Origin of the sequence: Burkholderia sp. Bp9099 (assembly GCF_003857805.1) — a bacterium.
GTDB lineage: Bacteria > Pseudomonadota > Gammaproteobacteria > Burkholderiales > Burkholderiaceae > Burkholderia.
Map to the genome: position 1 here is coordinate 278646 of NZ_QTPU01000003.1, position 45113 is coordinate 323758.

Annotated in this window: 41 protein-coding genes (1 of these 41 only partly in view); 17 read left to right on the forward strand and 24 right to left on the reverse strand. The window is 68.0% G+C overall.

Translation table 11 applies throughout. The features are described 5' to 3' along the window. Positions 1 to 400 carry the 5' portion of a LysR family transcriptional regulator gene (locus tag DIE17_RS04895; protein WP_124485439.1) on the reverse strand. Its footprint begins 494 nt before the window's first position, so only the first 400 of its 894 coding nucleotides appear in the window; it begins with the start codon at positions 398 to 400; its stop codon lies beyond the left edge, outside the window. Positions 401 to 511: 111 nt separating this feature from the next. Here DIE17_RS04895 and DIE17_RS04900 point away from each other — a divergent pair, with 111 nt between their 5' ends. Both DIE17_RS04900 and DIE17_RS04910 read left to right on the forward strand, forming a co-directional pair. Further along, positions 512 to 1588 carry a YeiH family protein gene (locus tag DIE17_RS04900; RefSeq protein WP_124521711.1) on the forward strand — a complete coding sequence of 359 codons (1077 nt, stop codon included), beginning with the start codon at positions 512 to 514 and terminating at the stop codon, positions 1586 to 1588. Positions 1589 to 1703: 115 nt separating this feature from the next. Beyond that, positions 1704 to 3437 carry a ClcB-like voltage-gated chloride channel protein gene (locus DIE17_RS04910; RefSeq protein WP_221621948.1) on the forward strand — a complete coding sequence of 578 codons (1734 nt, stop codon included), beginning with the start codon at positions 1704 to 1706 and terminating at the stop codon, positions 3435 to 3437. A gap of 106 nt (positions 3438 to 3543) precedes the next feature. On the opposite strand, the gene DIE17_RS04915 is transcribed toward DIE17_RS04910, so the two are convergent. Beyond that, positions 3544 to 4164 carry a TetR/AcrR family transcriptional regulator gene (locus DIE17_RS04915; RefSeq protein WP_124485436.1) on the reverse strand — a complete coding sequence of 207 codons (621 nt, stop codon included), beginning with the start codon at positions 4162 to 4164 and terminating at the stop codon, positions 3544 to 3546. A gap of 191 nt (positions 4165 to 4355) precedes the next feature. Here DIE17_RS04915 and DIE17_RS04920 point away from each other — a divergent pair, with 191 nt between their 5' ends. The 4 genes from DIE17_RS04920 (at position 4356) to DIE17_RS04935 (ending at position 11377) form a co-directional block, all read left to right on the forward strand. Next, positions 4356 to 5465 (forward strand): efflux RND transporter periplasmic adaptor subunit, encoded by a 1110-nt coding sequence (locus DIE17_RS04920; protein ID WP_124521709.1) that lies wholly within the window; start codon positions 4356 to 4358, stop codon positions 5463 to 5465. Beyond that, entirely contained in the window at positions 5462 to 8611 is a 3150-nt protein-coding gene (locus tag DIE17_RS04925; RefSeq protein ID WP_124521707.1) for an efflux RND transporter permease subunit, read from the forward strand. The genes DIE17_RS04920 and DIE17_RS04925 overlap by 4 nt, the downstream gene beginning before the upstream one ends. Positions 8612 to 8613: 2 nt before the next feature. After that, positions 8614 to 10221: an efflux transporter outer membrane subunit gene (locus DIE17_RS04930; RefSeq protein WP_124521705.1), complete on the forward strand. Its 1608-nt coding sequence runs from the start codon at positions 8614 to 8616 to the stop codon at positions 10219 to 10221. Between the two features lie 127 nt (positions 10222 to 10348). Next, positions 10349 to 11377, forward strand: coding sequence for a MerR family transcriptional regulator (locus tag DIE17_RS04935; RefSeq protein WP_124485432.1), 1029 nt, complete (start codon positions 10349 to 10351; stop codon positions 11375 to 11377). A 145-nt stretch (positions 11378 to 11522) separates the two neighbouring features. On the opposite strand, the gene DIE17_RS04940 is transcribed toward DIE17_RS04935, so the two are convergent. The 4 genes from DIE17_RS04940 to DIE17_RS04955 form a co-directional block, all read right to left on the reverse strand. Continuing rightward, positions 11523 to 12215, reverse strand: coding sequence for a hypothetical protein (locus DIE17_RS04940; protein WP_124521703.1), 693 nt, complete (start codon positions 12213 to 12215; stop codon positions 11523 to 11525). Further along, the gene (locus tag DIE17_RS04945; protein ID WP_124485430.1) at positions 12190 to 12414 is read right to left on the reverse strand and encodes a helix-turn-helix transcriptional regulator; all 225 of its coding nucleotides are present in this window, start codon (positions 12412 to 12414) and stop codon (positions 12190 to 12192) included. Before DIE17_RS04945 ends, DIE17_RS04940 begins: the two co-directional genes overlap by 26 nt. A gap of 8 nt (positions 12415 to 12422) precedes the next feature. Next, positions 12423 to 12983, reverse strand: coding sequence for a DUF2975 domain-containing protein (locus DIE17_RS04950; RefSeq protein WP_124485429.1), 561 nt, complete (start codon positions 12981 to 12983; stop codon positions 12423 to 12425). A 306-nt stretch (positions 12984 to 13289) separates the two neighbouring features. Then, a complete protein-coding gene (locus DIE17_RS04955; RefSeq protein ID WP_124521701.1) occupies positions 13290 to 14687 on the reverse strand; it encodes a sigma-54-dependent Fis family transcriptional regulator in 1398 nt (465 codons plus the stop codon). A 204-nt stretch (positions 14688 to 14891) separates the two neighbouring features. Between DIE17_RS04955 and DIE17_RS04960 the strand changes: the two genes are divergently transcribed. Genes DIE17_RS04960 through DIE17_RS04970 form a run of 3 tightly spaced genes read left to right on the forward strand, consistent with a single transcriptional unit; the run spans position 14892 to position 18355 of the window. Beyond that, entirely contained in the window at positions 14892 to 15821 is a 930-nt protein-coding gene (locus DIE17_RS04960; protein ID WP_409333454.1) for an MBL fold metallo-hydrolase, read from the forward strand. 29 nt (positions 15822 to 15850) lie between these two features. Beyond that, positions 15851 to 17530, forward strand: coding sequence for a bifunctional protein tyrosine phosphatase family protein/NAD(P)/FAD-dependent oxidoreductase (locus DIE17_RS04965; RefSeq protein WP_124485426.1), 1680 nt, complete (start codon positions 15851 to 15853; stop codon positions 17528 to 17530). Positions 17531 to 17548: 18 nt separating this feature from the next. After that, positions 17549 to 18355, forward strand: coding sequence for a sulfite exporter TauE/SafE family protein (locus DIE17_RS04970; RefSeq protein ID WP_044848262.1), 807 nt, complete (start codon positions 17549 to 17551; stop codon positions 18353 to 18355). A 96-nt stretch (positions 18356 to 18451) separates the two neighbouring features. Here the strand turns inward: DIE17_RS04970 and DIE17_RS04975 are convergent, their stop codons facing one another. The 4 genes from DIE17_RS04975 to DIE17_RS04990 all read right to left on the reverse strand — a co-directional run bounded on the left by DIE17_RS04975 (position 18452) and on the right by DIE17_RS04990 (position 22537). Continuing rightward, complete coding sequence (locus DIE17_RS04975) at positions 18452 to 19273, reverse strand: ABC transporter permease subunit (protein ID WP_124485424.1); 822 nt, start codon at positions 19271 to 19273, stop codon at positions 18452 to 18454. After that, positions 19270 to 20199 carry an ABC transporter permease subunit gene (locus tag DIE17_RS04980; RefSeq protein WP_044848264.1) on the reverse strand — a complete coding sequence of 310 codons (930 nt, stop codon included), beginning with the start codon at positions 20197 to 20199 and terminating at the stop codon, positions 19270 to 19272. Before DIE17_RS04980 ends, DIE17_RS04975 begins: the two co-directional genes overlap by 4 nt. Further along, entirely contained in the window at positions 20196 to 21356 is a 1161-nt protein-coding gene (locus DIE17_RS04985; protein ID WP_124521697.1) for an ABC transporter ATP-binding protein, read from the reverse strand. Before DIE17_RS04985 ends, DIE17_RS04980 begins: the two co-directional genes overlap by 4 nt. 86 nt (positions 21357 to 21442) lie before the next feature. Continuing rightward, positions 21443 to 22537 (reverse strand): polyamine ABC transporter substrate-binding protein, encoded by a 1095-nt coding sequence (locus DIE17_RS04990; RefSeq protein WP_124485422.1) that lies wholly within the window; start codon positions 22535 to 22537, stop codon positions 21443 to 21445. Between the two features lie 547 nt (positions 22538 to 23084). On the opposite strand from DIE17_RS04990, the gene DIE17_RS04995 reads away from it, so the two are divergent. Further along, positions 23085 to 23288 carry a DUF1289 domain-containing protein gene (locus DIE17_RS04995; RefSeq protein ID WP_027784516.1) on the forward strand — a complete coding sequence of 68 codons (204 nt, stop codon included), beginning with the start codon at positions 23085 to 23087 and terminating at the stop codon, positions 23286 to 23288. A 75-nt stretch (positions 23289 to 23363) separates the two neighbouring features. On the opposite strand, the gene DIE17_RS05000 is transcribed toward DIE17_RS04995, so the two are convergent. The 3 genes from DIE17_RS05000 to DIE17_RS05010 form a co-directional block, all read right to left on the reverse strand. After that, on the reverse strand, positions 23364 to 24005 hold the full coding sequence (locus DIE17_RS05000) for an OmpW family protein (RefSeq protein WP_044848916.1): 642 nt from the start codon (positions 24003 to 24005) through the stop codon (positions 23364 to 23366). A 65-nt stretch (positions 24006 to 24070) separates the two neighbouring features. After that, entirely contained in the window at positions 24071 to 25261 is a 1191-nt protein-coding gene (locus DIE17_RS05005) for a nitronate monooxygenase family protein (protein WP_124521694.1), read from the reverse strand. A gap of 128 nt (positions 25262 to 25389) precedes the next feature. Further along, positions 25390 to 26826, reverse strand: coding sequence for an aldehyde dehydrogenase family protein (locus DIE17_RS05010; protein WP_124485420.1), 1437 nt, complete (start codon positions 26824 to 26826; stop codon positions 25390 to 25392). A 268-nt stretch (positions 26827 to 27094) separates the two neighbouring features. Here DIE17_RS05010 and DIE17_RS05015 point away from each other — a divergent pair, with 268 nt between their 5' ends. Next, positions 27095 to 27460 carry a hypothetical protein gene (locus DIE17_RS05015; protein WP_044848913.1) on the forward strand — a complete coding sequence of 122 codons (366 nt, stop codon included), beginning with the start codon at positions 27095 to 27097 and terminating at the stop codon, positions 27458 to 27460. Positions 27461 to 27716: 256 nt separating this feature from the next. Here DIE17_RS05015 and DIE17_RS05020 read toward each other — a convergent pair whose 3' ends face one another. Next, positions 27717 to 29309, reverse strand: a complete 1593-nt coding sequence (locus DIE17_RS05020; RefSeq protein WP_044848912.1) for an ABC-F family ATPase — start codon at positions 29307 to 29309, stop codon at positions 27717 to 27719. 133 nt (positions 29310 to 29442) lie between these two features. Next, positions 29443 to 31749 carry an AsmA family protein gene (locus tag DIE17_RS05025; protein WP_124485419.1) on the reverse strand — a complete coding sequence of 769 codons (2307 nt, stop codon included), beginning with the start codon at positions 31747 to 31749 and terminating at the stop codon, positions 29443 to 29445. Between the two features lie 152 nt (positions 31750 to 31901). On the opposite strand from DIE17_RS05025, the gene DIE17_RS05030 reads away from it, so the two are divergent. After that, on the forward strand, positions 31902 to 32606 hold the full coding sequence (locus DIE17_RS05030; protein ID WP_124573122.1) for an ATP-binding cassette domain-containing protein: 705 nt from the start codon (positions 31902 to 31904) through the stop codon (positions 32604 to 32606). Beyond that, complete coding sequence (locus DIE17_RS05035; protein WP_124485417.1) at positions 32603 to 33406, forward strand: ABC transporter permease; 804 nt, start codon at positions 32603 to 32605, stop codon at positions 33404 to 33406. The genes DIE17_RS05030 and DIE17_RS05035 overlap by 4 nt, the downstream gene beginning before the upstream one ends. A 31-nt stretch (positions 33407 to 33437) precedes the next feature. On the opposite strand, the gene DIE17_RS05040 is transcribed toward DIE17_RS05035, so the two are convergent. The 3 genes from DIE17_RS05040 to DIE17_RS05050 form a co-directional block, all read right to left on the reverse strand. Further along, positions 33438 to 33911: a PliI family lysozyme inhibitor of I-type lysozyme gene (locus tag DIE17_RS05040; RefSeq protein WP_124485416.1), complete on the reverse strand. Its 474-nt coding sequence runs from the start codon at positions 33909 to 33911 to the stop codon at positions 33438 to 33440. A gap of 252 nt (positions 33912 to 34163) precedes the next feature. After that, positions 34164 to 34715: a DUF6013 family protein gene (locus DIE17_RS05045; RefSeq protein ID WP_124485415.1), complete on the reverse strand. Its 552-nt coding sequence runs from the start codon at positions 34713 to 34715 to the stop codon at positions 34164 to 34166. 261 nt (positions 34716 to 34976) lie between these two features. Next, complete coding sequence (locus DIE17_RS05050) at positions 34977 to 35993, reverse strand: zinc-binding alcohol dehydrogenase family protein (RefSeq protein WP_124485414.1); 1017 nt, start codon at positions 35991 to 35993, stop codon at positions 34977 to 34979. 123 nt (positions 35994 to 36116) lie between these two features. On the opposite strand from DIE17_RS05050, the gene DIE17_RS05055 reads away from it, so the two are divergent. Both DIE17_RS05055 and serB read left to right on the forward strand, forming a co-directional pair. Beyond that, positions 36117 to 37064, forward strand: a complete 948-nt coding sequence (locus DIE17_RS05055; RefSeq protein ID WP_124521690.1) for a LysR family transcriptional regulator — start codon at positions 36117 to 36119, stop codon at positions 37062 to 37064. Between the two features lie 269 nt (positions 37065 to 37333). Then, complete coding sequence (gene serB, locus DIE17_RS05060; protein WP_124485412.1) at positions 37334 to 38179, forward strand: phosphoserine phosphatase SerB; 846 nt, start codon at positions 37334 to 37336, stop codon at positions 38177 to 38179. A gap of 88 nt (positions 38180 to 38267) precedes the next feature. Here the strand turns inward: serB and DIE17_RS05065 are convergent, their stop codons facing one another. The 4 genes from DIE17_RS05065 to rimO all read right to left on the reverse strand — a co-directional run bounded on the left by DIE17_RS05065 (position 38268) and on the right by rimO (position 42603). Next, positions 38268 to 39449 (reverse strand): cystathionine beta-lyase, encoded by a 1182-nt coding sequence (locus DIE17_RS05065; protein ID WP_124521688.1) that lies wholly within the window; start codon positions 39447 to 39449, stop codon positions 38268 to 38270. Positions 39450 to 39562: 113 nt separating this feature from the next. Further along, positions 39563 to 40105, reverse strand: a complete 543-nt coding sequence (locus DIE17_RS05070; protein WP_124521686.1) for a hypothetical protein — start codon at positions 40103 to 40105, stop codon at positions 39563 to 39565. 206 nt (positions 40106 to 40311) lie between these two features. Further along, a complete protein-coding gene (locus DIE17_RS05075) occupies positions 40312 to 41238 on the reverse strand; it encodes a sugar kinase (RefSeq protein ID WP_124521684.1) in 927 nt (308 codons plus the stop codon). Between the two features lie 3 nt (positions 41239 to 41241). Next, positions 41242 to 42603 carry a 30S ribosomal protein S12 methylthiotransferase RimO gene (rimO, locus tag DIE17_RS05080; protein ID WP_044848901.1) on the reverse strand — a complete coding sequence of 454 codons (1362 nt, stop codon included), beginning with the start codon at positions 42601 to 42603 and terminating at the stop codon, positions 41242 to 41244. 276 nt (positions 42604 to 42879) lie between these two features. On the opposite strand from rimO, the gene DIE17_RS05085 reads away from it, so the two are divergent. Both DIE17_RS05085 and DIE17_RS05090 read left to right on the forward strand, forming a co-directional pair. Next, complete coding sequence (locus DIE17_RS05085) at positions 42880 to 43134, forward strand: hypothetical protein (RefSeq protein WP_124485713.1); 255 nt, start codon at positions 42880 to 42882, stop codon at positions 43132 to 43134. Beyond that, the gene (locus DIE17_RS05090; RefSeq protein ID WP_124520769.1) at positions 43131 to 43553 is read left to right on the forward strand and encodes a hypothetical protein; all 423 of its coding nucleotides are present in this window, start codon (positions 43131 to 43133) and stop codon (positions 43551 to 43553) included. Before DIE17_RS05085 ends, DIE17_RS05090 begins: the two co-directional genes overlap by 4 nt. Here DIE17_RS05090 and phaR read toward each other — a convergent pair. Both phaR and DIE17_RS05100 read right to left on the reverse strand, forming a co-directional pair. Further along, entirely contained in the window at positions 43484 to 44050 is a 567-nt protein-coding gene (gene phaR / locus DIE17_RS05095; protein WP_006478701.1) for a polyhydroxyalkanoate synthesis repressor PhaR, read from the reverse strand. The two genes, DIE17_RS05090 and phaR, sit on opposite strands and share 70 nt — an antisense overlap. Before the next feature lie 119 nt (positions 44051 to 44169). Beyond that, positions 44170 to 44910 carry a 3-ketoacyl-ACP reductase gene (locus tag DIE17_RS05100; protein WP_059537451.1) on the reverse strand — a complete coding sequence of 247 codons (741 nt, stop codon included), beginning with the start codon at positions 44908 to 44910 and terminating at the stop codon, positions 44170 to 44172. Between the last annotated feature and the right edge of the window lie 203 nt (positions 44911 to 45113).

Here is a 45113-nt window from a genome sequence, read left to right on the forward strand (position 1 = left end):
CGACCACGTCGGCCGTGTTGCCGCTCATCGTGTGGATCGCCACCCGCGGCACGCGCGGCTGGAACGCCGCGATCAGGTAAGGCAGCAGGTAGCTGGCCGGCGTCGTGCTCGCGCCGATCCGCAGCGTGCCGGCGTCGAGCCCGCGCACCGCGTCGCGAAACGCGCGCGCCTGCGCGAACGTGTCGCGCTGGGCCTTCGCGTACTGCGCGAGCTGCTCGCCGACCGGCGTCAGGCGGATGCCGCGGCCGTCACGCTGGTACAGCGGCTCGCCGAACTCGTCCTGCAGCAGGCGCAGCTGGCCCGATACCGCCGGCTGCGACAGATGCAGCGCCACGGCAGCGCGGCTGATGTTCAGATGTTCGGCGACGGCCGCGAACGTTATCAGTTGATCCGGGGTCATGGGGATGAATTATCGGCTTCCCGGATAGTTTACGTCACAAATCACAATTTTTCATATCGATATAACCAAACTAGGATTAGGCCATCGCAACCTGCTTGATCACGGTGCCCCATGTCCACTGCTCCGACTCCCCATCTTGCCCACGCCGCGCCGTCGCTGCGCGGCCAGTTGAACGGCGTGCTGTTCGTCGCGCTGTTCGCCGCCGCCGTCACGAGTCTGTCGCAACTGCCGGCAGTCGCCGGGCTCGGCCTGTCGCCGCTGATCGTCGGCATCGTCGCCGGTGCGCTGTACGGCAACGCGCTGCGCGACGGCATGCCCGCGAGCTGGGCGGCCGGCATCAACTTTTCCGCGCGCAAGCTGCTGCGCATCGCGGTCGCGTTCTTTGGCCTGCGCGTGAGCCTGCAGGAAATCGCGCAGGTCGGCCTGCCGGGCCTGACGGTGTCGGTGCTGATCGTCGTCAGCACGCTCGCGATCGGCACCTGGGTCGGCATGAAGGTAATGAAGCTCGATCGCGACGCGGCGCTCCTGACCGCCGCCGGCAGTGCGATCTGCGGCGCGGCCGCCGTGCTCGCGTTCGAGTCGACGCTGCAGTCGAAGCCGCACCAGAGCGCGATGGCCGTGGGCAGCGTGGTGCTGTTCGGCACGCTGTCGATGTTCCTGTACCCGTTCGCGTATCACGCCGGCCTGCTCAACCTCGACCCGACCGGCCTCGGCCTGTTCTTCGGCGGCACGATCCACGAGGTCGCGCAGGTGGTCGGCGCGGCGAGCGACATCAGTCCGGAGGTCACGCACGTCGCGACCATCGTGAAGATGACCCGCGTGATGCTTCTGGTGCCGGTGCTGCTCACGCTCGGCTGGTGGCTCGCCCGCTCCGCGCGCTCGGCCGATGCGACCGCTGAAGGCGCGCAAGGCAAGCGCAAGGTGGCGGTGCCGTGGTTCGCGCTCGGCTTCCTCGGCTTCGTGATCGTCAATTCGCTGAACGTGCTGCCCGCCGACGTCACGCACACGCTGAACCTGCTCGACACCTTCGCGCTGACGATGGCGATGACCGCGCTCGGCATCGAGACCCGCGTGTCGCAGATCCGCGAGGCCGGCCCGCGCGCCTTGACCACCGGCCTGATCCTGTACGTGTGGCTGATCGCCGGCGGCTACGGGATCACCTGGGCGGTACAGCACTGGCTTGGCTGAGCCGCGCAGCCACGCCGCGACACGCGCCGCGCCCGACGGGAAGGTCCCGCGGGCGCGGCGCAGTGCTATGCTTCGCGTCGTTTTCCTTCGTCCTCTTCATCACCCTCTTTCAGCCGTGCTCTCGTTCCTGCTGAAGCTGCGCACTCGCGCCCAGACGCTGTTCCGCCTGTCGGACGCCCATACGATGCTGATCTGGTCGGCCGTCGTCGGCGTCGGCGGCGCCTTCGCCACCATGGCGTTCCGCGAAGGCATCGACCTGATGCAGCGCCTGATCTCGGGGCACAGCGGCAGCTTCGTGGAGATGGCGAAAAGCCTGCCTTGGTACGTGCGCTTCTGGATGCCGGCCGCGGGCGGCTTCCTCGCCGGCTGCGTGCTGTTGCTCGCGACGCGCGGCGACCGAAAATCCGGCAACATCGACTACATGGAAGCCGTCGCGCTCGGCGACGGCGTCGTGCCGGTGCGGCAGAGCCTGTGGCGCAGCGTGTCGTCGCTGCTGACGATCGGCAGCGGCGGCTCGATCGGCCGCGAAGGCCCGATGGTGCAGCTCGCGGCGCTCGCGGCGTCGCTGGTCGGCCGCTTCGTGCACTTCGACCCGCCGCGCCTGCGCCTGCTCGTCGCGTGCGGCGCCGCGGCCGGTATCACGTCCGCGTACAACGCGCCGATCGCCGGCGCGTTCTTCGTCTCCGAGATCGTGCTCGGCACGATCGCGATGGAGAGCTTCGGGCCGATGGTCGTCGCGTCCGTCGTCGCGAACATCGTGATGCGGGAATTCGCCGGCTACCGGCCACCGTACGAGATGCCGGTGTTCCCGGCCGTGACGGGCGCCGAAGTGCTGCTGTTCGTCGTGCTCGGCGCGCTGTGCGGCGTGCTCGCGCCGCAGTTCCTGCACCTGCTCGATGCGTCCAAGAACCAGTTCAAGCGGCTGCCCGTGCCGCTGCCGGTGCGGCTCGCGCTCGGCGGCCTCGTGGTCGGCGTGATCTCGGTGTGGATTCCGGACGTGTGGGGCAACGGCTACAGCGTCGTGAACCACATCCTGCATGCGCCGTGGACCTGGCAGGCGCTCGTCGCGGTGCTGGTGTTCAAGGTGATCGCGACCGCCGCGACCGCAGGCTCCGGCGCGGTCGGCGGCGTGTTTACGCCGACGCTGTTCGTCGGCGCCGTGTTCGGTTCGCTGTTCGGGCTCGCGATGCACGCGCTGTGGCCCGGCCACACGTCCGCGTACTTCGCGTATGCGATGGTCGGGATGGGCGCGTTTCTGGCCGGCGCCACGCAGGCGCCGCTGATGGCGATCCTGATGATCTTCGAGATGACGCTGAGCTACCAGGTCGTGCTGCCGCTGCTGGTGTCGTGCGTGTTCGCGTATTTCGTCGCGCGCGCGACCGGCACGACGTCGATGTACGAGATCACGCTGCACCATCACCAGGACGCACAGGAACGGCTGCGGCTGCGCACCACCCAGATGCGCGAGCTGATCCAGCCCGCGCAGACGATCGTGCCGCTCACCGCGAGCGTCGCCGACATGACGCGCGTGTTTCTCGAATATCCGGTGAAGTATCTGTACGTGACCGACGACGCCGGGCGCTTCCGCGGCGCGGTCGCGCTGAAGGACATCACGTCCGACCTGCTCGACAAGCGCGACACGACCGACAAGACGGCCGCGCACTACACGCATACGCCGTTTCCGCTGCTCACGCCCGACATGCCGCTCGCGACCGCGCTCGAACGCTTCATGGCGTTCCAGGGCGAACGGCTGCCGGTGATCGAAAGCGAAGCCGAGCCGACGCTCGCGGGCGTCGTCTACAAGACGTCGCTGCTCGACGCGTACCGGCGGATGACCGGCGAGCGGTGACGGCGCCGGTGCGCGGCGCCCGATGTGGCGTCGTGGCCTTGTCGGTCGCCGCACCGGCGCACCACCCGTAGGCCGCGCCCGCTTCTCCGTCCGCCCGCCCGGCCGTTCAGTCCGGCGCGCGCCCCAGCACGACCCGTGCGAAGAACCCTGCGAGCACCGATTCGGCCACGTCGGCCGACACGTGCTGCGGGTCGGCCGTGTAGTACGACTGCACGCCGTCGCACAGGCACATCAGGCCGAACGCGAGCGTCTCGGCCGGCAGCAGCAGCGGCGTGCCCGCGCGCTCCGCGAAGCGCTGGATGAATTCGGCCATCTGCAGCCGCTTGCCGTGCAGGAACTGGTTGAAGCGCACGCGGAACTTCGCGTCACGCGCCGCCTGCAGCTTCGCCTCGCCCCACAGCAGCGAATATTCGTCGTCGCGAAACAGCGTCCGGTAGTACGCGAGCGCCATCGACTCCATCTGCTCGCGCGACCCGCCTATCTCGAAGATCGCCTCGAAATCGGCCCGCACCGAATCGTGGTCGCGCTCGAGCAATTCGAGCAGCAGTTCCGACTTGCTGCGGAAGTTCGAGTAGAACGCGCCGCGCGTGTAGCCGGCCGCCGCGGCGATGTCCTCGACGCTCGCCGCGACAAAGCCTTTCTTCATAAAAATGCGGTGCGCGGCAGTCAGCAGACGTTCGCGCGTCTGGTCCCTGCTCTGCTCGCGAGTTAAGCGCTGAGGTTTCATGGCGCGCAGTCTAGCACCAACTTCCTTTCAGATTCATCTTTGCATTCAGATACAGCAGTGTATTAGAATCCACCGCAGTTTCCGAACGACCCCGTTCGGCTGTGTTCGTGTGCGCCGGACTGGCGCCACTCGGGGCAAGCGCCCGCCGCGCTTGCCGGCTTCGTTCCGCTCTCACCTCATCTGGGGGTTTCGTGAATCGCTCCGGTTCCCGCGCCGTGCTGCTGGTCGGCACCGCGCTCGTCCTCGCCGCCTGTCATCCGAAGGAAGCCGCGCCGCCCGCGCCGCGCCCGGTCGTCGCGCTGCCCGCGCGCGCCGACGGCGCCGCGGCCGCCGCCACGCTGCCCGGCGAGATCCAGCCACGTTATGCGACGCCGCTGTCGTTCCGCATCGCGGGCAAGATCGTCGAGCGCAAGGTGCGGCTCGGCGATACCGTCAAGGCCGGCCAGGTCGTCGCGCTGCTTGATCCGTCCGACGTCGAGAAGAACGTCGCGAGCGCGCAGGCGCAACTCGATGCCGCGTCGCACAGCCTCGCGTTCGCGAAGCAGCAGCGCGATCGCGATCGCGCGCAGGCGCGCGAGAACCTGATCGCAACGGCGCAGCTGGAGCAGACCGAGAACAGCTACACGTCGGCGCTCGCGCAGCGCGACCAGGCGCAGCAGCAGCTCGCGCTTGCGAAGAACCAGCTCCGCTATGCGACGCTCGTCGCCGATCACGCCGGCACCATCACCGCCGAGCAGGCCGACACCGGCCAGAACGTATCGGCCGGCCAGGCCGTCTACCAGCTCGCGTGGTCGGGCGACGTCGACGTCGTCAGCGACGTGCCCGAGGCCGCGCTCGCATCGCTCGCGCCCGGTCACGCGGCGAGCGTCACGCTGCCGTCGCTGCCGGGCCGCCAGTTCGCCGCGAAGGTGCGCGAAATCGCGCCGGCCGCCGATCCGCAAAGCCGCACCTGGCGTGTGAAGCTCACGCTCGCCGCGCCCGATCCGACCGTGCGCCTCGGGATGACCGCGAACGTCGCGTTCGACGGCGCGCCGGTTGCCGGCAACGCGCCGAGCATCACGCTGCCCGCGACCGCACTGTTCCACGACGGCCCGCATCCGGCCCTGTGGGTCGTGCGCACGAAGGACGACACGCTCGAGCTGCGCCGCGTCGACGTCGCGCGCTTCAACGAACGCACGGTCACCGTGTCGAGCGGGCTGCAGCCGGGCGAGCGCGTCGTGCTGCAAGGCGTGCACACGGTCAGCGCGGGCGAGAAGGTGCGGCCGGTCGCCCCGCTGCACGCGGAGGACTTCGCGTCATGAGCAGCCCCCGCGAAGAAGGCCGCTTCAACCTGTCGGCATGGGCGCTGCGCCACCAGGCGCTGGTCGTCTACCTGATCGCGCTCGCGACGCTCGCGGGCATCCTCGCGTACACGCGGCTCGCGCAATCCGAAGACCCGCCGTTCACGTTCCGCGTGATGGTGATCCGCACGTTCTGGCCCGGCGCGAGCGCGCGGCAGGTGCAGGAACAGGTGACCGACCGGATCGGCCGCAAGCTGCAGGAAACGCCGGCCATCGACTTCCTGCGCAGCTATTCGCGGCCCGGCGAATCGCTGATCTTCTTCACGATGAAGGACTCGGCGCCCGTGCAGGACGTGCCCGAGACCTGGTACCAGATCCGCAAGAAGGTCGGCGACATCGGCCATACGCTGCCGCCCGGCGTGCAGGGCCCGTTCTTCAACGACGAGTTCGGCGACGTCTACACCAACATCTGGACGCTCGAAGGCGACGGCTTCACGCCCGCGCAGCTCCACGACTATGCGGACCAGCTGCGCACCGTGCTGCTGCGCGTGCCCGGCGTCGGCAAGGTCGACTATTTCGGCGATCCCGACCAGCGGATTTTCATCGAGGTGAACAATGCGCAGCTCACGCGCCTCGGCATCTCGCCGCAGCAACTCGGGCAGGCGATCAACGCGCAGAACGACATCTCGTCGGCCGGCGTGCTGACGACCGCCGACGACCGCGTATTCGTGCGGCCGAGCGGCCAGTTCGACAACGTCGCCACGATCGCCGACACGCTGATCCGCATCAACGGCCGAACGTTCCGGCTCGGCGATCTCGCCACCGTGAAGCGCGGCTACGACGATCCGGCCATCACGCAGATGCGTGCGAACGGTCACGCCGTGCTCGGCATCGGCGTGACGATGCAGCCGGGCGGCGACGTGATCCGGCTCGGCAAGGCGCTCGACGCCGAATCGAAGGATCTGCAGGCGCGGTTGCCGGCCGGCCTCAAGCTGACGCTGGTGTCGAGCATGCCGCATGCGGTCGCGCATTCCGTCGACGACTTCCTCGAAGCCGTCGCCGAAGCGGTCGCGATCGTGCTGGTCGTGAGCCTCGTGTCGCTCGGCCTGCGCACCGGAATGGTCGTCGTGATCTCGATTCCGGTCGTGCTCGCCGTCACCGCCCTGTTCATGTACCTGTTCGACATCGGGCTGCACAAGGTGTCGCTCGGCACGCTCGTGCTCGCGCTCGGGCTGCTCGTCGACGACGCGATCATCGCGGTCGAGATGATGGCCGTGAAGCTCGAGCAGGGCTACAGCCGCGCGCGCGCCGCCGCATTCGCGTACACGAGCACCGCGTTCCCGATGCTGACGGGCACGCTCGTCACCGTGTCGGGCTTCCTGCCGATCGCGCTCGCGAAATCGAGTACCGGCGAGTACACGCGCTCGATCTTCGAGGTGTCGGCGATCGCGCTGATCGCATCGTGGTTCGCGGCCGTCGTGCTGATCCCGCTGCTGGGCTTCCACCTGCTGCCCGAACGCAAGAAGCACGCGCACGAAGCGCACCTGCCGGACGATCACGAGCACGACATCTACGACACGCGCTTCTACACGCGCTTGCGCGGCTGGATCGACTGGTGCATCGAGCGGCGCTTCGTCGTGCTGCTGATCACCGGCGCCCTGTTCGTGGTCGCGCTGGCGGGCTTCTCGCTCGTGCCGCAGCAATTCTTCCCGAGCTCCGATCGCCCCGAGCTGCTGATCGACCTGCGGCTGCCCGAAGGCGCGTCGTTCGCGGCGACGCTGCGCGAGACCGAACGCCTCGAGAAGGTGCTCGACAAGCGGCCCGAAATCGACCATTCGGTGAATTTCGTCGGCAGCGGCGCGCCGCGCTTCTACCTGCCGCTCGACCAACAGCTGCAGTTGCCGAACTTCGCGCAGTTCGTCGTCACCGCGAAATCGGTCGAGGATCGCGAGAAGCTCGCGGCCTGGCTCGAGACCACGCTGCGCGACCGCTTCCCGGCCGTGCGCTGGCGCCTGTCGCGGCTCGAGAACGGGCCGCCCGTCGGCTATCCCGTGCAGTTCCGCGTGAGCGGCGACGACATCGCGACGGTGCGCGCGATCGCCGAGAAGGTCGCGGCGACGATGCGCGGCGACGCGCGCACGGTGAACGTGCAGTTCGACTGGGACGAGCCGGCCGAACGTTCGGTGCGCTTCGAGCTCGACCAGAAGAAGGCGCGCGAGCTGAACGTCACGTCGCAGGACGTGTCGAGCTTCCTCGCGATGACGCTGTCCGGCACGACCGTCACGCAATACCGCGAACGCGACAAGCTGATCGCGGTCGACCTGCGTGCGCCGCGCGCCGATCGCGTCGATCCCGCGCAGCTCGCGGGCCTCGCGATGCCGACGCCGAACGGCCCCGTGCCGCTCGGTTCGCTCGGCCGCTTCACGCCGACGCTCGAATACGGCGTCGTGTGGGAACGCGACCGCCAGCCGACCATCACCGTGCAGTCCGACGTCCGCGCCGGCGCACAGGGCATCGACGTCACGCATGCGATCGACGGCAAGTTGAATGCGTTGCGCGCGCAACTGCCGGTCGGCTACCAGATCAACATCGGCGGGTCGGTCGAGGAAAGTGCGAAGGCGCAGACGTCGATCAACGCGCAGATGCCGCTGATGGCGATCGCCGTGTTCACGCTGCTGATGATCCAGCTGCAGAGTTTCTCGCGCGTGCTGATGGTCGTGCTGACCGCCCCGCTCGGCCTGATCGGCGTGGTCGGCACGCTGCTGCTGTTCGGCCAGCCGTTCGGCTTCGTCGCGATGCTCGGCGTGATCGCGATGTTCGGGATCATCATGCGCAACTCGGTGATTCTCGTCGACCAGATCGAGCAGGACATCGCGGCCGGCCACGGACGCTTCGACGCGATCGTCGGCGCGACCGTGCGGCGCTTCCGCCCGATCACGCTGACGGCCGCGGCCGCCGTGCTCGCGCTGATCCCGCTGTTGCGCTCGAACTTCTTCGGGCCGATGGCGACCGCGCTGATGGGCGGCATCACGAGCGCGACCGTGCTGACGCTGTTCTACCTGCCCGCGCTGTACGCCGCGTGGTTCCGCGTGAAGCGCGACGAACGCGACCCGCGCGACGCCCCGCCGCACGACGGCGGCACGCCTGCCGCGCCGTCGGGAGCCTGACCATGGAACTGTCGATGAACCTGAAAACGAAGGCCGCGCGGGTGGTCGCGGCCGCGAGCCTCGCCGGCCCGCTCGCCGGCTGCGCGTGGTTCGCGCCGAGCGGCGAGCCGCCCGCGATGCCGTCGCCCGCGCATTACGGCGCCGCGCCGCAAGTGCCGCAGACCGTCGCCGCGCAAGGCGTCGCGCAGCAGTTCGACGTCGGCGCGCAGCCCGTGCCCGACTGGTGGACGCAGTACCGTTCGGATGCGCTGAACGCACTCGTCGACGAAGGGCTGCGCAACAGCCCGACGCTCAGCGCCGCCGCGCACTCGCTGGATGCCGCGCGCGAGCAGTTGCGCGGGCAGATCGGCAGCTCGATGCTGCCGTCGATCGACGCCGGCGGCCAGGCCACGCGCCAGCGTGCGCTCGGCGTGCCGATCCCTGCGCTCGGCGCGCCGACGTTGCTGTACGACACGTTCGTCGGGCAACTGCAGGCGAGCTATACGGTCGACCTGTTCGGCGTATCGCGCTTCGCGAACCGGGCGCTTGCGAAACGCGTCGACGTCAGCGCGTTCCAGCTCGAATCGGCACGCCGGGCACTCGCCGCGAACATCGTCACCGCATCGATCACGGTGTCGGTGCTCAACGCGCAGATCGCCACCACCGAACGGCTCGTCGCGCTCGCGAACGACCAGGCGCACGACGCGCAACGCCGCTACGCGCTCGGCTCGGCATCGCGCAGCGACGCACTGAACGCGCAGCAAAGCGCGGACACCTTCGCCGCGAGCCTGCCCGCGCTGCGCCAGCAGCGCGACTCGGCGCGCCATGCGCTGGCCGTGCTGGTCGGCCGTACGCCCGACCGGCCGCCCGCTGATCTCACGCTCGCCGACCTTCACCTGCCCGCGCAAGTACCGGTGGTCGTGCCGTCAGACCTGCTGCAAAGCCGCCCCGACATCCAGGCCGCCGACGCGGGGCTGAAGGCAGCCGCCGCCGAAGTCGGCCTCGCGACCGCGCAACTGTTCCCGCAGCTGTCGCTGTCGGCCGCGATGGGCAAAGGCGGTTTCAGCTGGCCGGCGATGCTGTCGGGCGCCGGTTCGATCTGGAACGTCGGTGCGTCGCTGAGCCAGCCGCTGTTCCACGGCGGCGCGCTACTCGCGCAGCGCCGTGCGGCGAAGGCGACCTACGAGGCGGCGGTCGACCAGTACAAACAGACCGTGCTCGCCGCCTTCCAGAACGTCGCGGATTCGCTCGCCGCGCTCGAGCACGATGCTGAGGCGCTCGATGCGTCGTCGCGGGCCGCGCTGTCCGCGCGCGGCGCGTACGACGACGCGGCCGCCCGCGTGCGGCTCGGCGCGCTGCCGCCGTCGGCCGCGCGAGCAAGCGAGCTGCAGTACCGCAACGCGCGGCTCGACGAGATCCGCGCGACCGGCGCACGCTTCGCGGATACCGCGCGGCTCTATCAGGCGATGGGCACGCCGCCGGTCGACCCGGCCGGCAAAGCCGGCAAGGCTGAAAAAGCCGAAAAGGCTGGAAAGGCCGACCCGGCCGGCGACATCGGCAACGCGGCTCGAATCTCCCCCGGCGCCCAGGCGCGCGCGGTCACGCCCGACGCGCCGCCGCCACCGCAATGACCGCAATAGCGCGCCGTTTGCGTCGGGCGCGCGGGACCAACCCCGCGCGCCGATCCGCGATCTTCCGCTTGACCCTCACGTAGCGTAACGTTCGAGACTCCAGTGTGCGCACCGAACGGAGGACACCATGCGGCTGAAAGTGGGAGAACTGGCGAAACGCAGCGGCCTGACCGTCCGCACGCTTCATCACTATCACGCGATCGGCCTCCTGACGCCTTCGGCGCGTGCCGACAACGGCTACCGGCTGTACGACCGCGACGACATCGCCCGGCTCCACCAGATCCAGGCCCTGCGTCGCTTCGGACTGTCGCTCGCCGAAATCGGCGACTACCTGAACCGGCCCGGCACCCCGCTCGTCGCGCTCGTCGCGAGGCAGATCGCGTCGCTCGACCACCAGCTCGCGCAGACCGCGCAGCTGCGCGAGCGTCTCGTGCACCTGCACGCGCAGCTCGCCGCGGGCACGGAGCCGGAGCTGGCCGACTGGCTCACCACACTGGAGTTGATGACCGTGTACGACAAATACTTTTCCGAGGAAGAACTCGCGCGCCTGCCGATGTATCGCAAGAGCCAGGCCGGCGACGCGGAATGGACAGCGCTCGTCGCCGACGTGCGTGCGCTGCACGACGCGGGCGTGCCGCCGGAGGACGAGCGCGCTCGCGCGCTTGCCGGCCGCTGGATGGCGCTGCTCGTGCGCGACACGAACAACGATCCGCGGCTGCTGGCGAAGCTCAACCTGATGCACGAGCGCGAACCGTCGATGCAGTCGAAACTCGGCATCTCGACCGTGCTGCGCGACTATGTGCTGCGCGCGTCCGCGGAAACGAAGATGCGGATCTTCGAGAAGTATCTCGCGCCGGACGAGATCCGCTTCATGCGGGCGCACTTCGGTGAACGCTCGATGGAATGGCCGCAACTGATGGGCGACGTGCGCGACGCGATCGATGCGGGCGCGCAGCCCGATTCACCGGAAGGCCGCGCGCTCGCGCAACGCTGGCTCGACCTGTTCCGCAGCTACGCGGGCAACGACCCGGCCACGCACGCGAAATTCCGCAACGCGATGATGACCGAGCCGGCGCTGACGAAGGACTCATGGGTCGACGACACGCTGCTCGGCTTCATGCGCGAGGCGATGGCGCAGCTTGCGCCGGCGCGTTGAGGGTCCAACGCCCCGGCAGCCCGGGCGGTGCGTGGCCGTTGCGCGCCGCCCGGACACGTCGTCAGGCGAACCGGCTCGTATCCGGCCGCGCGTCGAAAACGCCGCGCGATCGCGTCTCACCGGCAGCGCCGAGCCGCGTGCTTCCTCACCACTTGCAGCCCGTATCGCGAACCGCATCCAGCGCGAGCATCGGGAGTGCGAGCAAGCCGGCACCCGAGTAGGCGCGTCGGCAGTCGGCGCGCCGTGCGTCCGCCACCCCGCTTGCCAGCGTCTCGTCGACCGAATGGCGACGCGCGGCCGGGAGGCCGGACGCTGCGCCCAGCGCACCGACCGTGGCCGCCGCAGGGCTGCGCCCCGTCGCACGACGCGTGCCGATCGTCGCCAGATCACGCCCCCAGTCGACCTCGGGGGTCGGCGCACGCACCGGGCTGCTTTCAGCCGAATCCGGCGCGCCGCCGGTCGTTGCCTGCGCGGGCGCGGCCGCAAGCGAACGTGTCGCCCGGCGCGGCGTCGCCGCTGCGCCGGAACGGCTTTTCGGTTCGCGCGTCTCTCGCATGGCTGCTGTCGGACCGGTGCGCCGGTCGACCTCGGTTGCGGGCGCAGGTTCGGGCGTCACGGGAATCAACCGGACGCTCAATGCAATCCGGCCCGACGACGCATCGACCCGGGCCGCAACCGGCCGGCGCGCCGCCGGCATCCGCTGCAGCGCATACCAACCGATCGCATGCAGCAACACGGCGATCACGCCTGCAACTGCCACGATGCCCGGCCGACGCCGCCGCGCCGCGTCGACGCTCGGCGCGTGCGGCACGTCAATCCGGCTCGCCGCCGCCGTCATCGCTGAACGCGAGCAGGTCGCCCGGCTGACAGTCGAGATACCGGCAGATCGCCTCCAGCGTCGCGAAGCGGATGCCCTTGACCTTGCCTTGCTTGAGCAGCGACAGGTTCGGTTCGGTGATCCCGACGGCCGCCGCGAGATCCTTCGAGCGGACCTTGCGGGTCGCGAGCATCACATCGAGTTTGACCACGATCGACATCGCGCGCCTCAGACGAACTGCCGGTGTTCGGCATCGAGCTCGCTCGCCTGCCGCAGGATGTGCGCGATCACCGCGATACAGGCCGCCGTGAACAGCGCGACGACGTACGGCAGGCTGAAGCCGATGCTGACGACGCGATGGCCGACCGGTTCGCGAAACGTCGCCCACACGCTCAGCAGCGGTTCGCACAGCAGGCTCAACAGCACCCACAGACCGATCGCGCGCCCCGTCTTGCCGAGATGGCCGGCCGCCTGCGCCGAGAAATAGTCGCGCCGAGCGTAGGTCCGGAACAGCTCGCGCAAGTGGCGCAGGCCGCCCGCGAGCGCAACGAGCGGGACGCTCGACAGCAGGATGCCGACAGCCTTCTGCCACCACGGGAACGCGCCGACATCGACGCCCAGGTTCGTGACCACCGAATCGGTGAGGCCGAATACGAGGCCGGGCCCGGTGGCCGCGCTCAACGACGGGAACGCCCAGCACGCGGCGTTGAGCACCAGCATGCCGACGATGAACCACAGCGTGACGGTAGCCATGCGCTGACTGATACGGGCAATGCGATCGGAATGCATGCGACCTCCTCGATACGGTGTGAACACGCATCGATTGTAAGCCAGATAATTATCGTAAAACGATAATTATTTTGTGCAGAACAGTCATTTTTTATCGTCAATCATGACAGCCGACTGCCAGCTCGCCCGACCGGCCGGGCAATCGGCGATCGTCGTGCAGGCCGATCGCGCGCCCGCGCTTCGTCATGTCGCGAAGGAACACGGGCCGGGCGTTCGGGTCCGCATTCGGCACAGGCGGCGCGCCGCCGTCCATCAGCTTGCCGCTTGATGCGACCGGTCGGCGGCAGCCAGGCACGACGCGCCCGCTCACCGGTCGCGCACCCCGAGCCCGAGCGTCTTCATCCGCCGGTACAGCGTGCGCTCGCTCATCCCGACGTGCTCGGCCAGTTGCTTGCGCGTGCCGTCGAACGTGCTCGCAAGCCGCACGAGCTCCGCGTCCGACACGCCGCGCGCGTCCGCCGCACGCGCCGGTGGTGTCACCGACGCCGCGACCAGCTCGGCCGGCAGATGCTCGACGCGAATCGTGCCGTCGTCCGCGAACAGGCACGCGCGCTCGAGCACGTTGCGCAGTTCGCGGATGTTGCCCGGCCATGCATACGCGTCGAGGCACGCGCGCGCGCGCTCGGTCAGCACGAACGGCCGGGCCGCGAACGGCCGCGCGCTCGCGTCGCCCGCGCCGGCGCGCGCGTTCGCGATGCGCCGCAGGATCGACTCGGCCAGCAGCGCGACGTCGCCACGCCGCTCGCGCAGCGCGGGCAGCGGAATCGGGAACGCGTTGATCCGGTAGTACAGGTCCTGACGGAACCGGCCGTCGTCGATCATCTCGCGCAGCGGCTTGTGGGTCGCCGCGACGAGCCGGAAATCCGCGCGCAGCGCCTCGACGCCGCCGACGCGCCGGAACGTCCCCGACTCGATCAGCCGCAGCAGCTTCACCTGCATCGGCAGCGGCACGTCGCCGATCTCGTCGAGAAACAGCGTGCCGCCCTGCGCGGTCTCGACGAGGCCCGGCTTGCGCTGGTTCGCACCGGTAAACGCGCCCTTCTCGTAGCCGAACAGTTCGCTCTCGAACAGGGTCTCGGCGATGCCCGAACAGTCGACCACCACGAACGGCCCCATCGCACGCTCGCTCGCCTCGTGCAGCGCCCGCGCGAACAGTTCCTTGCCGGTACCCGATTCGCCGAGCAGCAGCACGGGCAGCATCGACGGCGCGACGCGCTGCAGCGCGCCGAGCGCCGCATTGAACGCGTCTGCGCCGCCGACGAGCCCTTCCGCACTCGGCTGCGCCGACGCGCTGCGCACCGTCGTCAGCCGCTCGACGTAGGCGATCACGTCGCCGCGCGCATCGAAGATCGGCCGCAACTCCACGTCGACGTGCTCGGGGCCGCGCGGCGTATGGTGTATGTGCAGCACGCGGTTCAGGCTGCGCGACTCGCGCGCCTGCTTCATCGGGCAATGCTCGCCCGCCTGGTCGCACGGCACGTCGTAATGATGCGAAACCCGGAAGCAGTGCCGGCCGACGTGCTCGACGCCCGCCACGCCGAACTGGCGCCGGTACGCATCGTTCGCGGCGAGGATGCGGTAGTCGGGATCGACGACGATCATCGGCTGCGGATCCTGTTCCAGATACGCGACGAGCGCGCGCACGTCGGGCATGACGTCGCGCGACGGCGCGGGAACGATCGGAATGGTGTCGTGCGGATTCATCGGGAGGCTCGGAAACGGATGGGCGGACGGACTGCCAGGCAGACTGCCAATTCTGCCACGACGCTGCCAGATATGGCAGTCGACGTCGACAGCACCCCGTCGCCGGTGCCTGCGACCCACCGCGGCCACGCCAAAAATCCGAGCCGAATCAATTACCTGCCACATCATCCGGCAGCGCGGCGCGAATTGGCATGCTTCTTGAACATGGGATGTCCGATTGCAGACGCAGAACCCGATCGAGGACATCCCGTGAGCCATGCCCCCCTGCTGTCGGTCGAAGGCTTTTTCGACCCGGCGACCCACACCGTCAGCTATCTGCTGCTCGACACCGAAAGCCGCGCATGCGCGCTGATCGACAGCGTGCTCGACTACGACCCGAAATCCGGCCGCACGCACACCGCCAGCGCCGACCGGCTGATCGCGCGCGTCGCCGAACTCGGCGCGACCGTCCACTGGCTGCTGGAAACGCACGTGCATGCCGACCATCTGTCGGCCGCGCCGTACCTGAAGGCGCATGTCGGCGGACAGATCGCGATCGGTGCCCACGTGCGCCGCGTGCAACACGTATTCGGCACGCTGTTCAACGCCGGCCCCGGCTTCGCGCAGGACGGCCGCCAGTTCGACCGCCTGCTCGACGACGGCGACACGCTCGCGCTCGGCGCGCTGACGATCCGCGCGCTGCACACGCCGGGCCATACGCCGGCGTGCCTGACCTACTGCGTCGACGACGCGACGCAGCGCGCGGCGTTCGTCGGCGACACGCTGTTCATGCCCGACTACGGCACCGCCCGCTGCGACTTCCCGGGCGGCGACGCGCGCACGCTGTACCGTTCGATCGCGCGCGTGCTCGCCCTGCCGCCCGACACGCGCCTGTATCTGTGCCACGACTACCAGCCGGGCGGCCGCGACGTGCAGTTCGTGACGACGGTGGCCGAGCAGCGTCGCGCGAACGTGCACGTGAAGGACGGCGTGACCGAGGACGATTTCGTCGCCATGCGCACCGCGCGCGACGCGACGCTCGACATGCCCGTGCTGATGCTGCCGTCGGTGCAGGTCAACATGCGCGCCGGCCACCTGCCCGAGCCCGAAAACAATGGCGTGCGCTACCTGAAGATCCCGCTCGACGCGATCTGAGCCGCCGCCCCGACCGGAGAACCCCCGACATGACCATCCGCCCGCTGACCGACCTGCTGTCGGTCTCGCCCCAGATCGCCGCGACCGACCTGCCCGCGCTGCACGCGGCCGGCATCCGCACGATCGTCTGCAACCGCCCCGACGGCGAAGGCGCCGACCAGCCGACCGTCGCCGAGATCCGCGCCGCCGCCGCGCCGCTCGGCATCGCCGTGCACTACCTGCCCGTCGACACCGGCAAGGTCACCGACGACCAGGCCGCGCAGTTCGGCACGCTCGTCGCGTCGCTCGCCGGCCCGGTACTCGCGTACTGCCGCAGCGGCACGCGTTCGGCGACGCTGTGGGCGCTCTCGCAGGCAGGCCGTCGCCCGGCCGGCGACATCGTCGCGATCGCCGCCACGGCCGGCTACGACCTCGGCGCGCTCGCACCGCGTCTCACGCGAGATCTCGCGCAAGACGGCCGCCAGGCCGCGCCGGCCGTCGACGCGCGGCACGACATCGTGATCGTCGGCGCGGGTGCGGCCGGCGTCGCGGTCGCGTCGAGCCTGCTGGCACGCGACGCATCGCTCGATATCGCGGTGATCGACCCGGCCGATACGCACTACTACCAGCCGGGCTGGACGATGGTCGGCGCGGGCGTGTTCCGGCCCGACACGACCGCGCGCCCGATCGTCGACCTGCTGCCGCGCGGCGTGAAATGGATCCGGGCCGCCGTCGCCGGCTTCGAGCCCGACACGCACACGGTGGTGCTCGACGGCTGCCGGCGCATCGGCTACCTCAAGCTGGTCGTGTGCCCGGGCCTCAAGCTCGACTGGCACGCGATCGACGGCCTCGCTCAAACGCTCGGCCGCAACGGCGTCACGTCGAACTATCGCTACGATCTCGCGCCGTACACGTGGGAACTGGTGCAGGCGTTCCGCGGCGGCAATGCGCTGTTCACGCAGCCGCCGATGCCGATCAAGTGCGCGGGCGCCCCGCAAAAGGCGATGTACCTGTCGTGCGATCACTGGCGGCGCGCGGGCCGCCTCGGTGCCGCGAACGTCGAGTTCCTGAACGCGGGCGGCGCGCTGTTCGGGGTCGCCGATTACGTGCCCGCGCTGATGGAGTACGTGAAACGCTACGACATCGCGCTGTCGTTCGGCCACAACCTCGTCGCGATCGACGGGCCGGCGCGGCGCGCGACGTTCAAGCGCGCGCTGCCCGACGGCGGCACGGAAACCGTCGAGCGCCCGTTCGACATGATCCACGTCGTGCCGCCGCAGAAGGCGCCCGATTTCGTGCGCGCGAGCCCGCTCGCCGACGCGGCCGGCTGGATCGACGTCGATCCGGCGACGCTGCGGCACAAGCAGTTCGCGGACATCTTCGCGCTCGGCGACGTCACCAACACGACCAATGCGAAAACCGCCGCCGCGGCCCGCAAGCAGGCGCCCGTCGTCGCGCACAACGTGCTCGCGTCGCTGGGCCGCGCGCGCGGCGACGCCGCGTACGACGGCTACGGCTCGTGCCCGCTCACCGTCGAGCGCGGCAAGATCGTGCTCGCGGAATTCCTGTACGGCGGCAAGGTCGCGCCGACCTTCCCCGCGTGGCTGATCGACGGCCGGCGCCCGTCGCGGCTCGCGTGGCTGCTCAAGGAGCGCGTGCTGCCGCCGCTCTACTGGAAGGCGATGCTCAAGGGCCGCGAATGGCTCGCGAAGCCCGCGATCGCACGTTGACCGGAATCCGATGACACCATGCTGATTTCCCTCGTACTCGGCAGTCTCGTCGGCGCCGTGCTCGGCCTCACCGGTGCGGGCGGCGGCATTCTCGCGGTGCCCGCGCTCGTCGTCGGGATGGGCTGGCCGATGCAGCAGGCCACGCCCGTCGCGCTCGTCGCGGTCGCGGGCAGCGCCGCGCTCGGCGCGCTCGAAGGGTTTCGCCGCGGGCTCGTGCGCTATCGCGCGGCGTTGCTGATGGCCGTCGCCGGCGTGCCGCTCACGACGCTCGGCGTGAAGCTCGCGCACGTGCTGCCGCAACGCGTGCTGCTGGCGCTGTTCGCGCTGACGATGCTGGTCGTCGCGGGCCGCCTGCTGCGGCAGGCGCTGCGTCATGCGCCCGGCGACGCGGACGCGTCGCCGCTGTGCGTCGGCCGCGTGAATCCCGACACGGGCCGGCTCGTCTGGTCGTGGCCGGTCGGGCTCGCGCTCGCGTCGACCGGCGCGGTGACGGGGCTGATGACAGGCTTGCTCGGTGTCGGCGGCGGTTTCGTGATCGTGCCGATGCTGCGCAAGTTCACGAACGTGTCGATGCACGGCGTGGTCGCGACGTCGCTGATGGTGATCGCGCTGGTCGGCACCGGCGGCGTGTTCGCGACGCTCGTGTCGGGCACGCGCGCGCCGCTCGACATGACGCTGTGGTTCACGGTCGCGACGGCAATCGGGATGGCGATCGGCCGCAGCGCGTCCCGGCACCTGTCCGCGCGGCACGTGCAGGCCGGCTTCGCTGCGGTGCTCGTCTGCGTGGCGCTCGGGTTGCTCGCGAAGGCGGCGTTCGGCGCGTAAGCCGCACGCGGCTCGCATGCCAAACAAAACGCCCGGGCCGACTCGTCGTCGGCACCGGGCGTTATTCGTTGCGTCGGCAACCTGTGCGCGAGCGCGTCAGGCGGCGAACGCGGCCATCCGCTTGCGTTCCTGGCGCAGCATCACGAAGTTCGCGATCACGACGCCCGCCGTCACCGCGACGATGAACAGCGTCGCGAGCGCATTCATCTCCGGGTTCAGGCCGAGGCGCACGCGCGAGAACACGACGAGCGGCAGCGTCGTCGAGCCGGGGCCCGACAGGAACGCCGACAGCACGAGGTCGTCGATCGACAGCGTGAACGACAGCAGCCAGCCCGCGATCAGCGCCTGCGAGATCAGCGGCAGCGTGATCGTGAAGAACACCTTCAGCGGCGTCGCGCCGAGATCGAGCGCCGCTTCCTCGAGCGACGGGTTCAGTTCGCGCACGCGCGACTGCACGATGATCGCGACGTACGAGATGCACAGCATCACGTGGCCCAGCCAGATCGTGAACACGCCGCGCTCGGCCGGCCAGCCGATCCACTTCGCGAGCTCGATGAACAGCAGCAGCAGCGAGATCCCCTGGATCACCTCGGGGATCACCAGCGGCGCGTTGATCATCCCGCTGAACAGCGCAAAGCCGCGAAAGCGCCCCATCCGCGCGAGCACGAAGCCGGCCCACGTGCCGATGAACACCGACGCGAACGCGGTCAGCACGCCGATCTTCAGCGACAGCCACGCGGCCGTCAGCAGCTCGTCGTCCTCCGCGAGCGCCGAGTACCAGCGGAACGAGAAGCCCGACCACACGGTGACGAGCTTCGACTCGTTGAACGAATAGACGATCAGGCTGATGATCGGGATGTACAGGAACGCGAAGCCGGCGAACAGCGCCGCGAACTGCAGGTAGCGATTCGGCTTCATCGACGGCGGCCCTCCTGCTCCTTCGCCTGGAAGTGCTGGAACATCGCCATCGGCACGAGCAGCAGCAGCACCATCGCGCAGGTCACGGCCGACGCCATCGGCCAGTCTGCGTTGTTGAAGAACTCGTTCCACATCACGCGGCCGATCATCAGCGTGTTCGCGCCGCCGAGCAGTTCCGGAATCACGTACTCACCGACCGCCGGAATGAACACCAGCAGGCAGCCCGCGATGATCCCGTTCTTCGACAGCGGCAGCGTGATCTGCACGAACGCCTTCCACGGCTTCGCGCCGAGATCGTACGCGGCTTCGAGCAGGCGGAGGTCCATCTTCACGAGATGCGCGTACAGCGGCATCACGAGGAACGGCAGGTACGAATACACCATCCCGATGTACACCGCGTAGTTCGTGCGGTACAGCTCGATCGGCGTATGGGTCAGGCCGATCCACATCAGGAAGTTGTTCAGGAGCCCGTTGTTCTTCAGGATCCCGATCCACGCGTACACGCGGATCAGGAACGACGTCCAGAACGGCAGCATCACACCCATCATCAGCAGGTTGCGGGTCGCCGGGTTCGAACGCGCGATGTAGTACGCCATCGGATAACCGATCAGCAGGCACAGCAGCGTCGTGATCGCCGCGACCACCACCGAATTCACGTAGGTCGCGAAATACAGGCTGTCGGTGAGCAGGAACGCGTAGTGCGACAGGTTCAGCGCGATGTGCACCACGCCGTCCGCGTACGACGCGAGTTCCGTATACGGCGGGATGCCGAGCTGCAGCTCCGCGAAGCTGATCTTCACGACCAGCACGAACGGCACCAGGAAGAACAGCACGAGCCACGTGTACGGCCCCGCGACGACCGCCGAGCCGCCGGTCAGGTTGAAGCGCCGCACGGGCCATGCGAGCAGGGACTTGAGCGTGCTCATGACGTCAGCACCACGCCGGCCGTCGCGCTCCAGCGCACGTAGATCTCGTCGCCGAGCGCCGGCGTGTCGAGCTCGGAGATCGCGAGGCTCGACACGTTCGCGATCACCGTCTTGCCCGCGTCGAGCTTCACGTGATACAGCGAGTAGCCGCCCATGTACGCGACGTTGGTGATCTTCCCGTGCGCCCAGTTGAACGCGCCTTCGGGCGGCTTGCGGGTGAGCGCGATCCGCTCGGGGCGCACCGACACCGTGACCGGCATCCCGAGCGGGCCCGTGATCCCGTGGCTCACGTACAGCCGGCTCGGCAGCTCCGGCGATTCGATGTACACGTAATCGGGTTCGTCCTCGACGGTGACGCCTTCGAACAGGTTGGTCGAGCCGATGAACTCGGCCGAGAAGCGGCTGTTCGGATATTCGTAGACTTCGTTCGGCGAGCCGATCTGCACGATCTGCCCTTCGCTCATCACGGCGAGCCGGTTCGCCATCGTCATCGCCTCTTCCTGGTCGTGCGTGACCATGATGCAGGTGACGCCGACCTTGTTCAGGATGTTGACGAGCTCGATCTGCGTGCGCTGGCGGATCTGCTTGTCGAGCGCCGACATCGGCTCGTCGAGCAGCAGCACCTTCGGGCGCTTGACGAGCGAACGCGCGAGCGCGACGCGCTGCTGCTGGCCGCCCGACAGCTGGTGCGGCTTGCGCTTCGCGTACTTGCTCATCTGCACGAGCTCGAGCGCCGCGGCGACGCGCTCCTTCAGCTCCACCTTCGGCGTGCCTTCCTGCTTCAGGCCGTAGGCGACGTTCGATTCGACCGACATGTGCGGGAACAGCGCATACGACTGGAACATCATGTTCACGGGCCGCTTGTACGGCGGCATCTGTGCGAGGTCCTCGCCGTCGATCAGGATCTTGCCCGACGTGACCGTCTCGAGGCCCGCCAGCATGCGCAGCAGCGTCGACTTGCCGGAACCCGAGCTGCCGAGCAGCGCGAACAGCTCACCCTGGCGCACCGTCAGGTTCACGTTGCGCACCACTTCGGTGTCGCCGAATTTCTTGACGACGTCGACGATCTGGACAAAATTCTCGGCGCGCGTATCGGCGCCGGACGGAGGAACGAAGGACGGTGCGCCCGCGACCGGCGCACCCGACTGGCTATTCATGATGTGCTGCTTCTCTCCTGCGTTTGACGAACAAAGCCCCCGGGGACACCAGGGGCTTCATGACTGCTGGCTGACTCCGGCTCGCTTCAGCGGCCCGATTTCAGCTCGGTCCACAGACGCGTCTGCAGACGCTGGATTTCAGGCGGCAGCGGCTTGAGCAGGAACAGCGTCTTCACGACGTCGGCCGGCGGATAGACGGCCGGATCGTTCGCGACGTCGGGCCGCACGTACTTGCGCGACTCGGCGTTCGCGCTCGGGTAGTACACGGCGTTCGTGATCGCCGCGTGCACCTTCGGATCCTCGATGTAGTTGATCCACTGCAGCGCGGCGTCCTTGTTCTTCGCGTCCTTCGGGATCGCCATCACGTCGAACCAGACCGGCGCGCCGCCCTTCGGAATGTAGTACTCGACCTTGTACGGCTTCTTCGCCTCGATCGCGCGATGCTTCGCGATCACGACGTCGCCCGACCAGCCGAACGCGAAGCAGATGTCGCCGCCGACCAGATCGTTGATGTAGCCCGACGAGTTGAACTGCGTGATGTACGGGCGGATCTTCTTCAGCACCTCCATCGCGGCCTTGTAGTCGGCCGGGTTCGTGCTCATCGGATCCTTGCCGATGTAGTGCAGCGCCGCCGCGAACATCTGGTCCGGCGCGTCGAGCACCGACACGCCGCAGGTCTTCAGCTTCGAGATGTTTTCCGGCTTGAACAGGATGTCCCAGTTGTCGAGCGGGACCTTGCCGAGCGCCTGCTGCGCCTTCGTCAGGTTGTATGCGAGACCGGTCGTGCCGTACGCCCAGGGCACCGAATACTTGTTGCCCGGGTCCGCGCCGGCGACGAGCGCCATCAGTTGCGGATCGAGGTACTTGAGGTTCGGCAGCTTCGACTTGTCGAGCGGCGTGAAGATGCCGGCGGCGATCTGCTTGCCCGCGTAGTTGCTGGTCGGCACGACGATGTCGTAGCCCGAGCTGCCCGTCAGCAGCTTCGCCTGCAGCGTGTCGTCGCTGTCGTAATTGTCGTAGCGGACCTTGATGCCCGCCTGCTTCTCGAAGTTCGGGATCGTGTCCTTCGCAATGTAGTCCGACCAGTTATAGACATTGAGCTGCGTATCCTTCGCCGCCGCCGCCGATGCACCCACGCACAGCGCGAGCGCTGCGAACCGGCCCACTACGTTTGCTTTCATCCCGTTCTCCCTCCGGCCGGACCGCTTGTCCGGCTGCCGTCTGCCTCGTCATGGCGGCGCGTTCCGGCACGCCGCCCCTCGAAAACCCCGAACGCTACCACCATTCGCGCTCCGTCACAAAAAAATCATGCCCGTGTCGCGCAAACGGAACAGATTCCCGCCGCCGGCCGCTCGGGCGGCCCGCGCAGCGGGGCGTTCCGGGGGAATTCTATCGGGTAATCGGCGTCTGTCCATCGGGAAAAGAAAGCGGTGGCGAAACCGCGTGCCGCATGCAGCACAAGCGGCCCGCGCGACGCGCGGTGCATGCGGCCGTTTCACCGGTGAAATCGCGACGCGCTGCGACACGCGCCGCGCGCCGTGCCCGGCCCTGTCCGGCACGGCGGGCCAGCCGTCGCCGACGGCGATCCGGCCATCGTCCAACCGTTCGGCCGACCGGCCGCACCGTCACGGCAACGCGACCGTACGGCACGCTAGCGGCGTCCGCCGGCTGCCCCGTCCCGATGCATTAAAATGACGCCCTGACGATCTCACTGCGCGAACCCTCCCGATGGCCTCCAATCTCCACGACCTGCCCGACAGCCCCTGCATCGGCGTGTGCTCGACCCTCTTCGACGAAGTCTGCAAGGGCTGCGGCCGCACGGCCGGCGAAGTGTCGAACTGGGTGTTCCTGAGCGACGACGAGAAGCGGGCCGTGTGGGAGCGCATTACGCGCGAAGGCACCGCGATGCGCTTCCAGTACGACAAGCTGTAAACCGGCCGCACAAAAAAAGAGCGGCATGCCGACTGCCATGCCGCCAACCCCAACTCTGTTCTTGTCCGCGAACCGTTAGAACTTCATCCCGACGCCCACGCCGACGATCAGCGGATCGATGTGCAGCGTGCCGATGCCCTTGTCGCCGAGCGTCGCATCGGTGCTCATCCAGATCTTCTTCACGTCGACGTTCATGAACACCTTCTTCGTCAACTGCACGTCGACGCCGAATTGCAGCGCCGGACCGAAGCTGCTCTTGTTGATCGACACGCCTTCCCCGCCGACGTTGAGCCCGTTGTTGTAGAAGTACGTGTAGTTCAGGCCCGCGCCGACGTACGGACGCACCTTGCCGGCATGGTTGAAGTGGTACTGCAGCAGCAGCGTCGGCGGCAGCACGCCCACGCCGCCGAGATTGCCGAGGCTCGACGTCATCTGGTGCCGCGACGTGCCGAGGATCAGCTCCACGCCCAGGTAGTCGCGGATCATGTAGGTGAAGTCGAGTTCCGGCACGATCGCGTTGTTCACGCCGGTGTTGATCGCGCCGAGCGTGTCGCTCGCGCGCTCGTTCGGCTGGATGCTGATCGCGCGCAGGCGGACCAGTACGTCACCCTGGTTGATCCCGTCGCCCGGCGACGCCGCGTGCGACAGCGTGGGCATCGTGACCAGACTCGCCGCGACGGCGGCAGCGGTGACACATGTTCGAATCGTTTTATGCATGGTAAAGACCCCTGAAGAATGCATTCCATTTTCCTCGTAGGGTCTTTTCGTCGTTTTGATATCCGTCAAGCCAGCGTAAACCTCGGACGGTTTGTCGCAGTCGCCGCGGCACGGCCCGTCAGCAGCAGGTCGAGCAGATCGCGCACGCTGCGGATCGCGTTGCCGAACGGCAGCGCTTCGCGGCCGCGGAAGAACAGGCCGTTCGCGACGTCGCCTCGCAACGCGGCCGCGAGCCGCGTGTCGATGCAGAAATGACCGAACTTTTCGATGCCGTCGCGCAGCCCGCAGACGCTCAGGCACTCGAGCGCGGTCGGGCAGCGCTGCCTGAACGCGCCGAGCTTGTCGCGAATGCGCGTTTCGTTGCGCAGGTAACGATCGAGCCACGGTGTCTTCACCGCGCGCGCCGGCAGCCCCGTCACGCTGACGAATTCGACGATGTCGTCGGGCAGCGCGTCGGCCAGTACGCGCTTGAAGTTCGGATGCGCGTCACCTTCCTCCGTCACCGCGAACGGCGTTCCGACCTGCACGCCGTTCGCGCCGGCCGCGAGCGCCGCACGCACCGAGTCGTGACTGTTGATCCCGCCCGCGACGATCAGCGGGATCGTGTCGCGCGCCAGGCCGAGCGACGCCATCACCTGCGCGGCCTCGTCGAGCACGCGCGCGAAATCGAAGCGCGCATCGTGCATGTCGTCGATCTGCGTGACCCCGAGGTGGCCGCCCGCATGCGCGGGATGCTCGATCACGATCGCATCCGGCAGCCGCCCCTTCTTCATCCACTTCTTCAGCACCAGCGCGATCCCGCGGCTGTCCGACAGGATCGGGATCAGCGCGATGTCGCGCCCCTGCGTGAGATCGGGCAGATCGAGCGGCAGGCCCGCGCCCATCACGATCGCGTCCGCGCCTTCGTCGCACGCGACGCGCACGTAGTCCGCATGCGTGCGCACCGCCTTCATCACGTTGACCGCGATCATCCCGCGGCCTTCGCCGTAGGTCTTCGCGAGGCGAATCTCGCGCGCGAGCGCGTCGAGGTTCGCGGCCTCGAGCGTCGCGCGGTCGGGATTCGCGCGACAGCGCGCGAGCAGGTCCGCGTGGTGGTGACGCAGGTCGATGCTCGCGATCGTGCCGAGCGCGCCTTCGCGCGCGACGCTGCCCGCGAGGCGGTGCGCGGAGATGCCGACGCCCATGCCGCCCTGCACCACGGGCAGCAACGCGCGGCCGCGAATCGTGAGCGGCGGGAAGGAAGTGCGTGCGGTCATCTGAACCTCGTCGAAACATCGGAAATCGGAAACGCGATGATCGACGATCCACCGACGCGCATCTTGACGGCCGTCAATAAAAAAACGGCACGCGAGCGTGCCGTTTCGGTTCAAGCGCGGTGCGACGCTCAGGCCGGATTCGCCGGCTTGAGCTGCATCGACTTGTATTCGAGATACTCTTCGAGCCCGTACACACCGTTCTCGCGGCCGTGCCCCGACTGCTTGTAGCCGCCGAACGGCGCGGCGCTGTTCCACGTGCCGCCGTTGATGTCGACCTGCCCCGTGCGGATGCGGCGCGCGACGCGCATCGCGCGTTCGTCGCTGCCCGCCCACACCGCGCCGCCGAGCCCATAAGGCGAATCGTTCGCGATGCGCACGGCTTCGTCTTCGTCGCGATACGTGATGATCGACAGCACCGGCCCGAAGATTTCTTCCTGCGCGATCGTCGATTTCGGATCGACGCGGCCGAACACCGTCGGCTTCACGAAGAAGCCCTTCGCGAGCCCTTCCGGCAGGCCCGTGCCGCCCGTCACGAGTTCCGCGCCGTCGTCGATCCCGCGCTGGATGTAGGCCTGCACGCGCTGCTGCTGCGCGGCCGATGCGAGTGCGCCGAGGCGCGTCGTTTCCTGGCGCGGGTCGCCCGCGACATACGCTTCGGCCGCCGCCTTCGCGAGCGCGCGCGCCTCGTCGTAGCGCGCTTCCGGCACCAGCATCCGCGTGTGCGCCGAACAGGTCTGGCCCGCGTTCAGGTAGCACGCGTTGACCGTGCCCTTCACCGCCGTCGCGAAATCGGCATCGTCGAGAATCACCGACGCCGACTTGCCGCCCAGTTCGAGCGCGACGCGCTTCACGCCCGCGGCCGCGAGTTCGGCAACGCGCTTGCCGGCGCGCGTCGAACCCGTGAACGACACCATGTCGACGTCCGGATCGGTCGCCAGCACCTCGCCGACGACCGGGCCGTAACCGCATACGAGGTTGAACACGCCCGGCGGCAGGCCCGCTTCGTGAATCGCCTCCGCGAGCATGAACGCGTTGAGCGGCGCGACTTCGGATGGCTTCAGGACGACCGTGCAGCCGGCCGCGAGCGCCGGCGCGACCTTCAGCGTGACCTGGTTGAGCGGGTAGTTCCACGGCGTGATCGCCGCGACGACGCCGACCGGCTCGCGCACCACCAGCGAGTTGCCGACCGTCGCCTCGAATTCGAACGATTCGGCGAGTTTCGCGTACGCCTTCCAGTTGTAGATCGGGCCGCCGACCTGGATCGCACGCGACAGCTTGATCGGCATCCCGACTTCGCCGGTGATCGACTGCGCGAGTTCCTCGCTGCGCGCCTGCAGACGCTCGACGATCTTGCGCAGGTAGCCCGCGCGCGTCGCGGCCGGGGTCGCGGCCCACGCGTCGAACGCCGCGCGCGCCGCGCGGATCGCGTCCTGCGCGTCCGAGGCCGTGCCCTCCGGAATCCGGCCGATCACGGCCTCGGTGCCCGAGTCGATCACGTCGATCGTGCCCGTTCCGGCCGGCTTGCGCCATGCACCGTCGATGTAGAACTGGTTGTAGATTTTCATCGCTTCCTGTCTCCCGGAAAACGGCCATTCTAACGAGTGTGGCGCCGCCCGGCGATGACGCCGGACCAGACCGCGAGCGCCGCCGAACGGTCCGCACGGGCGCCGGCGAGCGGGTGCCGGATACCGGACGCCCGCGGCTGCGGCATCCGCGCCACGCCGGCACGCCACGAGGCCGCACGACGTGGCCCGCATCGTGCTATGTTTTTAGTATCGGCGCCGGCCGCTGCAGGCCGCGCCACCCGGAATCGATGCCTTCGTGAGCGCTGCCATGACCGACGCATCCCATATCCTCGGCTCGCAAGATCGCCTGGAGCTGCTGTGCTGGCTCACCTGCGGCAATCTCGGCGCGTTTTACCTGAACGAAACCTGGCCGGACGCATCGTTCCAGGTGCAGGCCGCACACCGCTGGCTCGACCGCCATCACCGGCAGGCCGACTGGCTCGCGATCGCGAAGCTGGCCGCACTGGCGCAGGACATCGCCAAGCGGCACGCCGACTTCGTCGACGCGTCGTGGGCGCGTGACGCGGTCGAGGAAATCGTCGATACCGACGATCTCGATTACCGGGCGAAACTCGTGCAATGGGTGTACGAAGACTGCTGCAAGGCGCTCGCCGACAAGCGGCTCGCGGATTGATGCGACGGCACAGGGCGGCGGGCACCGGGCGGCGGGCGAGGTGATGCGCCGGTTGCGGTCGCAGCGCCTGCCGGCCGGAAACGGCGCCGCCGCGTCGAATCGTCATCGAGGGTGCCGCACCCGACCTGACATTTTCCCTTCAATGGCCGTCGTGCCGATCCGGTAACGGCGAACATCTGCCCGGATACGAAAAACCCGCCAGGCTTGCACCTGGCGGGCTTCCGGTACATCAGGTCGGGCATGGCCGCCCGGGCAATTACTCCTGCCCCTGACTCGTCAGGAACTCCTCGTAATTCCCGCCGAAGTCGAACAGCGTGCCGTCCGTGCGCACTTCGATGATCCGGTTCGCCAGCCCGCTCACGAATTCGCGGTCGTGCGACACGAAGATCAGCGTGCCTTCGAACTGCTCGAGCGCGATCTGCAGCGACTCGATCGACTCCATGTCCATGTGGTTGGTCGGCTCGTCCATCAGCAGCACGTTGTGGCGGCCGAGCATCAGCTTGCCCCAGATCATGCGGCCCTTCTCGCCGCCCGACAGCACCTTCACCGACTTCTTGATGTCGTCCGACGAGAACAGCAGGCGGCCCAGCGTGCCGCGCACCATCGTTTCGTCGTCGCCGTCCTTGCGGTACTGGTCGATCCAGTCCATCAGCGTGATGTCGTTCGGGAACTCCTCGTACGTATCCTGCGGCATGTAGCCGACGTTCGCGTTCTCCGACCACTTCACCGTGCCGTGATCGAGCTGCAGCGCGCCGAGCAGCGAACGCAGCAGCGTCGTCTTGCCCGCGCCGTTCTCGCCGATGATCGCGATGCGCTCGCCCGGCTGCACCGACAGGTTGAAGTTCTGGAAGATCGTGCGCTCGTACTTCTTCGTGATGTCTTCGGCGACCACCGCGACGTTGTGCAGCTTCTTCTCGAACTCGAAGCGGATGAACGGGTTCTGACGCGACGACGGCTTGAATTCCTCGATCTTGATCTTGTCGATCTGCTTCGCGCGGCTCGTTGCCTGGCGGGCCTTCGACTTGTTCGCCGAGAAGCGGCGCACGAAGTCCTGCAGCTCGGCCACGCGTTCCTTCGCGCGCGCGTTCGCCGCGGCCTGGCGCTCGCGCGCCTGTGCCGATGCGAGCATGTAGTCGTCGTAGTTGCCCGGCCAGACCTTCAGCGTGCCGTAGTCCATGTCGGCCATGTGCGTGCACACCGAGTTCAGGAAGTGACGATCGTGCGAGATGATGATCATCGTCGAGTTGTACTCGTTGAGCGTGTGCTCGAGCCAACGGATCGAGTTGATGTCCAGGTTGTTGGTCGGTTCGTCGAGCAGCAGCACGTCCGGCTTCGAGAACAGCGCCTGCGCGAGCAGCACGCGCAGCTTCCAGCCCGGCGCGACGTCGGCCATCGTGCCGTTGTGGAACTTCTCCTCGATGCCGATGCCGAGCAGCAGCGCGCCCGCGCGCGCCTCGGCATCGTAGCCGCCGTATTCGGCGAACTTGCCTTCGAGCTCGGCCGCGTGCATGTAGTCGTCGTCGGTGGCTTCCGGGTTCGCGTAGATCGCGTCGCGCTCGGTCATCGCGGCCCACATTTCGGTGTGGCCCATCATCACGACGTCGAGCACGCGCACGTCTTCATACGCGAACTGGTCCTGGCGCAGCTTGCCCAGGCGCACGTTCGGCTCCAGCGCGACGTTGCCGGCGCTCGGCTCGAGGTCGCCGCCCAGGATCTTCATGAAGGTCGACTTGCCGCAGCCGTTCGCGCCGATCAGACCATAGCGGTTGCCCTCGCCGAATTTGACCGAGATATTCTCGAACAAGGGCTTCGGCCCGAATTGCATCGTGATGTTGGCAGTAGAAAGCACGGCAGGTCCCGTAAGAGAGAAATCGACGGAAAACCGTGTATTTTAGCAGGTGTCGGAGAAACTGCCGACCGCACTGTTCCGGCCCCGCCAGCCGGGCCGCCGCGCGCGGCGCCGGCGCCTCCCTTCGGGGCCCCTACTTGCCTTCCTTCACCGCGCGCTTCTGCGCCGCCTTCTCCTTCATTTGCCCGAACAGCTCCGCGCACGGCACGTCGCGGTTGTTGCTCGGCGCGATCAGCGGAACCAGCGCCGCGAACGGGTTGATCAGGCCGAGCCCGACCATCGCGCCGGCGCGCAGCGCGAGCGCGCCCGCGTCGACGCCGACCTTCGGGTTCTTGAACGTGCCCTTCGCATACAGCGGCGAGCGCAGCGAGAAGACCCGGAAACCCTTCGTGTGCGGGTGGATCTTCAGGTCGATCGATTCGTCGCGCAGGTTGACCGGGCCGTCGACGTTGATCAGCGCATCGTCCGTATCGAGCGCGAACACCTTGGGGTCGAGCATCCCGTCGGTCGCGACAAAGTCGATCGCCGCGCAGTTGATGTTCACGTCGCGAGTGCCGAACAGCTTCTCGTAGACGACGTTCGCGACGTTCAGCCCCGCCGCCTCCATCAGCAGCAGGCTGATGCGGCCATCCGTGATGAGCGCCTTCACTTCGCCGGTCGAGGTACCCGCGAGCGCGGCCGGCGAGTTGCCGGTCGCCGACAGCGACGCATCGCCGTTGATCTCGCCGAGCGCGGTCTGCATCACCTTCTGCGTCGGGAACAGCTGCTTGAGCCTCAGGTGACGCGCGGACAGCGTGAAGCGGCCCTTGAGCGGCGTGCGGCTGCCGTCCAGATGCGCGGTGGTCGCGAGCGTGCCGCCCGCGACGCCGAACTTCAGCGGCTCGAGTGTCAGCACGCCGTCCTGCAGCAGAACGTGCGTGTACAGGTCGGTAATCGGCAGCTGCGGGCTCTTGATCAGCTTGCGGCCGGTGAACTTCACGTCCGCGTCGATCGCGCTCCAGCGCTCGGTGCGGAACCTCGAAACCGGCAGCACGCGGTCCGGCGGCTGGCGCGTCGTGTCGCCGCGCTTGGCCTTGCTCGCGGCCGTGTCGGCGCCGATCACCGGCGCGAGGTCGGAGAACTGCAGCAGTTTCGACTCGAGCTCGCCCGACAGCTTCGGCCGCGGCTCGCGCTGCGCCCAGGTGAGCGTACCGCGCAGATCGCTGCCGCCCACGCGGCCGTTGAAGTCCTCGTAGCGGAACGTGCTGGCGTTCTGCTTGATGTTGCCGATCAGCCGCCCTTCGGTCGCATACGGCGGCGTGTCGGGCAGCGTGATGCCGGTAATCTGGTAGAGGTGCGACATCGACGTGCCCTGCAGCCATAACCGCAGGTCGAGCGCCGCGAGATGCATCGGGTCGGTCAGCGTACCGACGATCGCGAGCCGCGTGTCGCCGGCCTTCACGTCGGCCTGCAGCGGGAACGGCTGCGTCGACTTCTCGATCGCCAGCACGCCGCCCACCTTGCCGGTGCCGCTGATCGGCACGTTCTTGTAGCGGCCGTCGACCTTGAGCCCGAACGCATAGGTCGGGCCGGACGGCTTCGCGGGCGCGGCGGCCGCCGACGCACCGGATGCACCTGACGCACCACTCGCGCCGGATGCCGGCGGGGCCGTCGATGCAGAGGAAACCGAAGTAGCCGGAGCGGCGCCGGACACTCCCGACGCCGCAACGGCAGACGCCCCGCTCGCCGCCTGCGGCGCCGACGCACCCGATGCGGCTTCCGCATTCGCCTTCGCGCTCAATTGCGCGGCGCCGTGCTTGCCGACGCGCTGGGCCGATGCCGCACGCGACGTCTGTTCCTGTTCCTTCAGCACGTCGCCGAGCGGAATCGGCTGGCCGAGCGTATCGATCGCGACCGTGAGATCGGCCTTCGTGATCGCATCGCGATACGTGACGATGCCCTTCGCGAACCCGAAGCTGTCGAGCCGCACCTTCCACGGCGACGGTTGCGCGGATTGCTTGAACTGGAAGGTCCACGTATTGCGGCCGTCGGCGAGCCGCTCGAGGTCGACCGCGGGATTGACGACATCGATCGACGGAATGACGATTTCGTGCGCGAGGAGCGGCAGGATGGCGAGATCGAAATGCGCGGCATCGACCGTGGCGAACCTGGGCCCCTTCGCCCAGTCCGGATTGCCGATCTCGAGTTGCGTGGCCGAGAAGCTCGGCCAGGGTACCCATGCACGCCAGCCGGTCTCGCCGTCCGGGCGACGCCAGCCGACCTTGAGATCGCCGTTGATCGCAAACGAACGGCCAAGCGCGGTACTCACATGTTCGTTGACCCACGGTTTCGCGCGGTTCCAGTCGAACGTGACGATAAAAATGCCGGCGGCCGCGATGATCAGTGCGACGATGCAGACGATCCATGCAGCCGATTTGCCGATGGCTCGGGCTAGCGTCATGGCGATTCCGTTGTTGTTATGCAGAATGTGCACGCCATGTCGGGCCACGTGCGTGAATGAACGAAGCACGACACTGGCGGCTTTTCAATCTGTATTATGACGCACGCTCCGACGACGCCTCGGCGCCATTAACGCTTTTTTTCATTTTCGACATGACAGCCCCGACCGGTCTCATCGATGCGCAGCACATCACGCGCCGCGACGCCAGCAGCGGCAAGACTTTGCTGGCGCCGACCGACTTCAGCCTCGCCGCGGGATCGCGAATTGCTATCACCGGACCATCGGGTTCCGGCAAGAGCGTGCTGCTGCGCGCGCTCGCGCTGCTCGATCCGCTCGACGGCGGTCAGATCCTGTGGCGCGGCAAGCGGATCAGGCGCAATGCGATTCCGCGCTACCGGCGCAGCGTCGCCTACGTGCGCCAGCGACCCGCGCAGATGGACGGCACCGTCGAGGCGCAATTGCGCTATCCGTACTCGCTCGCGATCTATCGCGACGCGACGTTCGACCGTGCGCGCGCCGAAGCGCTCGTGGCCCGCGCCGGTCGCGGCGCCGATTTTCTCGACAAGCGCGCGAGCGAACTGTCGGGCGGCGAAGCGCAGATCGCCGCGCTGCTGCGCGTGCTGCAACTCGACCCCGACGTGCTGCTGCTCGACGAGCCGACGTCCGCGCTCGACCCCGACTCCACGCGCGCGATCGAAGCGCTCGTCGGCGCCTGGTTCGACGCGGCCCCCGATGCGCGCGCCTGCATGTGGATCTCGCACGATCCGGCGCAGGCCGCACGGATCGGCACGACGCGGCTCGTGATGCAGGCCGGCGTGCTGCACGCCGCCGCGAGCACGACGGAGGCGGCACGATGAGCCCGGCACTGCAGGATCTGAGTCTCGTCGACGTCGGCATCGCCGCCGCGCTCGTCGCGGTCAACGGCGCGATCTCCGCGGCGCTGTCGCTCGGCCTCGGGCGCAAGCTCGCGCTCGCCGCCGTGCGCACCGTCGTGCAGCTGCTCGCGATCGGCTACGTGCTCGGCTGGGTGTTCGGCCATCCGCACTGGACCGTCGTGCTGCCGCTGACCGCGTTGATGACGCTGATCGCGGGCTTTGCGGGCGCCGGCCGCGGCAAGCGCACGTATCGCGGACAGCGCGTCGACAGCATCGCGTCCATCTGGTTCAGCAGTTGGTTCGTCGCGGCGATCGGGCTGTTCGTCGTGATCCGCATTCATCCGTGGTACACGCCGCAATATGCGATCCCGATCCTCGGAATGATCCTCGGCAATACGCTCACGGGCGTGTCGCTCGGCGTCGAACGGATGATGGAGGAACTGACGGCACGGCGCGACCGCGTCGAGACCGCGCTCGCACTCGGCGCGACGCGCTGGGAAGCCGCGCAGGACGCCGCGCGCCAGGCCGTGCGTGCGGGCATGCTGCCGACGCTCAACCAGATGGCCGTCGTCGGTGTCGTGAGCCTGCCGGGGATGATGACCGGCCAGGTGCTGGCCGGCCAGTCGCCGCTGCAGGCCGTGCGCTACCAGATCGTGATCATGTTCCTGATCGCCGCGGCGTCCGCGCTCGGCACGGTCGGCGCGGTGCTGATGACGTATCGCCGGCTGTTCTCCGCCGATCACCGCTTTCTCGCATCGCGGCTCGAGGAACGCGCGCATTGACGCGCGGCGCCGCGACCCGCGCGGCGTGCGGTCAGCGGGCGCTGCGGCGTTTGCCGAGGGCCTGGCGCAACGCGGCCTTGACGTCGGCATCGGGTGCCAGCCCGTCGACCGACGCGACGAGCCGCACCGCGCGTGGTGTCGTCACATAGGCCTGCGCGCCGACATAACCGCCGCTGCCGGCCGAGCGCGTCGTGACGACGAGCGCCTGCGGCGCACGCGCACCGAGGTCGGCCGTGAAGGCGTCGGCGACGGTGCCGTCACGCGCATGCAGCACACCGGTTACGTAGTCGTCCGTATCGAAGCCGGGCGCGGCATGCGCGGTCGAATACACGCGCACCGCATAGCTGCCGGTCGAACACGGCTCGAGTGCGCCGCTCGACACGACGGCGACCTGCTGTCGCGACGGCAGCTCGACTTTCTTCGCGAAGCTGCAATCGTCGGCTGCCTGCGCATGAGTGGCGACGAACGCAGCGGCCGACAGCAGCGCGCGCATGCAATGTTTCATCGGGATGTCGTACGGGGAAGAGGGAGAAGCCCGGGAGGATAGCGCGACATCCGCATCACGTCACGCGCGCCGGGGGGCGAATGGCCGCGCTGTCGGTGCGCACCGGACACGACGCACATCAAACCTCAAACAACGGAAATACGCGAAGCCGCGCGCCACGAAACCGTCACGCGCGGCACTGCCCGGATCACCGGATACGCATCGCGGTTGGTTGCGCACGCACCGGACGTCTTGCCGGCCCGCGCGCACCGCTCAGCGCTTGATCGACACCGTCACTTTCGTGCCGTCGCTCATCGAGACGGACTTCGAGCCGCCATTGGTCGAAATCGACACCCACTTGACCTGGCTCACCGACACGACATCCGGGCACTGCAGCGACTTGCCGCCCGCGCTCACGTTGCGCGTGCCTTTCGGCGCAGCGGCCTGGAAGCTCATCTGCACGTTCGCGATCCCCTTCGCGTCGACCGACGGCGCGAGCCGCACCTGGGTCTGGCGCACCATCGCGCCGTTCGCGTCGCGCGGCAGGTTGTCGGCGTTCGGGCAACCGTCCGGCATCGCGACCGCGCCGCCCGGCGGCACCGACTTCCAGTTGAAGTCGTCCGTTTCGCCCGAGCGGATCTTGCGGGTCTCCTGCGTATTGCCGAAGGTCTTCGAATCGACCTTGACGGTGTATTCGAGCTGCCCTGTCCCGCCGCCCTTCAGGCTGCCCTTGACCGGCGGCGCCGCGAATACGCTCGCGCTGACGCACGCCGCCGCGAACACGGCAGACCACGATGCGGCGACTGACAAGCTGCGTTGGCTCATGCTGACCTCCTTGTAATGCGGCGGCACGCGCGTGCCGCGCGGTTTTCGATGCATGATGCGTTGCCAGTCTACCGCCAAGCGGCATGCAATGCGCCGCAAACGCATCGGGTGTTACCCCGCTTGCGTTCGCGACGCCGCATCCCGTACGCGCGACGCCGGCGCTCGGGAACACGCCGGGCAGACCCAGGTTTTCCGCCCCGAAGGAAGTCCCCTTGGGGGATGCCCATCGGCGCCTGGCGCGAAGCGACGGGTCTGCGGCACTCAGAAGCCGCTCAGCACCAGCTTGCCGATCGCGCGCCCGGCTTCGAGCAGCTGATGCGCGCGCCGCACGTTGGCGGCGTTGATCGTGCCGAGCTGTTCGCCGAGCGTCGTGCGCAGCGTGCCGCCGTCGACGAGCCGCGCCACCTCGCTCAGGATCTTGTGCTGCTCGATCATGTCCGGCGTCTCGAACATCGCACGCGTGAACATGAATTCCCAGTGAAACGCGGCGCTCTTCGCCTTCAGTTGCTCGACCGGAATCGGCTTCTCGTTCTCGACGATCGTGCAAATGCCGCCCTGCGGGCGGATTACTTCCGCCGCGGCAGGGAAATGACGGTCCGTGTCGTTGAAGATCAGCACGTAGTCGACGCTCGGGTGGCCGATTTCACGCAGTTGCGCGGGCAGGTCGCCGAAATGATCGACCACGTCGTCCGCGCCGAGCGAGCGCACCCATTCGGCCGACGCCGGCCGCGACGCGGTCGCGATCACGCGCAGCCCGGCGAGCGTCTTGGCGAGCTGGATCGCGATCGAACCCACCCCGCCCGCGCCGCCGATGATCAGCACCGACTTGCCCGCGTCGGCGCCCTGAGGCGACACGCGCAGCCGGTCGAACAGCGCCTCCCAGGCGGTCAGCGCGGTGAGCGGTAACGCCGCCGACGCCGCGAAATCGAGCGAGCGCGGCTTGAGCGCGGCGATCCGCTCGTCGACCGCGTGGAATTCGCTGTTCGCGCCGGGCCGCGTGATGCTGCCCGCGTAGAACACCTCGTCGCCCGGCCGGAACAGCGTGACCTCGGCACCGACCGCGACGACCGTGCCGGCCGCATCCCAGCCGAGCACGCGCGGCGTCTCCTCGACCTGCGGTTTCGGCGCGCGCACCTTGGTGTCGACCGGGTTCACGGAGATCGCCTCGACCTTCACGAGCAGGTCGCGCGGGCCCGGCACCGGTTGCGGCAGTTCCACGTCGACGAGCGCCTGCGGGTCGTCGATCGGCAGGTAACGGGTCAGTCCAACGGCTTTCATCACGAAACTCCTTCAGGGAAATCGGGCGGGCCGCGGCGCGGCCCCATGCATGCCATCGTAGGCGCCCCGATCATTCGAGAAAACCGCTATATTTCCTGAAACATTTTCAGGAATTTCAGAATAATGACGTCCGATCCGATTGCAGCCCCCGACAAGCCGCTCGACCTGCTCGACGTCGGCCTGTTCGTGCGCGCCGCGCTGCTCGCGAACGTGAGCGCGGCCGGGCGCGAGTTCGGCGTATCGGCCGCGGTCGCGAGCGCGCGCATCGCGCAGCTGGAGCGCCAGCTCGGCGCGCGGTTGCTGCATCGCACCACGCGCCGCATCAGCCTGACGCAGGACGGCGAAGTCTTCATGGCCCGCGCCGAGGCGCTGCTGTCGGCCGCCGATGCCGCGCGCGCCTCGGTCGGCCACGGCCGCAGCGAGCCGTACGGGCGGCTGAAAGTGTCGATGTCGTCGTCGTTCGGCCGCCAGCACGTCGCGCCCGTGATTCCCGCGTTCCTGCGCCGCTACCCGTCCGTGTCGCTCGACTTGCGGCTGTCCGACGAGATCGTCGACCTTGTCGACGACGGCTACGACGTCGCGATCCGCCTCGGCGCGCTGAAGGATTCGACGCTGGTCGCGCGCAGGCTCGCCACGAACCGGCGCGTGCTGTGCTGCTCGCCCGCGTATCTCGCCGAACACGGCACGCCGCGCCATCCGGCCGACCTCGCGCAGCACGAATGCGTGATCCTCGGCGACCAGCGCGACTGGTCGTTCGTCACGCCGCAAGGCCCGCTCACCGTGCGGGTCGGCGGCCGGCTCGTCGCGAGCAACGGCGAGGCGATCCGCGAAGCGCTCGTCGACGGCTTCGGCATCGCGATCAAGTCGACCTGGGACGTCGGCCCGCTGCTCGCGAGCGGCGCGCTCGTCACCGTGCTCGACGACTACCCGTTCGCGAACGACGTCGCGATCTGGGCCGTCTATCCGAGCCGCGCACACGTGCCGCTGAAGACGCTCGCGTTCATCGCGTTCCTGGCCGAACACTTCGGCGATCCGCCTTACTGGGATCGCGACCGGCAATCGCCCGAATAGCCCGAATAGCCCGAATAGCCCGAATAGCCCGAATAGCCCGAGTAGCCCGAGTAGCCCGAGTAGCCCGCACCGTCCGCCAAATCGCCGTGCGTGCGGCACCCGGCACGGCGCCAGCGCCGGTTCCCGGCGGCGATCCGGTCGCGATCGGATACCAACCGGCTACAATGGCGCGTTCGCGACGCAACGGCCCGACGCCGAACGGGGCCCGCGTTCGCAGGCGGCCGCATGCCGGCCGCGCACGCGTTTCATTCGCTTCCAAACATTCCGTCATGACCCACAACCTCGTCATCCAGAGTCTCGCGCCGTTGTCGGACGCGCATCACAAACCGCTGCTCGCGCTGTCGCGCGGCACCCGCATCGTGCAGACCGACGATCACGCGCTGCGCATCGAAAACGCCAACCCCGCGCAGCGTCTCGACATCGACGCGTACTGCGGCACGCATGCGCTCGACTTCGGCTTCGTCGAAGCCGGCCGCACGCTCGGCGAGTTCGGGCTCGTCGTGATGGACATGGACTCGACGCTGATCACGATCGAATGCATCGACGAGATCGCCGATTTCTGCGGGCTGAAGACGCAGGTCGCCGAGATTACCGAGGCGGCGATGCGCGGCGAGATCCGCGATTTCAACGAAAGCCTCACGCGCCGCGTCGCGCTGCTCGCGGGGCTCGACGCGCAGGCGCTCGAGCGCGTGTACGAGGAACGGCTGCAGCTGTCGCCCGGCGCGGAGACGATGCTCGCCGGCGTGAAGGCCGCGGGCCTGAAGACGCTGCTCGTGTCGGGCGGCTTCACGTTCTTCACCGAGCGCCTGAAGGCGCGCCTCGGCCTCGACTTCGCGCACGCGAACACGCTCGAGATCGTCGACGGCAAGCTGACCGGCAAGGTGCTCGGCGAGATCGTCAACGCCGACGTCAAGGCGCGCCTGCTGCGCGACACCTGCGCATCGCTCGGCATCGAGCCGAGCCGTGCGATCGCGATGGGCGACGGCTCGAACGACCTGAAGATGATGGCCGAAGCCGGGCTGTCGGTCGCGTTCCACGCGAAGCCCGTCGTGCGCGATGCGGCCACCGTCGCATTCGACCACGTCGGCCTCGACGGGCTGCTGCGGTTGTTCTGATTTCCGATCCGCGCAAGCCGCCCATGAAAAACGCCCGCGCGATGTTGCATCGCGCGGGCGTTTTGCTGTTCCGCTCGGGGTTCGGTGCTCAGCCGAGCGTGGACTGCATCGCGCGCTCGATATCCGCGCGCAGGTCGGCTTCGTCTTCGAGACCGACGTAGAAGCGTACCAGCGTGCCGCGATGCGGCCAGTCCGGGCGCATCGACGCCACGTCGTAAGGCATCGCGAGGCTGCACGCGCCGCCCCAGCTCCAGCCGATCGCGAACAGCTCGAGCGCCTCGACGAAACGATCGATCTTCTCGGCACTGTAGCGCTCGTCGAACACCACCGAGAACAGCCCGCCCGCGCCGGTGAAGTCGCGCATGAACGAAGCGTGCCCCGGACAGTCCGGCAGTTGCGGATGCAGCACGGCCGCGATCTCCGGGCGCGCCTTCAGCCACTGCGCGAGCGCGAGCGCGCTCTTGCTGTGCGCATCGAAGCGCACCTGCATGCTCGGCAGGCTGCGCAGCACGAGCGAGCAGTCGTCGACCGACACGCCGATCCCGCAGCGCATCCGGGCGAGCTTCAGTTGCGCCTGCAGCGCCGCGCTCGCGGTGATCGTCGCGCCCATCAGCACGTCGCTGCCGCCCGATTGATACTTGGTCAGCGCCTGCACCGAGATGTCGACGCCATGCTCGAACGGCTTGAACGCGAGCCCGGCCGAATACGTGTTGTCGATCGCGGTGACGATGCCGCGCGCCTGCGCGACCGCCGTGATCGCACGCACGTCGGGCACTTCCATCGTCACCGAGCCCGGCGCCTCGATCCAGATCAGCCGCGTGTTCGGCTGGATCAGGTCGGCAATGCCGGCGCCGACGAGCGGATCGTAGAAGCGCGCGGTGATGCCGAAATCCTTCGCGAGCCAGTTGCCGAGATCGGCATTCGGCCCGTAGACGTTGTGCGGGATCAACACGTCGTCGCCCGCCTTCACGATCCCGAAATAGACGTTCATGATCGCCGCGAGACCCGACGGCTGCAGCAGCGCATGCGAGCCGCCTTCGATCTCGGCGAGCCGCTGCGCGAGCGCGAGCGACGTCGGGGTCGCATGCAGCCCGTAGCGCCACTGGTTGTCGTCGTGCCACACCAGCGCGCGCATCGTCGCGAGATCGGGGAACACGACCGTCGATGCACGCTCGACCGGCGGCACGAACGAACGGAAGCCATCCGGGATGTTGTCGTCGGGTTGAACGATGCGGGTCTGGAGTGCGCGCTTCGGAGTGGATGCAGTCATGGCAGGAGGCCCGGAGAAAGGCCGTTCGGTTGCGGAATAGGTCGCTAGGTTAGCCAAAATCGGCGCGGTTGGCCCGGTACAATGCGCGCCGCATGCGCCGAGCCAGCGCGCGCTCAGTCGTCGGCGCGCAGATTGACAACGTTGCCGACCGTCTCGATTTCCTGCACGCGGCCGTCGCGTACCTGCAGCGCCGCGCGCTTGCCCGGCGCCAGGCGCAGCACGACGGGTTGCGGATCCGATTCGTCCGAGTTCATCCGGTCGGCCTTCAGCTCGCCCGTCGCGTCGAAGCGGCCGATCCACACGCCCGTGATGTTCGTGCCGTCGTTCGATTCCTCGATCTCGAGCGTGTCGCCGTCCCGATCGCCGGCGAGCAGCACCACCTCGCCCGTGTCCGTGAACTGGTATTCGCCGTGCACGCCCGCCTCGTCCGTCTTCGGGCCGAGATGCACGACGATCGGCCGATCGCCGAGCGTGCCTTCGTAACGCGGCAGGCGGGCGAATTCCCGATTCGGCCGCAGCGGCCGGGCGGGCGCCGCTTCATCCTGCTGCGCGCCCGGCGCGGCAGCCTGTGCCGCGACCACGCCCGGCATCGTGAGGCCCGCCGCCAGCGCGCCGGCAATCACCAGCGCCCGTTGCCATTGCGAATATCGACCCACCTTGTGTTGCTCCTTGCTTCAGATTCGCTCGAAAATCGCGGCGACATGCTGCGCGTCGCCGCTGCACATCGATCGCCACGCGCACGTGGCGACCACCGATGCGCAGGCGCCGAGCGCGGTACGCACACCGCTCGCCAGCCGTTCACGTCGCCCGTCATCCGGGCGTTCGAGTGAACACGTCGCGTAGCCGGCGTGCGAGAGCCGCGTCAGCCCTGCATCAGGCGTTCCACCGCGTCGCGGCGCGGAATCGGTGCGACCGCACCGTAGCCGGTCGTCGACAGTGCCGCCGCCGCGTTCGCATAACGCGCGGCCGCGAACGGATCGTCGCCTGCGACGATCCGCGCAACGAACGCACCGCCGAAGCAGTCGCCCGCGCCCGTCGCGTCGACGGCCTCGACCGCGAAGCCCGGCACCACGCGCCGTTCGTTCGGCGTCGCGACATACGCGCCTTCCTTGCCGAGTTTCAGCGCGACGACCCGCGGCCCGTGCTCGAGCATCGCATCGACGATCGCGTCGCGATCGTTCGCACCGGTGAGCGCCGTGACGTCGTCCCAGCTCGGCAGGCAGATGTCCGTCTGGCGCAGCGCTTCGCGCATCACCGCGCGGGCGCGCGGCAGCGGCCACAGCTTCAGGCGCAGGTTCGTGTCGAAGCTGACCTGCGCGCCGTTGCTGCGCGCGTGGTCGATCGCCGCGAACGCGGCGTCGCACGCGGCCGTGCCGATCGCGAGGCTGATGCCCGACAGGTGCACGGCCCGCGCCGCGGCCAGCGCATCGAGCGGCAGATCGGCCACTGCGTAGCGGCTCGCCGCGGAACCCGCGCGCAGATAGTCGAACTGGTGGCCGTCAGCGCCGTGCGTGACGAAATACACGCCGGTCGGCGCCGCGCGGTCGATCCGCACGTACGTCGTATCGACGTGCTCCGCCACCCACATCTCGGTCAGCAGCCGGCCGAACGGATCGTCGCCGATCGCCGACACGAAGCCCGTCGACGCGCCCTGGCGCGCCGCGGCGATGCAGAAGTTCGACGTGTCGCCGCCGAAGCCTTGCAGGAACTCCGGCCGACCCGGCTGCGACTGGTTGAATTCGATCATCGCCTCGCCGAGCGCGAGGATCTGCGGCAGTGCGGCGGTCATCGCTTAAACCTCGCCCCACAGGTCGTGGCCGTCCGCGCCCGTGATCTTCACCGACACGAAATCGCCGACCTTGTAGCGCTTCGACGCCTTGGTCGCCGGCTCGACGTAGACGACGCCGTCGATCTCCGGCGCATCCGCCGCCGTGCGGCCGATGCCACCTTCCTCGCCGACTTCGTCGATCAGCACCTTGAGGGTCTTGCCGACCTTGCGCTGGATGCGCCGCGCCGACACTTCCTCGGCGACTTCCATGAAGCGCGCGCGGCGTTCTTCGCGCACCTCGTCCGGCAGCGCGCCGTCGAGTTCGTTCGCGGTCGCGCCTTCGACCGGCGAATACGCAAAGCAGCCGACGCGATCGAGTTCCGCCTCGCGGATGAAGTCGAGCAGCGTTTCGAACTGTTCTTCCGTCTCGCCGGGGAAGCCGGCGATGAACGTGCTGCGGATCGTCAGGTCCGGGCAGATCTCGCGCCACTTCTGCACGCGCTCGAGCACCTTCTCGGCGTTCGCCGGGCGCTTCATGCGCTTCAGCACGTCCGGATGCGCGTGCTGGAACGGCACGTCGAGATACGGCAGCACGTGGCCCTTGAACGGGCCTTCGGCCATCAGCGGAATGACTTCGTCGACGCTCGGATACGGGTACACGTAGTGCAGGCGCACCCATGCGCCGTACTGCGCGGCGAGTTCGCCGAGCGCGGCGACCAGGTCGGTCATGCGCGTCTTGATCGGCTTGCCGTTCCAGAAGCCGGTGCGGTACTTCACGTCGACGCCGTATGCGCTCGTGTCCTGCGAGATCACGAGCAGTTCCTTCACGCCGGACTTGAAGAGGTTCTCGGCTTCGAGCATCACTTCGGCGACCGGGCGCGACACGAGGTCGCCGCGCATCGACGGGATGATGCAGAACGTGCAACGGTGGTTGCAGCCTTCGGAAATCTTCAGGTATGCGTAGTGACGCGGCGTGAGCTTGATGCCGGCCGCCGGCACCAGGTCGGTGAACGGGTCGTGCGGCTTCGGCAGGTGCGAATGCACGGCCTGCATCACTTCGCCCACCGCGTGCGGGCCGGTGACGGCGAGCACCTTCGGGTGGACTTCCTCGATCAGGTTCGAGCCGCTCGCGCTCGACTTCGCGCCGAGGCAGCCGGTGACGATCACCTTGCCGTTCTCGGTCAGCGCTTCGCCGATTGCGTCGAGGCTTTCCTGCACGGCTTCGTCGATGAAGCCGCAGGTGTTGACGACGACGAGGTCGGCGCCGTCGTAGGTGCCGGAGATTTCATAACCTTCGGCACGCAGCTGCGTGATGATTTGTTCGGAGTCGACGAGGGCTTTCGGGCACCCGAGCGACACGAAGCCTACTTTGGGGGACTGGGACATCTGGAATGTGGGGGCGTGGCGGCAAAAGCGTGAGTTTACAGCTATTTATGGGTCAGCGAGGCAAAACCGGCGGACGGAGTGCCGTGGATGGCACCCCAATATGCGGCGCGCGCGGGCGCATCGAGCCGCCACGGACGATTGATCCAACCCTTTCATGCCTCCGGTGATGATCCAACGGCCCCGATCATCCCCGCGCCACCGCCCAGTAATCGCCCCAGCGCCGCCCCGCCGCTATGCGAAAATCGCGGCATCCACTTCCTACCCAACGGGGTTCGCATGACCACCCACATCACGATCGAATTCACCGAGCACGCCGCCGAAACCATCGGCGAGCAGACCAGCACCAGCTTTTCCTATGACCAGGGCGCCCACGTACCGCAGCCTGGCGACTTCGTCGAGCTCGAGAATTCGCCGCAGACGTTTCTCGTGATCGGCCGCGTGTTTTCGCTGAAGGCCAACTACTGTGCGGTGAAGCTCGTACTCGATCTGCCTCCGGCCGACGATCATCAGGACTTCGATCCGGCGCTTTGAGCGATACGGGCGAACTGCTCCCGCTTTGCAGCAAGGTGCCGTTGCACGGACCCGACGCAACGGCACCGGCCCTGACCGGCACGAACGCGCGCCGAACAGGCGCAACACCAGCCGCGCTTGTCTTGAGTATCTGGAATTCGATCGACCGGAAGACGGTCATGCCCGCCCCGCGCAGGGGCACAGGCATCTGGTGCCGACGATCAGGAACGACCGACGGCGACATCAAGCGGCGGCGGGCCGCCAACCACCGTCGCGCCCGAGCACACGATCAGTTTGATTTCACCGCCACACGTCGCGGCGCCGACCGTCCGGCGGCGCATGCCGCCGCGGCCAGCCTGCCGCGACATCGTTACTTCTTCTCCGGCTCCGGCGTGCCCGGTTGCTTGAACGGGAACGTGCTGAACATCGACTTCGCCTGATTCTGCATCTGCTCCTGCATCTGCACGAACATGTTCTTCGACTGCTCGATGTAGCTCGTCATCATCCCTTGCATCATCGGCGCCTGCATGTTCATGAACTGCGACCAGACTTCCGGATTCATCGCGTTGCCTTCGTACAGGTTCTTCGATTGATCCGCGAGCTTGTTCTGGATGTCGATGAACGCCTGGATGTTCTTTTCCAGGTACGTGCCCATCATGCCCTGCATCGCATGACCGTAGAAACGGATGATCTGCGACAACATCGACGACGAGAACATCGGCACGCCGCCGCTCTCTTCCTCGAGGATGATCTGCAGCAGGATGCTGCGCGTCAGGTCTTCGTTCGATTTCGCGTCGACGACCTTGAAGTCCTCCTGTTCCAGCACGAGTTGCTTGACGTCGGTCAGCGTGATGTACGTGCTCGTCTCGGTATCGTAGAGCCGGCGGTTCGGGTACTTCTTGATGAGCCGCTCGGCCGTTTTCTTTGTAGTAGTCATGTAACGCCTTTGGGTGCAGCGTAGCGCAAGTGACAAATCCCCGCCTCCCGGTTCCGGGAGGCGGGGGCCTTCGGAAACGCCAGGCTGCACGGCCGGTCCGGCCTGCGCAGCCCGGACGTTCAGCCCATGTGCAGGCCGCCGTTCAGCGAGAAGTCGGCGCCGGTCGCGAAGCCGGAATCGTTCGATGCGAGCCACGCGACGATCGAGCCGATTTCCTCCGGCGCACCGAGACGCCGCACCGGAATCGTCGCGACGATCTTCTCGAGCACGTCCGGACGGATCGCCTTCACCATGTCGGTGCCGATGTAGCCGGGCGACACGGTGTTGACCGTCACGCCCTTCGTCGCGACTTCCTGCGCGAGCGACATCGTGAAACCGTGGATGCCGGCCTTCGCGGTCGAGTAGTTCGTCTGGCCGAATTGCCCCTTCTGGCCGTTCACCGACGAGATGTTGATGATCCGGCCCCAGCCGCGCTCGACCATCCCGTCGATCACCTGCTTCGTCACGTTGAACAGGCTCGTCAGGTTGGTGTCGATCACGGCCGTCCAGTCTTCATGCGTCATCTTGCGGAACACGACGTCGCGCGTGATGCCCGCGTTGTTGACCAGCACGTCGATCTCGCCGACTTCAGCCTTGACCTTGTCGAACGCTGCCTTGGTCGAGTCCCAGTCGCCGACGTTGCCTTCCGACGCGATGAAATCGTAGCCGAGCGCCTTCTGGTCCTCGAGCCACTTCACCCGACGCGGCGAGTTCGGGCCGCAACCCGCGACCACCTTGAAGCCGTCTTTCGACAGACGCTGGCAGATGCTGGTGCCGATGCCGCCCATCCCGCCCGTTACGTACGCAATTCGCTGAGACATAAATCTCACTCCATTTTTTGGTTTCGAGAGCCGCCGGAGGCCCCTCTGACTTCACGTGGCACCGGCCGAAGCCGCAATCGGCCGGCGCCCGGATTGGTTTGGCAGTGACGGACGACCGGTTACGGACGCTCGACCGCGAGCGCGACGCCCATCCCGCCGCCGATGCACAGCGACGCCAGCCCGCGCTTCGCATCGCGCTTGGC

Excerpts from the sequence above, each read along its gene's own strand:
- DIE17_RS05055 (WP_124521690.1), top strand. The coding sequence starts at position 36,117 with ATGACGTCCGATCCGATTGCAGCCCCCGACAAGCCGCTCGACCTGCTC.
- DIE17_RS04960 (WP_409333454.1), top strand. The coding sequence starts at position 14,892 with ATGGGATGTCCGATTGCAGACGCAGAACCCGATCGAGGACATCCCGTG.
- DIE17_RS05050 (WP_124485414.1), bottom strand. The coding sequence starts at position 35,993 with ATGAAAGCCGTTGGACTGACCCGTTACCTGCCGATCGACGACCCGCAG.
- DIE17_RS05000 (WP_044848916.1), bottom strand. The coding sequence starts at position 24,005 with ATGCATAAAACGATTCGAACATGTGTCACCGCTGCCGCCGTCGCGGCG.
- DIE17_RS05045 (WP_124485415.1), bottom strand. The coding sequence starts at position 34,715 with ATGAGCCAACGCAGCTTGTCAGTCGCCGCATCGTGGTCTGCCGTGTTC.
- DIE17_RS04930 (WP_124521705.1), top strand. The coding sequence starts at position 8,614 with ATGGAACTGTCGATGAACCTGAAAACGAAGGCCGCGCGGGTGGTCGCG.
- DIE17_RS05065 (WP_124521688.1), bottom strand. The coding sequence starts at position 39,449 with ATGACTGCATCCACTCCGAAGCGCGCACTCCAGACCCGCATCGTTCAA.
- DIE17_RS04985 (WP_124521697.1), bottom strand. The coding sequence starts at position 21,356 with ATGAATAGCCAGTCGGGTGCGCCGGTCGCGGGCGCACCGTCCTTCGTT.
- rimO (WP_044848901.1), bottom strand. The coding sequence starts at position 42,603 with ATGTCCCAGTCCCCCAAAGTAGGCTTCGTGTCGCTCGGGTGCCCGAAA.
- DIE17_RS04990 (WP_124485422.1), bottom strand. The coding sequence starts at position 22,537 with ATGAAAGCAAACGTAGTGGGCCGGTTCGCAGCGCTCGCGCTGTGCGTG.
- DIE17_RS04915 (WP_124485436.1), bottom strand. The coding sequence starts at position 4,164 with ATGAAACCTCAGCGCTTAACTCGCGAGCAGAGCAGGGACCAGACGCGC.
- DIE17_RS05010 (WP_124485420.1), bottom strand. The coding sequence starts at position 26,826 with ATGAAAATCTACAACCAGTTCTACATCGACGGTGCATGGCGCAAGCCG.
- DIE17_RS04935 (WP_124485432.1), top strand. The coding sequence starts at position 10,349 with ATGCGGCTGAAAGTGGGAGAACTGGCGAAACGCAGCGGCCTGACCGTC.
- DIE17_RS05040 (WP_124485416.1), bottom strand. The coding sequence starts at position 33,911 with ATGAAACATTGCATGCGCGCGCTGCTGTCGGCCGCTGCGTTCGTCGCC.
- DIE17_RS04980 (WP_044848264.1), bottom strand. The coding sequence starts at position 20,199 with ATGAGCACGCTCAAGTCCCTGCTCGCATGGCCCGTGCGGCGCTTCAAC.
- DIE17_RS04970 (WP_044848262.1), top strand. The coding sequence starts at position 17,549 with ATGCTGATTTCCCTCGTACTCGGCAGTCTCGTCGGCGCCGTGCTCGGC.
- DIE17_RS05075 (WP_124521684.1), bottom strand. The coding sequence starts at position 41,238 with ATGACCGCCGCACTGCCGCAGATCCTCGCGCTCGGCGAGGCGATGATC.
- DIE17_RS04940 (WP_124521703.1), bottom strand. The coding sequence starts at position 12,215 with ATGACGGCGGCGGCGAGCCGGATTGACGTGCCGCACGCGCCGAGCGTC.
- DIE17_RS04950 (WP_124485429.1), bottom strand. The coding sequence starts at position 12,983 with ATGCATTCCGATCGCATTGCCCGTATCAGTCAGCGCATGGCTACCGTC.
- DIE17_RS05015 (WP_044848913.1), top strand. The coding sequence starts at position 27,095 with ATGACCGACGCATCCCATATCCTCGGCTCGCAAGATCGCCTGGAGCTG.
- DIE17_RS04955 (WP_124521701.1), bottom strand. The coding sequence starts at position 14,687 with ATGAATCCGCACGACACCATTCCGATCGTTCCCGCGCCGTCGCGCGAC.
- DIE17_RS04975 (WP_124485424.1), bottom strand. The coding sequence starts at position 19,273 with ATGAAGCCGAATCGCTACCTGCAGTTCGCGGCGCTGTTCGCCGGCTTC.
- DIE17_RS05025 (WP_124485419.1), bottom strand. The coding sequence starts at position 31,749 with ATGACGCTAGCCCGAGCCATCGGCAAATCGGCTGCATGGATCGTCTGC.
- DIE17_RS05005 (WP_124521694.1), bottom strand. The coding sequence starts at position 25,261 with ATGACCGCACGCACTTCCTTCCCGCCGCTCACGATTCGCGGCCGCGCG.
- DIE17_RS04995 (WP_027784516.1), top strand. The coding sequence starts at position 23,085 with ATGGCCTCCAATCTCCACGACCTGCCCGACAGCCCCTGCATCGGCGTG.
- DIE17_RS04925 (WP_124521707.1), top strand. The coding sequence starts at position 5,462 with ATGAGCAGCCCCCGCGAAGAAGGCCGCTTCAACCTGTCGGCATGGGCG.
- DIE17_RS04965 (WP_124485426.1), top strand. The coding sequence starts at position 15,851 with ATGACCATCCGCCCGCTGACCGACCTGCTGTCGGTCTCGCCCCAGATC.
- DIE17_RS05085 (WP_124485713.1), top strand. The coding sequence starts at position 42,880 with ATGACCACCCACATCACGATCGAATTCACCGAGCACGCCGCCGAAACC.
- DIE17_RS05035 (WP_124485417.1), top strand. The coding sequence starts at position 32,603 with ATGAGCCCGGCACTGCAGGATCTGAGTCTCGTCGACGTCGGCATCGCC.
- DIE17_RS05100 (WP_059537451.1), bottom strand. The coding sequence starts at position 44,910 with ATGTCTCAGCGAATTGCGTACGTAACGGGCGGGATGGGCGGCATCGGC.
- phaR (WP_006478701.1), bottom strand. The coding sequence starts at position 44,050 with ATGACTACTACAAAGAAAACGGCCGAGCGGCTCATCAAGAAGTACCCG.
- DIE17_RS05030 (WP_124573122.1), top strand. The coding sequence starts at position 31,902 with ATGACAGCCCCGACCGGTCTCATCGATGCGCAGCACATCACGCGCCGC.
- serB (WP_124485412.1), top strand. The coding sequence starts at position 37,334 with ATGACCCACAACCTCGTCATCCAGAGTCTCGCGCCGTTGTCGGACGCG.
- DIE17_RS04900 (WP_124521711.1), top strand. The coding sequence starts at position 512 with ATGTCCACTGCTCCGACTCCCCATCTTGCCCACGCCGCGCCGTCGCTG.
- DIE17_RS04945 (WP_124485430.1), bottom strand. The coding sequence starts at position 12,414 with ATGTCGATCGTGGTCAAACTCGATGTGATGCTCGCGACCCGCAAGGTC.